Here is a 55,536-nt window from a genome sequence, read left to right as displayed (position 1 = left end):
CGAACCCGGAGCTCTACCTCGACTTCGCCAAGACGCTGTTCGAGAACCAGCCGGAGGAGAACACCAGCGGTCTGACCAACGACCAGCTCGCGGGCTTCGCTTCGCAGGTCGGCGCGGATGACGCGGTCTCGTGCATCACCGACGAGACGTACCGCAAGTTCGGCGCGGCGCAGGCGAAGTCCCACGAGATCGCCGGAACGCCGACGGTGGACATCAACGGCACGCGCCTCAACCTGCAGGACCAGGCCGACCTCAAGAAGTTCACCGACCTGATCAGCTGACCCGGCGGCGTCTCGCCGCTGGCGGTCGAGTTGCCGGATGGCTCCGGAGCGTCTAACATAGATCTTTGGTGCTTTGTGCCTTGATTCGGCGTGTCCGGCGGCGCAGCACCACAAACCAATCACCCACCGCAGATCGACCGATCTGCAGAAGCGTCAGCGAGGCTATGGCTAAGAAAGACGGTGTCATCGAGATCGAGGGCGTGATCTCCGAGGCTCTGCCCAACGCGATGTTCCGCGTTGAGCTCAGCAACGGACACAAGGTCCTTGCAACGATCTCCGGCAAGATGCGGCAGAACTACATCCGTATCATCCCCGAGGACCGTGTGGTCGTGGAGCTCAGCCCCTACGACCTGACACGCGGCCGTATCGTCTACCGCTACCGCTGATCGGTCGAGAAGTAACGGCCTGCCCCTGTCCGGGGCGGTACGAAGACAGCGAACAGGAAACATCATGAAGGTCAACCCCAGCGTCAAGCCCATCTGCGATCACTGCAAGGTGATCCGCCGTCACGGCCGCGTCATGGTGATCTGCAAGAGCAACCCGCGTCACAAGCAGCGCCAGGGCTGAGTCCCTGGCGGGCCCGCCGATCTGATCGACGGGCCCGCGCTGCGCGGCATCGCTCACGCACATCTCACAACTGAAAACACAACGGCAGGATCAGAACTCGCGAAAGCGGGGGACACCTCGGGGCGGAGGCCCGGGCACCGATCCTGTTCCATACCTCCACAACACCCAGGAGAACCGCATGGCACGTCTTGCCGGCGTTGACATCCCGCGCGACAAGCGCGTGGTGATCGCCCTTACCTACATCTACGGCGTCGGCCGTACCCGCTCGGTCGAGATCCTCAAGGCGACGGACATCGACGAGAGCATCCGCGTGAAGGACCTCAGCGACGACCAGCTGATCGCCCTCCGCGACCACATCGAAGGCAACTACAAGGTGGAGGGTGACCTGCGCCGCGAGGTTGCAGCTGACATCCGCCGCAAGGTCGAGATCGGCTCCTACGAGGGCATCCGCCACCGTCGTGGTCTCCCGGTCCGTGGTCAGCGCACCAAGACCAACGCCCGTACCCGCAAGGGCCCGAAGCGCACCGTCGCAGGCAAGAAGAAGGCCCGCTAAGCGCGGCCCCAGGGACTAGGAGAACACTTTCATGGCTGCACCCAAGGCCGCCGCGCGCAAGCCGCGCCGCAAGGAAAAGAAGAACATCGCGCTGGGCCAGGCCCACATCAAGTCGACGTTCAACAACACGATCGTCTCGATCACCGACCCGTCCGGCGCCGTCATCGCCTGGGCATCGTCGGGTGGCGTGGGCTTCAAGGGCTCCCGCAAGTCGACCCCGTACGCCGCCGGCATGGCTGCCGAGTCGGCTGCTCGCCAGGCTGCGGAGCACGGCGTCAAGAAGGTCGACGTCCTCGTGAAGGGTCCGGGCTCCGGCCGCGAGACCGCGATCCGCTCGCTGCAGGCCGCCGGCCTCGAGGTGGGTTCGATCCAGGACGTCACCCCGCAGGCGCATAACGGCTGCCGTCCGCCGAAGCGTCGCCGCGTCTGATTCGCGTGTCGAGCCGCTCGGTCCCTTCGTGGTCTGAGCGGCTCGACGCCCGCGTGCGGGCATCGACTTCCACAACTCAAAACCTCACCCCACCACATGTCATATAGCGGGCATGTGATCGAAAGGAACACAGAGTGCTTATTGCACAGCGTCCCACACTGACCGAGGAAAAGATCGTCGAGAACCGTAGCCGGTTCATCATCGAGCCTCTGGAGCCCGGCTTCGGTTACACGATCGGCAACGCGCTGCGCCGCAGCCTGCTGTCGTCGATCCCCGGTGCTGCTGTCACCAGCGTTCGCATCGACGGCGTGCTGCACGAGTTCAGCACCATCCCCGGCGTGAAGGAGGATGTCACCGAGATCATCCTCAACATCAAGCAGCTCGTCGTCTCGTCGGAGCGCGATGAGCCCATCACCGCGTACCTGCGCAAGACCGGTGCGGGCGAAGTCACCGCCGCTGACATCTCGGCTCCGGCCGGTGTCGAGGTGCAGAACCCCGAGCTCGTCATCGCGACGCTGAACGACACCGCGAAGTTCGAGCTCGAGCTCACCATCGAGCGTGGCCGTGGCTACGTCTCGGCGACGCAGAACCGCAACGAGTACGCCGAGGCCGGTCAGATCCCGATCGACTCGATCTACTCTCCGGTCCTCAAGGTCAGCTACCGCGTCGACGCGACCCGTGCCGGGGAGCGCACCGACTTCGACAAGCTCGTCCTCGACGTCGAGACCAAGTCGGCCATCAGCCCCCGCGACGCCGTCGCGTCGGCTGCGAAGACGCTCACCGAGCTGTTCGGTCTCGCCCGCGAGCTGAACGTCGAGGCCGAGGGCATCGAGATCGGCCCGGCGCCGGTGGAGGCAGTGAACTCCAGCGAGCTGTCGATGCCGATCGAGGACCTCGACCTGTCGGTCCGCTCGTACAACTGCCTGAAGCGTGAGGGCATCAACACCGTTTCCGAGCTCGTCGCCCTGTCGGAGACGCAGCTCATGAACATCCGCAATTTCGGCCAGAAGTCGGTCGACGAGGTGCGCGACAAGCTCATCTCGCTCGGTCTGTCGCTCAAGGATTCGGTGCCCGGTTTCGACGGCGCCCACTTCTACGGCGGCAGCGAAGACGAGTCCTTCTGATACCCGACCTTTCTGACCAGGAGTTAGACGATTATGCCCAAGCCCACTAAGGGTCCCCGCCTCGGAGGCGGCCCCGCACACGAGCGCCTGATGCTTGCCAACCTCGCGGCGGCGCTCTACACCCACAAGTCGATCAAGACGACCGAGACCAAGGCCAAGCGCCTTCGCCCGCTCGCCGAGCGTCTGATCACCTTCGCCAAGCGTGGCGACCTGCACGCGCGTCGTCGCGTGCTGTCGGTCATCGGTGACAAGGAAGTCGTGCACGTCCTGTTCTCCGAGATCGCGCCGCTCGTCGCTGACCGTGAGGGCGGCTACACCCGCATCACGAAGGTCGGCAACCGCAAGGGCGACAACGCTCCGATGGCCGTGATCGAGCTCGTCCTCGAGCCCGTCACCCCGAAGGCGAAGTCGACCAAGAAGGCCGCTGCTCCCAAGGCCGAGAAGGCTGAGAAGCCGGCCGAGGTCGTCGAGGAGGCTCCCGCTGAGGAGGCTCCCGCCGACGAGACCGTCGAAGCCGGCGCCGAGTCGCAGGCCGAGGGCGAAGCAGCCGAGGCTGCCGCCGAGGACGCCGTCGAGAAGAAGTCCGAGTAAGCACTTCGCTCACGAAGAAGCCCGCCACCCCGAAAGGGATGGCGGGCTTCTTCGTGTATCCGGCGATGTGCTCAGCGGGCGCGCAGATCCTTGCGCAGGATCTTCCCCGAGCTCGACTTGGGGATCACGTCGATGAACTCGACCTGTCGCACCTTCTCGTGCGGAGCGACATGTGAGGCGACGTGCGCCATGACCGCCTCGGCATCGAGGTCGGCATCCGGCTGACGCACGACGAAGGCCTTGGGCACCTCCTGGCCATCCTCGTCGAGCGCACCGATCACGGCGGCATCTGCGATGGAGGGATGCTCGAGCAGCACGGCTTCCAGGACAGCCGGCGCCACCTGGTAGCCCTTGTACTTGATGAGCTCCTTGAGCCGGTCGACGATCCGGTAGATGCCGTCATGGGTGACGGTCGCGACGTCGCCGGTGTGGAGCCAGCCGTCGGCGTCGAGCATCTCGGCGGTGGCGTCCGGGCGGTTGAGGTAGCCGACCATGACCTGCGGTCCCCGCACCCACAGCTCGCCGGGCGCGCTCGCGCCCTCCGTCGGTACCGCGACGTCTTCACCCGAGTCGGGGTCGACGAGCCGGGCTTCGGTGTTCGGCACGAGCGGCCCGATCGTCGAACGGTCGATGTCGGTGCGCGCCTCGGAGATGAGGTTCACCGCAGGGCTGGTCTCGGTCATGCCGTACCCCTGGGTCACGACGCAGCCCAGCCGGTTGGCCACGGCCGAGGCCAGCGCGCCGTCGAGAGGAGCGGCGCCGGAGAAGATCACCTTCACGGCCGAGAGATCGTACTGGTCGACGATCGGATGCTTCGCCAAGGCCACGGCGATCGGGGGAGCGACGAACACCCAGGTGGTGCGGTGCTCGGCGATGATGCGCAGGAACTCGGGAAGATCGAACTTCGGCATCGTGACGAGCCCTGCCCGCTGGCGCAGTGCGAAGTTCAGCAGCACCGTCATGCCGTAGATGTGGAAGAAGGGCAGCACGGCCAGCACCCGGTCGCTCGCGTCGACGCCGAGCACCGGACGGCACTGCGACACGTTGGCCACCAGGTTGCGGTGCGTGAGCATCACGCCCTTCGGTCGCCCGGTCGTTCCCGAGGAGTAGGGCAGGACGGCGAGATGGGTCGACGGGTCGAAGGACACGTCCGGTGCCGGGTGCCCCTCCCCGAGGAGCCCCGTAAGCGAGGGGTGCCCTTCCGCGCCGTCGAGCACGATGACGTGGTCGGCGTCGAACCCGAGCTTCTCCGCGGCGGCCTGTGCGCCGGGAAGGAGAGGGGAGACCGTCACGAGCCAGGTCGCTCCGGCGTCTGTGAGCTGGTTCGCGATCTCGTCTGCGGTGTAGAGCGAGTTGATGGTGGTGGCCGTCGCCCCCGCGCGGAGGATGCCGTGGAACACGGTGGCGAACGCCGGGACGTTCGGGCAGAGCACTCCGACCGTCGTGCCGACCCCGACCCCGCGGGCCGCGAGTGCGCCCGCGAACAGGTCGATCTGCGCCACGAGTTGACGGTAGGTGGTGGTCGCCCCGCTCATCCCGTCGATGAGAGCGACCGTGTCGAGTTCGGCCTCGGAGAGATCGCCGAACAGGAATTCGTGGATGGAGACCTCGGGGATCACCACATCGGGATAGGTACTGCGAACCATGAGATCTCCTTCGATCCGGGCAGGCTGACGACGACGTCGAATGCGATCCAGTGTCGCACACAATGGCACTGCGTCCCAGGGGTGGGTGCGGTCAGACGGCGGCGCGATACCGGGTGCTCGGGCGGCCCTTGGTCGTGTAGTCGAGCGTGCGGGTCGCCCGACCAGAGCCGGCGAGGTGCTCGAGGTAGCGTCGCGCACTGACCCGTGAGATATCGAGGTCTTCGCCGATCTCGGTCGCCGAGGCGTCGGGGCGCGCGGTGAGCGCGGTCGAGACACGGCCGAGCGTCTCAGCGCTGAGTCCCTTGGGAAGCCCGAGTCGCTGGCGGAAGGCGATGATCGCATCCGCGGCCTCGACCCGTCGGACCACGTCGTGCAATTCGGTGTGATCCCGAAGCAGGAGCGTGGCTCCGATACCTCCGCCGTCGGCCGCGCCTGCGGTGCTGCGGGCGACGAGCACGTGCGGCCCGACGATCACCGGCCGCCCGGCCGCCTCGCCCTCCCGGAGCACGGTGGTCAGCTCTGCACCCAGCACCTCGGCGGCGGGTTGGCCGTCGAGATCGGCGGCGTCCCTGTCGAGGAAACGGGCCGCGGCGTCGTTGACGAGCGTGATCCGCCCGGTGCCGTCGACCGTGATGACCCCCTCGCTCAGACCGTGCAGCGTGGTCTCCTGGTTCTTCACGAGGGCGGCGATCTGATGCGGTTCGAGGCGGTAGATGCGGCGTCGGATGATGGAGGTCACCCACGCGGAGCCGAACACCCCGAGCACGGCGGCCGCGAGCATCGCCGAGATCAGCCACACGAGATTGGCCGAGAACTCCTCGTTCAGCTCAGACTCGAGAATCCCGACGGAGGCGGTGCCGATCACGTCGCCCTCGTCGTCGCGGATGGGGACCTTCACGCGCCATGACGTTCCGAGCGTGCCCGTCTGCGTGCCGACGTAGATCTCCCCGGAGAGCGGGATGGAGGGGTCGGTGGAGACCTTCTCGCCGATGCGCGCCGGATTCGGGTGCGAGTACCGGATGCCGTCTTCGTTGGCGACGACGACGTAGGCGAGGTCGGAGGCCTCGCGGATGACCTCGGCGATCGGCTGGATGGCTGCGGAGGGCTCGGCATCGTCGAACGCCGCGTGCACGGTCGGCAGCGCAGCGATCGACTGGGCCACGGCCTGCATCCGGTCTTTGTACGCCTCGCGGAGAGCCTGCTCCTGGAACGCGCCGGCCACGATGCCGGTCGCCAGGGTCACCAGGAACACGATCAGCGCCTGCAGCACGAGCAACTGCACGCGGAGCGTCATCTTCGAGGCCACCTGCTCATTCTGGTCCCTCGGCGAGTGCCGTGCGAGCAGGTGAGGGAGCCGCTCGTGACCAATAGTTCCGAAACTCCGACCAATGGTTTCCGAAGCTGGAGCAGGCGCGGCTCACGCCCCAATGTGGACCCACAGCATCACGAACGCTCAAGGAGGAGCGCACATGAAGAACGCACGCATCGGAGCCCTGACCGCCCTGGCGGCGGTGGCCGCACTCACCCTCACCTCGTGCGCCGGAGGCAGCGCAGCGACGGACGACGGTGGAGCGGAAGCAGAGGCCGCCACCGTCACCGACATCTCGATCGTCGTTCCAGCGGATCCGGGCGGGGGATGGGACCAGACGGGCCGGGCACTTTCGCAGGTGCTCACGCAGGATGACCTCGTGACCTCCGCCCCGGTGACCAACGTGGGCGGTGCCGGTGGCACGGTCGGGCTCGCGCAACTCGCCAACGAGAACGACCCGAACACGCTGATGGTGATGGGTCTGGTCATGGTCGGAGCGGTCGAGACCAATGCCTCGGCGGTGCGGATCGAGGACACCACACCGATCGCCCGCCTCACCGACGAGCCGCTCGTCGTGGTCGTGCCGGCAGACTCGAAGTACGACACCCTCGAGGATCTCGTCGAGGACATCGTCGACAACGGTCAGTCGGTCACGATCACGGGCGGCTCGGCGGGCGGCGCCGACCACATCCTCGCCGGCCTCATGCTCGAGGAAGCAGGACTCGATGGGGCCGAGATCGCCGAGAAGCTGAACTACACACCGAACTCCGGTGGTGGCGAGGCCGTTCCGCTGCTGATCGGCGGCAAGGTCGCCGCAGGCATCTCGGGCGTCGGCGAGTTCGCGCAGCACATCGAGAGCGGCGCGCTCAAGGCCCTGGCGGTCTCGAGCGAAGAGCCGGTGTCGCAGCTCCCGGAGGTGCCGACCATCACCGAGGAGGGCTACGACGTGGTCCTCACCAACTGGCGCGGCGTGATCGCCCCCGGCGGCATCTCCGACGGCGAGAAGGACGAGCTGGTGCGCGTGATCACCGAGCTGCACGAATCCGAGGCGTGGACAGAGCAGCTGGATACCAAGGGCTGGACCGACGCGTTCCTGGTCGGCGAGGAGTTCGACGACTTCCTCACCGGGAACATCGAAGAGGTCACGGCGACGCTGAAGAACATCGGTCTGGTGCAGTGACATGACGGTCCCCGCCTCATCGGGGACCGAGGAGCAGGGGGTGCGGGTCGACCACGACGGTCGGCCCGCACGCCGCTCTCCCTCCGTCCCCATCGGCGAGCTCGTGTTCGCCGCGATCATGGTCGCGCTCGGCGTCTTCGCCGTCGTCGGCATCTTCCTGATCCACGTCCCGGTCGGGATGAAGGCCGGTCCGACGGTCTTCCCGATCTTCGTCTCGGTCATCCTGCTCGCATCGGCGATCGCCGTCCTGATCGGCGTGCTGCGCGGCGAACGCGGCGGCGCCGAGGAGGCGGAGGACATCGATGAGAGCCTGCCGACCGACTGGGTCACGCTCGCCAAGCTGGCGGGTCTCGTCGTCGCGCATCTGCTGCTGATCGAGCCGCTGGGATGGGCGCCCGCCGCCGCCCTGCTGTTCGGCGGCGTCGCGTGGTCACTCGCGGCCAAGCGCTGGTGGATGGCGTTCCTGATCGGGATCGTGGTCGCGCTCGTGATCCAGGTCGTCTTCGGCGGTCTGCTCGGCCTCTCGCTGCCGTGGGGTCCTGCCCTCGGCTGGCTCGGAAGGATGTTCTGATGGACAGTTGGACCCTGCTCCTGGAGGGTTTCGCGACCGCGCTGCAGCCGCAGTACCTCGCCTTCGCCTTCCTCGGCGTCTTCGTCGGCACCGCGGTCGGAGTGCTCCCGGGCATCGGCCCCGCGATGACGGTGGCACTGCTGCTGCCCCTCACCTACACGCTCGACCCCGCCGCCGCGCTGATCACCTTCGCGGGCATCTACTACGGCGGCATGTACGGCGGCTCGACGACGAGCATCCTCCTGAACACCCCGGGGGAGTCGGCCTCGATCGTCACGGCGATCGAGGGCAACAAGATGGCCAGGATGGGGCGGGGCGCTGCCGCGCTCGCCACCGCTGCCATCGGATCGTTCATCGCCGGCACTCTGGCGACGCTGGGCCTCACGCTGCTGGCTCCACTGCTCGCGCAGTTCGCGGTGAATCTCGGACCCGCCGACTACGTCGCCCTCATCGTGATCGCGTTCATCACGGTCGGCGCTCTGATCGGCAGTTCGATCTCGCGCGGCATGCTCTCGCTCGGCGTCGGCCTCTTCCTCGGGCTGGTCGGCACCGACTGGCTCTCCGGGCAGCAGCGCTACACGCTGGGGCTTCCCGCACTGTCCGACGGCGTGGACATCGTGCTGGTCGCCGTCGGCCTGTTCGCGGTGGGGGAGACGTTCTACATCGCCGCCCGGCTGCGGCACGGCGGCGTCGACGTGATCCCCGTCACCCGAGGATGGCGCTCGTGGATGACGAAGTCCGACTGGCGGAGATCATGGAAGCCGTGGCTGCGCGGCACGGCGATCGGCTTCCCGATCGGCACGATCCCCGCCGGCGGCGCGGACGTCGCCACGTTCCTGTCGTACGCGACCGAGCGCAAGCTGTCGAAGCACCGCGACGAGTTCGGACGTGGTGCGATCGAGGGAGTGGCCGGACCGGAGTCGGCGAACAACGCTGCCGCCGCAGGAGTGCTGGTGCCCCTTCTCACGCTCGGTCTGCCGACGACGGCGACCGCGGCGATCATCCTCACGGCGTTCCAGTCTTACGGGATCCAGCCGGGACCGCTGCTGTTCGAGAGCCAGTCGAACCTGGTGTGGGCGCTCATCGCGAGCCTCTACATCGGCAACGTGATCCTGATCGTGCTCAACCTGCCGCTGGTGGGCATGTGGGTGAAGCTGCTGCAGATCCCGCGGCCGTACCTGTACGCGGGCATCCTCCTGTTCGCGGTGTTCGGCGCCTACGCGCTGCACAGCTCGCCGTCTGACATCGTGATCCTGCTGATCGTCGGCATCCTCGGCTACTTCATGCGACGGTACGGTTACCCGGTCGCGCCGCTCGTGGTCGGCATGATCCTGGGACCGATGGCCGAGGAGCAGCTGCGCAAGGCGCTGCAGCTGAGCCAAGGGGATCTGAGCACGCTCATCATGCAGCCGTTCGCGGCGATCGCCTACGGGGTGCTCGCCCTGCTGATCGTCGGCGGACTCTGGTTGCGACGCCGTCAGCGCAGGTACGAGCAGGCGCTGACCGAGTCGATCGCGGTGCCGATCAAGGCGGATTCCGAGGTCTGACCGCGACGCGAGTTCGAGAGGGGAGGAGGCCACGAGTAGGCTGATCCGGTGACAGACGTACAGGCCCCCGCACGAGGGCCTCGCGCCTACGCGGCGTTCATCGGCATCGGCCTCCTCGCCGGCCTGCTCTCCGGACTCTTCGGCGTGGGCGGCGGCACGGTCATCGTCCCGCTCCTGGTGCTCCTGCTGCACTTCGACCAGCGCCTCGCGGCAGGCACCTCCCTCGCCGCGATCGTGCCGACGGCCAGCGTGGGCGTCATCTCGTACGCGACGACCGGGTCGGTGGCCTGGATCCCCGCGATCATCCTCGCGGCGGGTGCCGTGGTCGGTGCGCAGATCGGTACGCGCCTGCTGCCGCGCATCTCGCAGACCGCGCTGCGCTGGGGCTTCGTCGGCTTCCTGATCGTCGTGATCGTCAGCCTCTTCCTCGTGATCCCCTCGCGCGATGCCGCGTTCGAACTGTCCTGGCTGACCGGCATCGCCCTCGTCGGCGTCGGCATCGGCACCGGAATCCTGGCCGGGCTCATCGGCGTCGGCGGCGGTGTGATCGTCGTGCCCGTGCTGATGCTGGCGTTCGGCACGAGCGACCTGGTCGCCAAGGGCACGTCGCTGCTCATGATGATCCCGACGGCGATCTCGGGCACGGTGGGCAACCTCCGCAACCGCAACGTCGATCTGCTCGCCGCGCTGCTCATCGGCGTCTCCGCGTGCACGACGACGGCCCTCGGGGCATGGTTGGCGACGATCGTCGACCCGACGCTCGGCAACATGCTGTTCGCGGCATATCTCGTCGTGATCGCGGTGCAGATGGCGCTCAAGGCGATCCGGGGGCCCAAGCGCGCCTGATCGCATCCGGATGAAAGGATCTTCATCCACGGCTCATCTGCCCATCATGATCGACGGGCATCATGGGGTCATGCCCACTCCACGACGCCTACTCGTCACCGGCGCGCTGATCGCGATCCCGGTCGCCTTCGCGGTCGGGAGCGTCGTGCTGGCGCAGATACCGCCGTCGCCGAAGATCCCCACCGAACCCGTTTCGGTGCAGCTCGCGCCAACGCCTCCGAGTGCGGAACCGGTGCCCGTCGTCCCCGCTCCGCCGGCCCCCGCACCGCCGGCCCCCGCTCCGGTGCCCGCGCCAGCCCCACCCGCCGGCGACGACGACGATGACGGCGGCGACGATGACTGACGCCCCCACCCTCCCCCTCGATCTCGACGGGGACGAGGTGCCACGTTCGCACGCGCCCGCGGCGGCGCAAGGCCCCGCAGCCATCGGTGCGCCGCTGCGCACGTTGCGCCGGCGCACCCTGCCCGCTCGCTGGCGGATCACGCTGTGGATCATCCTCAGCACCGCCATCACCCTCCTCGCGGTCGGGATGATCGGCCGCAGCATCTTCCTCGCCGGGGTGGAACAGTCGGCCAACGCCGAGATCGAGCAGGAAGCCTCCGAGTTCTCCCGATTCGCGGAGGATGCCGCGGCCAGCGGTCACACCACGGCCGAGGAACTGGTGAGCGAGTACGTCGCCCGCCAGTCCGTACACGAGAACGAGGTGGTGATCGCCACCGTCGATGCAGAGGTGATCGCGGTCGCGAACGGCCAGGTGGAGGCGACGGATCCGTCCTCGCTCGCGGCGGTACCGGGCGGCGAGGCGCTCGTGACCCGACTGCTCGATGAGACCGCCGCGTCCGGCGCGATGGACGCGCCGGACGCGGGACCCCTGCGCTGGGGTCGGCTGGAGTTCACCACCGGTGACCGCAGCGGCGCGGTGCTGATCGTGCAGTACACGCAGGAGGCGCGCTCGCAGGTCGACGCGGGGTTCGCCACGATCGCGTGGGTGGCACTGATCGGGATCCTGCTCAGCTCCGGCGTCGCCTGGCTCGTCGCCGGGCAGATCCTCGCCCCCGTGCGAGAGGTGTACCGCGTCGCCCGCGACATCGGCGAGCACGACCTCTCGGCGCGAGTGCCGGTCGATGGCACCGACGACATCGCCGCCGTGGCCACCACCTTCAACCAGATGCTCGACCGACTCGAGGCCGTGCACGCGACACAGCAGCGGTTCGTCGACGATGCGGGGCACGAGCTGCGCACCCCGATCACGATCGTGCGCGGCCAGTTGGAGCTGCTGAGCGAAGACCCGCAGGAGCGTGCGGCGACCCTGCGTCTCGTCAGCGACGAGCTCGACCGGATGAGCCGCATCGTCACGGATCTGCTCGTGCTCGCGAGGGCGGAACAGCCCGACTTCGTGCGGGTCGCGAACTGCGACATCGCTGCCCTCACCCTCGACATCGAGGCCAAGGCGCAGAATCTGGGCGATCGTCGCTGGCAGCTCATGGAGGTGGCCGAGGGGACGGCGGCGCTCGATCCCCAGCGGGTGACCCAGGCCGTGCTGCAGCTCGCGGCGAACGCGGTGCAGGTGACCGAGCCGGACGACCGCATCCTCATCGGCTCGCGCTTCGACGGCGAGGGGAGCGAGCGGCGGCTGCGGCTGTGGGTACGCGACTCCGGTCCCGGGGTCGCCGTGGCCGACGCCGAGCGCATCTTCGAGCGCTTCGCCCGCGGCGACAGCTCCGGTGCGCGACGCGGGTCGGGGCTCGGGCTCGCGATCGTGCGGGCGATCACCGATGGACACGGCGGTTCGGCCTGGGTCGACAGCGTGTTCGGAGAGGGCGCCACGTTCGGCATCGACCTTCCGGCACCCACCACCACGCGGTTCGACGCCGCGGCAGAGAGGAGCGAGTGAGATGCGCAGCATCCTCATCGCCGAAGACGACCCGCACATCACCTCGTTCGTCCGCCGGGGCCTGCGCGCGGCCGGCTACGAGACCGCAGAGGCGGCCGACGGCCACACCGCGCTGCTGATGGCCCGCAGCGGCACGTTCGATCTGGTGCTGCTCGACATCGGGCTCGGCGGCATGGACGGCTTCGATGTGCTCGCCCACCTGCGCGGCGAGGGCGTCGCGACCCCGGTCATCATCCTCACCGCCCGTGACTCGGTCATCGACACGGTGCGGGGCCTGGAGGGCGGGGCGAACGACTACGTCACCAAGCCGTTCCAGTTCGCCGAGCTCATCGCCAGGGTGCGGCTGCGGATCGGCGACGGCGAGGGGCGCGCGGCCGGCCCAGTGCTCACCCACGGCGACGTGCGGGTCGATGTGCGCGCCCGCACGGTCACGGTCGACGGAGACATGCGCGAGCTCACCTCGCGGGAGTTCGCCCTGCTCGAGGTGTTCTTGCAGAACGCCGGCCAGGTGCTCTCGCGCGACCAGCTGATCGGGCACGTCTGGGGGATGGACTTCGATCCGGCCTCCAACGTCGTCGACGTGTACGTACGGGCGCTGCGGGGCAAGATCGGCGTCGATCGCATCGAGACGGTGCGCGGGGCGGGATACCGATTCCGATGAGTGATCGCCCCGAGACCACGGTGCCGTCGACAGTCGAGCGCACGCATTTCGCGACGATGCCGCCGCAGCGTCACCCGCTGCCCGTCGGGCGTCGCGTCCTGCGACCTCGACTCGCGCGCGGGCGCGTTCTGCGTCTGGCCGTGCTCGCACTCGTGCTGGTCGCCGGCGTCGCGATGACGCTTTCCGCGCTGACTCTGTCGCCCGGGAGCGGTGCACCGACGCTGCCGGTCGCGGTGACTCTCACCGTCTTCCTGCTGGCGGTGTGGGCCTGGACTTCGACGCAGCTCGACGACACGCTCGTCGCCTTCCTCGCCGCGATCGCCCTCATCGTCACCGGCGTGCTGCCGGCGAGCGACTTTTTCGCCTCCCTCGGCGACGAGACCATCTGGCTGCTCATCGGCGCGTTCGTGATCGCCTCCGCGGTGTCGTCCTCCGGCCTCGCACTGCGCGGCGCCTCGCATCTGCTGCGGTTCGCACGCGGGCCGCGAAGCCTGTTCCATCTCACCACCGTCGCCCTCACGCTCACCGCGTTCGCCGTGCCCGCCACGTCAGGGCGCGCCGCACTCGCCGTTCCGGTGTTCACGGCGGTCTCCACCGCCCTTCCGGGACGGGAACGGGTGATCCGCGCCCTCGCCCTGCTGATGCCGACGGTGGTGCTGCTCTCGGCCGTCGGATCCCTGCTCGGCGCGGGAGCGCACATCGTCACGGACCAGCTGCTGCGCGCCGCTGGTGCGGAGGGCTTCACGTTCCTGAGCTGGCTCTGGCTCGGGCTGCCGCTCGCCGTGGTCTCCTCGCACCTGGCCTGCGAACTCATCCTCTGGCGCTTCACCCACCGAGAGGACCGCACGACGCCGCTGCGGATGAGCGCCACGGACATCGGCCGTTCCGCGTCGACCGCTGTGACCGGACCGCTCAGCACGATGGAGCGACGGGCGGCCGTGCTGCTGGGCGGCGTGATCGTGCTCTGGGCCACCGAGCCGCTGCACCATCTGTCACCGGCCCTGGTCGCGCTCCTCGGAGCGGTCGCCGCCGTGACCCCCGGGATCGGCTGCCTGACCTTCCCCGCTGCGATCAAGCGCGTGCCGTGGTCGCTGCTGCTGTTCCTCGCCGCGACCCTCGCACTGGCCTCCGCGCTCACCTCCACGGGCGCCGCCGCCTGGCTGAGCTCGTCGGCGCTCGCCCCGCTCCGTGGGCTCGGCGCCGCGGGTGCCGTCGCGTTCGTGCTCGTGGTCATCGCGATGTCGACCGCTGCGCACTTGCTGATCCCGTCGCGGTCGGCGCGTTCCGCCGCGATCATCCCGGTCGTGATCGCGCTCGCTCCCGCACTCGGCGTCTCGCCGATGGCGGCGGCGTTCGCCTCGACCGCCGCGGCCGGCTTCTGCCACACGCTCCCCAGCTCGGCGAAACCGGTCGCGATGTTCGCCGACCCCGACATCGTGAGCGGGGGCTTCACCCCGCAGGACCTGCGCCGGCTCTCGGTGCTGCTGGCACCGGCGATGTTCGTGCTCGTGGCCGTCTTCGCCCTGTGGGTGTGGCCTCTGCTGGGGCTGCCGCTGCTGCTCTGATCAGCGGCCCCGGCCCATCCCACACCCGCTTCACTCCGCGTGCGCCGCCGGTGCACCGGTGCTCGTCGTGCCCGCACACCGGGCGCTCGTCGCCCTTCTCGGGCGCAGAAGGAGGAATCATGTCGATCCACACCCCGCAGCGCATCCTGGTCGCACCCAGTGGCTTCAAGGAGAGCCTGAGCGCCGAGGCCGTGGCCCAGGCCATCGCCGCCGGCGTTCGCCGGGTCATCCCCGGCGTGCAGGTGGACGAGTACCCGGTGCCGGACGGCGGAGAGGGCACGGCCGCCGCGCTCGCCGCGGCGACCGGGGGCGAGTTGGTGGCCGTGCGGGTCACCGGGCCCGTCGGCGATCCGGTTGATGCGCACTGGGCACGGCTCGGGCGACATGCGGCGGGTACTGCCGTCGTCGAGATGGCGTCCGCCGCGGGGCTTCGGCTCGTGCCCCGCGACCGCCGCGACCCGGGGGAGACCACCACCCGAGGAGTGGGCGAGCTGATCGCCGCGGCACTGGACGCCGGCGTCGAGCGGATCGTGGTGGGCTGCGGCGACTCCGGCACGAGCGACGGGGGTGCCGGAGCGCTCGAGGCGCTCGGGGTGCGCATCCTCGATCGTGAGGGCATGCCCCTGGCCGCGGGCGGGAGTCACCTCCGCGATGCGGCGCAACTTGATCTCACCGGTCTCCATCCCCGCATGGGCGAGGTCGAGATCGTGCTCGCGTGCAACATCCACAACGTGCTGTGCGGGACCCGTGGCGTGGCCCGGGTGTTCGGTCCGCAGAAGGGAGCGAATCCGGAGCAGGTGGAGCAGCTCGCGGATGCCCTCGACGTCTGGGCCGGTCTGCTTGAGGAGCAGAGCCCGTTCGGGGCGGCGATGGACGTGCGCACCGGTGGTGGCACGGGAGCATCGGGCGGACTCGGGGCGGGGCTCGCCGCCGTGCTCGGTGCGCGTCTCGCCCCGCGATTCGAGGTGCTCCTCGACAGCGGGCTGCTGCCCGAACCTCTCGATGAGCTGATGGCGGCGGCCGACCTCGTCATCACCGCCGAGGGGGCGATCGACTTCCAGACGCCTCGGGGCAAGGTGCCGGCTGAGATCGCGATGCGTGCCAGGGTCGCCGGCGTCCCGGTGCTCGGCATCGCCGGATCCCTGGGTGTCGGCGCGCCGACCGTGCATGACATCGGGATCGACGCGATAGCCTCGATCATCACCGTGCCGATGCCCCTCGAGCAGGCGGTGGAGCACGGCGAGGCACTGCTGCGCGACGCCGCGGAGCGCAGCATGAGGATGGTCCTGCTCGGATCGGCGATGTCCGCGCGGGCGGCCTGAACCGTGCGAGGCCGGTCCGCGGCCTGGGCCGCCGCCACCCCTCGGTAGGATCGAGGGGTGGCAGTGAATCAAGATCTGGTCGGCCGGGAGTTCCCGCCGACGGCCCCGTACCTCGTCGGCCGCGAGAAGGTGCGCGAGTTCGCTCGCGCTGTCTTCGCCGACGCCCCGCAGCACACCGACCTGAAGGCGGCCCGCGCGGCGGGCTTCTCCGACGTCGTGGCGCCGCCGACCTTCGCGATGGTCATCCAGGACCTCACGCTCCAGCAGCTGCTGGGCCAGGAGGACTCCGGCATCGTGCTCGCGCGCACCATCCACGCCGAGCAGCGCTTCACCTACACGCGCCCCATCGTGGCGGGCGACGAGCTCACCGCGCAGCTGCGCGTCACCGGCATCCGGATGATGGGCGGCAACGCGATGATCACCAGCGAGGCCGAGATCACCGACCCCGCGGGTGCCCACGTCGTCACAGCGACCAGCGTGCTGCTGGTCGGTGCCGAGCCGAGTGCGGATGAAGGAGAGGCCGCCTGATGGGCTACACCGTCGGAGACGTGCTCGCCGAGCGCACCGTGCACCTGACCCGCGAATCACTGGTGCGTTACGCGGGAGCGTCGGGTGACTTCAACCCCATCCACTACCGCGATGATGTCGCGGCATCCGTCGGGCTTCCCGGCGTGCTCGCGCACGGAATGCTCACGATGGGCATCGCCTCGTCGGTCGTCGTCGCGGTTCTCGACCCGGCGACCCGCATCCTCGACTACGGTGTGCGATTCACGAAGCCGGTCGTGGTCGACCCTGTCGACGGCGCCGACATCACGGTCGTCGCCACCGTGGGTGCCGTCGACGACGAGGCCGTGCGCATCGACCTCAAGGTCACGTTCGGCGAGACCACCGTGCTCGTCAAGGCGCAGCTGCGCATCGCCGTCTGATGAGGGCGAGCTGATGCGGGAGATCGAGCCGGTCCGTCTGGCGGAGCTGACCACGCTGCGCACAGGAGCGGCGCCGGAGCGGATGTTCGAGGCGACGACGACTGCCGGTCTCGTCGAGGCTCTGCGTGAGACGTGGGCGCGCGGCGACGAGTGGTTCGTCCTCGGTGGCGGCTCCAACCTCTTCGTGGGCGACGAGCCCTTCGAGGGCACGGTCATCCGCGTGCGCACCGAGGGCATCGATGAGCTGCCGTCCCCGCACGCCGGCCGCATCCGTCTGCGCGCGCAGGCCGGGCACGGCTGGGACGACCTCGTCGCCTATGCCGTCGCTCACGGGTATGCGGGTCTCGAGGCCATGAGCGGCATCCCCGGCACCGTGGGCGCGGCCCCCGTGCAGAACATCGGTGCCTACGGCCAGGAGGTCCAGGAGACTCTGGTCGAGGTCGAGCTGATCGACGAGTCGACCGGCGAGATCTCGACGGTTCCCGCCGCCGAGCTCGGTCTGGGCTTCCGCACCTCGGTGCTCAAGCACCACCACGGCAGTGTGCCGCTGCGCCGTGCCGTGATCCTCTCGGTGACCGTCGATCTGCCGATCGCGGGCGAGCGCGTGGTGCGCGGCGAGCAGCTGCGTCGGGCGCTGGGTCTGACCGATGAGACACCGGTTCCGCTGGGCTGGGTGCGCGAGCGCATCCTCGCGACTCGCGCCTCGAAGGGCATGCTTCTCGACGCGGACGACCCCGACACCCACGGGGTCGGCTCCTTCTTCCAGAACGCGATCGTGACGGCGGCGGTCGCGGGCTCCTTGCCCCCGGAGTGCCCGCGCTGGCCGGTCGCGCCCGATCTGGATGCCGTGACGGTGATCCCGCTGGCGTCTTACGACGGGCACGTGCCGGTGTCGAAGCCGGCGACGGTCTCCGACGTCAAGGTGAGCGCCGCGTGGCTCATCGAGCAGGCGGGCATCCGCAAGGGGTTCAAGCTCCCGCGCTCGCGCGCATCCGTGTCGACGAAGCACGCGCTCGCGCTGACCAACCGCGGCGGTGCGTCGGCCGGCGAGGTCGCCGAGCTCGCACGGTTCATCCAGAGCAGGGTGCATGCCGAGTTCGGTCTCGTGCTGCAGCCGGAGCCGGTCCTCGTCGGCGTCGAGCTGTAGGGCAGGTCGGCGGTCGCGGCTACACTCGCGGCATGACCGGACTGATCCCGTACCTGCTGTTCCCTGGCAACGCCGCAGAGGCGCTGCGTCATTACCGGTCGGTGTTCGGCGGCGACCTGCAGCTGCTCGACTACGCAACGGCCGGCCGACACGACGGACCGGGCGACGCGATCGCGCACGGGCAACTGCGTGGATCGGTCGAGCTCGCGGGAGCGGATGCGGGTGCGGATGATGACGCGGTGCAGATGGGCGGCATGTTCCTCTCGCTCCTCGGCACGGCCGACGCTCTGACCCTCACCGGCTGGTACGACAAGCTCGCCGCCGACGGCCGCGTGATCGACGCGCTGCAGAAGCGCCCGTGGGGAGACTTCGACGGCACGCTCGTCGACCGCTACGGCATCCGCTGGCTGATCGGCTTCCACCCCGAGGACTGAGGTGTCCCGATGTCGAAGTAGGGACGAGACGACGGCAGGAAGATCAGCACGACCGCCGTGGTGGTGAGGGCGAGGGCCGCGAGGGCGGCCCAGAACTCCCAGATCGGGGCTGCTACCGCCGGAACGTAGAGCGCGAGCGGGAGCGGGAACAGCAGGGTCGCATATCGCGCCCACGACTTTCGTCTTATCACCAGCACGGTGGTGGCCGTGTAGACGACCACGGGCACGAAGGGGAGCGCACTGAGCCACTGACGCGACTCTCCTCCCCAGTACCAGAGGAAGGGCGCGACGGCGAGGGAGAGGAAGAAGACCAGCACGGTCACCGTGATCAGGATGGGGAACGCCACCCGCAGAGTCACTGGCATCCGCTCATACTCCTGCTCGCCGTTCGTCATGCTTCCAGTATCGCTGAGCCTCGCTTGAGGGCAGGAGACGTCGTGACGAAGGCCCCTCCCATCTGCAGACGGGAGGGGCCTTCTTCGGTTCAGCGCGTCAGGCGAACAGACGCTGCAGGCGCTGCACGCCCTCGAGCAGCTGGTCGTCGCCGAGCGCGTACGACATGCGGATGTAGCCGGAGGGACCGAAAGCCTCACCGGGGACGACCGCGACCTCGGCCTGGTCGAGGATGAGGTCGGCGAGCTCGAGCGAGGTGGTCGGGGTCACGCCGCCCCAGGTGCGGCCGAGCAGACCCTGCACGTCGGGGTACACGTAGAACGCGCCGAGCGGGTTCGGGACCACGAGGCCGTCGATCTTCGACAGCTCCGAGACGATGAGCTGGCGGCGGCGGTCGAACGCCTGCCGGAACTGCTCGGCCTCGTCCTGCGGACCGTTGAGCGCGGCGATCGCGGCCTTCTGTGCGACGTTGTTCACGTTGCTGGTGAGGTGCGACTGCAGGTTGCCGGCGACCTTGATGGCGTCGGCAGGGCCGACCATCCAGCCCACTCTCCAGCCGGTCATGGCGTAGGTCTTCGCGACGCCGTTGACGAGGATCGTCTGACCCGCGACCTCGGGGACGGCCTCGACGATCGAGGTGGCCTTGACGCCCTCGTAGGTGAGGTTCTGGTAGATCTCGTCGCTGATGATCCAGATGCCGTGCTCGAGCGCCCACTCGCCGATGGCCTTCGTCTCAGCGGCGGTGTAGACGGAGCCGGTGGGGTTCGACGGGGAGACGAACACGAGTGCGGTGGTGCGGGCGGTGCGTGCGGCTTCGAGCTGCGCGACCGTGACCTTGTACTCCTGATCGGCCCCGGCGAAGACCTCGACGGGGGTGCCGTCGGCGAGGCGGATGGCCTCGGGATACGTGGTCCAGTACGGGGCGGGCAGCAGCACCTCGTCGCCGGGGTTCACCACCGCCTGGAACGCCTGGTAGACCGACTGCTTGCCGCCGTTGGTGACGATGACCTGGCTGGGGGCCACCTCGAGTCCGGAGTCGCGCAGCGTCTTCGCAGCGATCGCCTCGCGCAGCGCCGGCAGACCCGGTGCCGGCGTGTACCGGTAACTCGCCGGGTCGGCCAGGGCCTCGGCCGCCGCATCCACGATGAACTGCGGCGTCGCGAAGTCGGGCTCGCCGGCGGCGTACGAGATGACGTCCTTGCCTTCGGCCTTGAGGGCCTTGGCCTTGGCGTCGACCTTGAGGGTCGCGGACTCGGCGATGGCGGACAGCTTGCGAGAGAGAGGAGCGCGTTCGGTCACGATTACGAGCGTACTCGGATCGCTGCCGCAGAAGACGTGTGGGATGCCGCCAAGATCCGGAGTTCTTTCGGGTGCGGAAGGTCAGCCGGCAACGAGTCCGTGCGCCTGTGCGACGGCCGGAAGCGTGATGCGTCCGCCCTGCACGTTCAGACCCGCGGCCAGCGCGGCGTCGTCGGCCGCCGCCCGCTCCCAGCCCTTGCCGGCGATCGCCGAGACGTAGGGGAGGGTCGCGTTCGTCAGCGCACGGGTCGCGGTCTCGGGAACGGCGCCCGGCATGTTCGCCACGCAGTAGTAGATCGAGTCGTGCACCGCGAATGTGGGGTCGTCGTGGGTGGTCGGGCGCGAGCCCTCGAAGCACCCGCCCTGGTCGATCGCGATGTCGACCAGCACCGACCCGGGCTTCATCGCGGCGACCATGTCGTCGGTCACCAGCTTGGGCGCAGCGGCGCCCGGGATGAGCACGGAGCCGATCACGAGGTCGGCGGTCCTGAGCTCTTCGGCGATGTCGTAGCGGCTTGACGCACGCGTCTCGAGGGCGCCGCCGTAGCGGTGCTCGAGCTCGCGCAGACGCGGCAGGGAGACATCGATCACGGTGACCTTCGAGCCGAGGCCGAGGGCGTTCGCCGCGGCGTGCTCTCCGGCGACGCCGCCGCCGATCACGACGGTCTTGGCGCGCGGGGTTCCGGCGATGCCGCCCAGCAGCATTCCCCGTCCGCCTTGGGAGCGCAGCAGCGAGTACGAGCCCATGGTCACCGAGAGGCGTCCGGCGATCTCGCTCATCGGCACGAGCAGCGGCAGGCTGCGGTCGGGGAGCTGCACGGTCTCGTACGCGACGGCGGTCGTACCGGCATCCACGAGGGCGGTGGTCAGCGCCCGGTCGGCGGCGAGGTGCAGGTAGGTGAAGAGGGTGAGGTCGTCGCGCAGGAAGCCGTACTCCTGGGCGATCGGCTCCTTGACCTTGATGACCATATCGGCCTCGCCCCACGCGTCGGCAGCGGTCGCCACGATCTCGGCGCCGGCCGCGCGGTAGTCGTCGTCCGTGATGCGCGAGCCGAGACCGGCGCCGGACTGCACGAGCACCCGGTGGCCCTCATGAACCAGGCGGTCGGCACCGGCGGGAGTGAGGGAGACGCGGTTCTCGTTGTTCTTGACCTCGGTGGGGACGCCGATCTTCATTGATCCTCCAGGTTCGATGCGGTGCGGCACCCAGGATCGCAGAAACATCGACGGAACAACAGAATCCGTGAAGATGATTCGTCGAGTACGGAAATCCTGAATAATGCTTCGTATGGAAACGACGTCAGAGGCCCCGGAGCCGAACACCGTTCGGGCACCCGCCCTCGACGCGATCGACGCGAGGATCGTGCAGCTCCTCACGGCGGACGGCCGCATGACCAACGCAGAGCTCGCCGCGCGTCTCGGGGTGGCGCCCTCGACCGCGCACGCCCGACTGCGCGCCCTCGTCGAACGCGGGGTGATCACGGGCTTCCACGCGAGTGTGGACGAGCGGGCGCTGGGCGCGGGGCTGCAGGCGATCATCGGCGTCACGCTGCGTCCGAGCGGACGCCGGGAGAGCATCGTGGAGTTCGCGGACCGCGTGCGCGTGCTGCCGCCGGTGATCCAACTCTTCTTCCTCGGTGGCGACGACGACTTCCTGCTGCACATCGCGGTCGCCGACTCGTCAGAGATGCGCGAGTTCGTGCTCGAGCATCTCTCGGCGCAGAGCAGCGTCGCCTCCACTCGCACGAGCATCGTGTTCGACTATCACCGCAACTCGGTGGCGGCTTCCTTCCGCTGAGATCGAGGCTCGGCCTCAGCCCCTGCGAGCGGCCCGGATGATCGACGCGAGCAGGGCGACGGCCTCCTCGACGAGTGCGTCGTCGAGATCGCCATAGCCGAGCACCAGGGCCTCCGTCTGCGGATGGATGCACTCGTAGCGGGCCAGGGGAGTGAGGGCGAGGCCGATCGCCCGGCCCGTCGCCACGACGTCGGCGGGAACGGCCCCGGCGGGCACGGCCAGCACCAGGTGCATTCCCGCGGCGATCCCCGACACGGGCAGTTCGGGCAGTTCGCGCCGCAGCGCATCGAGCAGGCGCTGCCGGCGGCGACGGAACCGTGCCCGCGAAGACCGCAGATGCCGTTCGAGGTCGCCGCGCGTGATGAACTCCGCGAGCGCGGCCTGATCGATCAGAGAGGGCGGTGCGGCCGACTGAACGGGAGCGAGGCCGGAGGGCAGCAGCATCCACCCGAGTCCGAGCGCGGGCGACACCGACTTCGACAGTGAGCCGATCAGCGCGACCCGCTCGGGGTCGAGGCGCTGCAGCGTGGGGATCGGACGCCGGTCGTAGCGGAACTCGGCGTCGTAGTCGTCTTCGATCAGGAGGCCGTCGTGCTCTCGGGACCAACGGATGAGCGCCTCACGTCGGGCAGGGGCGAGCGCGGCTCCGAGGGGGAACTGATGTGCCGGGGTGATGAGGGCCGCCCTGGCTCCGGTGCCGGACGCAAGCTCCATCAGCCGCGCGGTGTCGATGCCGTCGTCGTCGACCGGGACCGGGATCGGACGAAGGCCGTGCTCTTCGGCGACCGCGCGCAGGCGGGGCCAGCTCGGGTCTTCCACCAGGATGTCGCGATGACCCTGTCGATGCAGTTCGCGGGACAGGATTCCCATGCCGTCGGTCGCGCCGTGGGTGATGGTGACGCGCGCGGCGTCGGCGACGGCGTGCCGGGAACGGGAGAGGTAGGCGGCGACCGCGGCGCGCGCGGGGGCATATCCGAGGGGATGGGCTGCGGCGAGGTCACGGTCAGGGAGTGCGGTGATCGCAGCCCGCAGCGCGGCAACCCAGCGGGCGCGGGGAGTCGCCCGGAGGTCGGGGATGCCGGGTCGCAGGTCGTAGCGCACGGGCGGGGTGGCGTCGACGAGGGCAGCGTTGCCGTCCGCAGGCTCGGAGGTCAGAGCGAGTCGTGTCGGGTCGAGCGCCCGTCCGTGCTGCTCTGCCACCCTCGTCGCAGATCCGGTCCGCGCCTCCAGCACTCCTTCGGCGACCAGTTGTCCGTATGCCTCGGTGACCACCCAACGCGAGACGCCGAGCGTCTCGGCCAGCGTGCGGCTGGGTGGCACGGCGGATCCGGCCGAGAGGCGCCCCTCGGCGATCGCCCGACGCAGGGCGGTCTCCACGCGGTCACGCAGGGGCCGCGCGCCCGCAGAGCTGCTCTCGGCCTCGAGGTCGAGGAGGGTCTCCCACGCAAGAATCGGTCTGGTGTTCTGCATCGTGATTGGAGTGTATCCCCGAGCCGATCTCTCTCTAGCGTGGAGCCATCCCCCGAGAAAGGACCACCATGCAGTACCGCACCCTCTCTGACGGCCGCACCTCGTTCGACGTCTCGACCCTGTGTCTGGGCGCGATGAACTTCGGCACCCGCACCGACGAGGCCACCGCGCGCGCGATCCTCGACCGCTTCGTCGAAGCCGGCGGCACCTTCATCGACACCGCCAACAACTACAGCCTCTGGGCAGGCGGCACCGGTCGCGACAGTGAAGACCTGCTGGGCCGGTGGATGAGCGACCGCGGCAACCGCGACGCGCTGCGCATCGCCACCAAGCTCGGCGCCGCGCAGAAGGATCCGTCGAAGCCGCTGTCGAACACCCCGCCGACGAACTTCGAGGGGCTCGCCGCCGAGGTCATCCTCCGACAGGCACCGGAGAGCGCTCGGCATCTCGGCATCGACCACATCGACGTCCTCTACGGACACGTCGATGACAGCGATGTCGCGCTCGCCGAGACGGTCGGCGCGTTCGGTGAACTCCAGCGCGAGGGGCTCGTCGGCATCACCGGTATCTCGAACGTGCCGACCTGGCGTGTGGTCGAGGCGCGCGAGGAGGCGCAGCGGCGGGGTATCGCGCCCTACGGTGTGGTGCAGCAGCAGTACAGCTACCTGTATCCCGCGCCGCGCTTCGGACGGAACAACTTCGTCACCCCCGGCCTGCTCGACTACGCGGCATCCACCGGTACCCCCGAACGGCCGCAGCTCGCCATCACCGTGTACTCGCCGCTGCATCAGGGCGGAATCGCCCGTCTCGACAAAGCCCTGTGGGGCGGAGTCGATCACCCCACCAGCCATGCACGCCGCGCGCTGCTGCACGAGGTCGCGACGGAGATCGGCGCGACGCCGAACCAGGTCGCCCTCGCGTGGCTTCTCGGCGCAGAGGTCCCGGTGATCCCCGTCGTCGGAGTGTCGTCGCTCGCCCAGCTGGACGAGGCACTGGGCGCGGCGGATCTGGTGCTGGATGCCGAGGTGCGCGAGCGCCTCGACGCCGAACCGGCCGACGCCCGCTGAGGGCTGGCGCGGTCAGGCGCCGTAGGAGGCGGGCAGCGCGCAGTAGTCGGCGAACCGCCGCGCCGGATGCGCGGGATCGGTCACATCGACGATCGAACCCGCGACCGTGTGCGGTGGCTCGTCGCCGGCGAGCTGCCACACCGCGTAGTTCCACATGCCCCTGGTGCGCTCGCCGAGCAGAGTCGCCGGTCCGGAGACGAGCAGGATGTCGTCGCTCTTCGGGCCTTCGCGGAACGCGGTGACCACGGAGCGCAGTTCGGCCTCGGCGCCGTCCGGCGAGTGCTCGCGGATGACCGGCTGCCCCGATGCGGTCAGCGCGGCCGCGAGGTCGTCTGCCGCCTGTCGCGAGCGCTCGGCATCCGCCCCGGCCACCGCGAGCAGCCGCCGACCGCGCGGGTAGAAGTGCAGGAACTCGGAGGCGATGTCCGCCCAGACGTCGGTCATGCCTCCAGGCTACGCCCGGCGAGGGGCGGGGGAGCGGGAAACGAGGGAGCCCCCGGGACTACGGCGGATGCCGCAGCCCGGGGGCTCCCTCGTCTGCTCAGTCCTCGTCGATCAGTCCTCGTCGATCAGGAACCGGCTGTAGGCGCCCAGCGTGAGGAAGGTGGGGAACTCCTCCTGCAGCGCGACCTCGCGGAAGATCTCCGCCGCGTCGTCGTAGCGGTCGCCGTGGCTGCGCGTCGCCTGCGCGAGCACCTGGGTGATCAGACCCTCGATGTACTCCGCCGTGATCGGGGTGCCGTCTTGCGTGGTGCGGTCCTGGTGGATCCACTGCCACACCTGCGAGCGGCTGATCTCGGCCGTCGCGGCATCCTCCATCAGGTTGTCGATCGCCACGGCGCCGAGTCCGCGCAGCCAGGCCTCGAGGTAGCGGATGGCGACCGAGACGTTGTCGCGCACACCTTGCGCCGTGATGGGGCGGCCGATGTGCAGGTCGAGCAGGTCGCGGGCCTCGACGTGCACGTCGTCGCGCTGACGGTCGACCTGGTTGGGGCGGTCGCCCAGCACGGCATCGAACTCGGCCTGCGCCGTGGGGATCAGGTCGGGGTGCGCCACCCAGGTGCCGTCGAAGCCGTCGCCGGCCTCGCGCTTCTTGTCGGCCGTGACCTTCTCGATCGCGCGTGCCGTCACCTCGGGGTCGCGGCGGTTGGGGATGAACGCGCTCATGCCGCCGATCGCGAAGGCGCCCCGCTTGTGGCAGGTCTGCACGAGCAGGTCGGTGTACGCCCGCATGAACGGAACCGTCATCGTGACCTCGCTGCGGTCGGGCAGCACGAAGCGCGCCCCGCGGCCGCGGTAGTTCTTGATGATCGAGAAGATGTAGTCCCAGCGGCCGGCGTTCAGGCCCGCGCAGTGGTCGCGCAGCTCGTAGAGGATCTCGTCCATCTCGAACGCGGCGGGCAGGGTCTCGATCAGCACGGTCGCACGGATCGTGCCATGCCGGATTCCGATGTACTCCTCACTGAACGAGAACACGTCGTCCCACAGCTTCGCCTCCTCGCTGGACTCGAGCTTGGCGATGTAGAAGTACGGTCCGCGACCGCCGTCGATCAGCGCCTGCGCGTTGTGCAGGAAGTAGAGGCCGAAGTCGACCAGGGAGCCGGATGCCGAGGTGCGACGACCGGCCCGGTCGATGAAGGCGATGTGCTTCTCGGGCAGGTGCCACCCGCGAGGGCGCATCACGATCGTGGGCGTGCGCTCCGCCGTGACGCGGTACTCCTTGCCTTCGGGAGACGTGAACGACAGCTCGCCGCGGATGGCGTCACGGAGCGACAGCTGCCCCTCGATGACGTTCTTCCAGGTCGGGCTCGTGGCATCCTCCTGGTCGGCGAGCCACACCCGCGCGCCGGAGTTCAGCGCGTTGATCGTCATCTTCGGGTCGGTGGGCCCGGTGATCTCGACGCGGCGGTCTTCGAGACCCGGCCCGGCACCGGCGACCCGCCAGTCGCGGTCTTCACGGATGTGCGCCGTGTCGTCGCGGAAGCGCGGGTCGTGCCCGTTGCCGATCTCGAAGCGGCGGCGCATGCGGTCGGCGAGGCGGTCGTGACGGCGGGAGGCGAACCGGTGGTGCAGCTCGGTGAGGAAGGCGATCGCCTCGGGGGTGAGGATCTCCTCGTAGCGGTCGCGGAGGGGGCCGGTGACCTCGATCGCGGGACCCTGCTGGGTCGTCTGGATCGGAGCCGTGGTCGGGGGAGCGGTGGGAGTGGTCATGATCGTGAGTCCTTTACGTTGCGTCGAACGTCGCGACGGATCAGTGGAACTGCGCGGCTTCGGTGGAGCCGGCGAGGGCGAGCGTCGCGCTGTCGGGGTTGAGCGCGGTGGAGATGACGTCGAAGTAGCCGGTGCCCGCCTCGCGCTGGTGCTTGGTGGCGGTGTAGCCGTCTGCTTCTGCGGCGAACTCGGCTTCCTGCAGCTCGACGTATGCGCTCATGGCGCGATCGGCGTAGCCGCGGGCGAGGTCGAACATCGAGTAGTTCAGGGCGTGGAAGCCGGCCAGCGTGATGAACTGGAACTTGTAGCCCAGGTCTGACAGCTCCTGCTGGAACGTCGCGATCTCGGCGTCCGACAGGTGCTTCTTCCAGTTGAAGCTCGGCGAGCAGTTGTACGCCAGGAGCTTGCCGGGGAACTGCTCGTGGATCGCTGCGGCGAACGCGCGGGCGAGCTCGATGTCGGGCTCTCCCGTCTCGACCCACAGCAGGTCGGCGTAGGGGGCGAAGGCGAGGCCGCGGCTGATGACCGATTCCAGACCAGGGCGGATCCGGTAGAACCCCTCGGTGGTGCGCTCGCCGGTGGTGAATTCCTGGTCGCGCTCGTCGACGTCGCTGGTGAGCAGGTCGGCGGCGAGGGCATCCGTGCGGGCGATGATGACGGTCGGGACCCCCGCGACGTCGGCCGCGAGGCGGGCCGCGTTCAGGGTGCGGATGTGCTGCTGGGTGGGCACGAGCACCTTGCCGCCGAGGTGGCCGCATTTCTTCTCGCTGGCGAGCTGGTCCTCCCAGTGAATGCCGGCGGCGCCCGACTGGATGAGCGACTGCGCGAGCTCGTAGGCGTTCAGGGGCCCGCCGAAGCCCGCCTCGGCGTCGGCGACGATCGGGGCGAGCCAGTCCTGCGTGGTCTCGCCCTCAGCGTGCTCGAGCTGGTCCTGGCGGATGAGCGCGTTGTTGATGCGGCGCACGACTGCCGGCACCGAGTTCGCCGGGTACAGCGACTGGTCGGGGTAGGTCTGGCCGGCGAGGTTGCCGTCGGCGGCGACCTGCCACCCGGAGAGGTAGATGGCCTTGAGCCCGGCGCGTACCTGTTGCACGGCCTGGCCGCCCGTGTAGGCACCGAGTGCTCGGACGTAGTCCTCGGTGTGCAGGAGGTTCCAGAGGTTGTCGGCCCCGCGGTGGGCGAGAGTGGCCTCTTCGCGGACGGAGCCGCGGATGCGGATGACGTCTTCTGCCGAGTAGGTGCGCTCGACGCCGTCCCAGCGGGGATCGGTGTCCCAGATCTCCTGGAGCTCGGCGGCCGTCTGAACCTGGTCGCCGGCTCGCAGACCGGCGGGGCGGGGCGTCGGGGTGTGGGCGGTGTTCGTCATGGTGTCTCCTCGGTGGATCCGGCGGCTGTGCCGGTGTGGCGTGGTTCCACTGTGAGTGAAGTTCAGGGGGCTACCCGACCGATTACGTAGAGAAGATCGGCCGAAATTCTGTTTCTGTGACAGAATCGGCCGCATGAGCACCATCGACGCTGCAGAAGAGACCGACGCCCTCACGATCGGCCGCCGCATCCGCCAGCTCCGCACGGCGAAGGGCATGACCCTCGACGACCTCGCTTCCGCCGTCGATCGGGCGCCGAGCCAGATGTCGATGATCGAGACCGGCAAGCGCGAACCCAAACTCACGCAGCTGCAGGCGATCGCCCGCGCGCTCGGCGTCACGATCGACGCCCTGTTGGAGGGCGAGCCGCTCGACGAGCGCAGCGCAGTCGAGATCGCACTGGAGCGCGCGATGAAGGGGCAGACGTTCCAGGCGCTGGGCATCGAGCCGTTCCGCATCGCGAAGAGTCTGCCGACGGATGCGCTGAAGGCGCTGCTCGCGCTGCACGGGGAGATCGACCGGCTCAAGGACGAGCGGGCGGCGACGCCGGAGGAGGCGCGGCGGGCGAACGTCGAGCTGCGGCACCTGATGCGGAGGCAGGACAACCACTTCGCCGACCTCGAGGCGAAGGCCGCCGAGATCCTCGCCGCGGTCGGTCACCCCGGTGGTCCGCTGACGCAGCGCACCGCGTCCGAGATCGCGGCCTACCTGGGCTTCACCCTGCACTACGCCCCCGACCTGCCGCAGACCACCCGCAGTGTCGCCGACCTCGCGAACGGCCGGCTCTACCTGTCGAGCAGCGTGCCCGCGAAGGGCGATGCTCGCACCGCGGTGCTGCAGGCGCTGTCGAGCCGCATCCTCGGGCACTCCGAGCCGCGCAGCTACGCCGAGTTCCTGCGGCAGCGCGTCGAGACCAACTACCTCACCGGCGCGCTCCTCATCCCCGAGGCGCATGTCGTGCCCGCGTTGAAGGACGCCAAGCAGCGTCGGGCGATCTCGATCGAAGACCTGCGTGACGCCTACTCGGTGTCGTACGAGACGGCCGCGCATCGGTTCACGAACCTCGCGACCCGGCACCTCGACATCCCGGTGCACTTCCTCAAGGTGCATGAGTCGGGCACGATCACCAAGGCGTACGAGAACGACGACGTGAACTTCCCCACCGACCGCCTCGGAGCCATCGAGGGGCAGATGTGCTGCCGTCGGTGGACCTCGCGCGTGGTGTTCGACGAAGACGACCGCTTCAATCCGTACTACCAGTACACCGACACCGGCAACGGCACGTACTGGTGCACCGCTCGGGTGGAGTCGTCGAGCGAGGGGCTGCACTCCGTCAGCGTGGGCGTGCGCTTCGACGACACGAAATGGTTCGTGGGGCGCGACACGTCGCATCGTGGTGTGTCGAAGCACTCGGTCGAGGTGTGCTGCCGTCGGGCTCCTTCCGAGTTGGAGGACCGCTGGCGCGAGAACTCCTGGCCCAACGTGAAGACCCCCCGCACGCTGCTGGCGACCCTGCCGACCGGGGCCTTCCCCGGCGTCGACACGACCGACGTCTACGAGTTCCTCGAGGCGCACGCACCGCGCTGAGCCCCACCCCGCCCGTCCCCGCCCCCGCCAGTCCCCGCCCGCCCCCGCCCGTCCCCGCCCCGCCCCCGCCCGTCCCCGCCCCGCCCCGGCCCGGCGTTCCGGTCGCAGTTGCTGCCGCCCGGGAGCGGCGAAGGCGACAGGAAGTGCGACCGGAGCAGATGGATCGACTCGCGCGGGCATCCTGCGCAGGCTTACGGAGCGGAGGGGAGAAGGGGTTGAGCCAACACTGAACACATGTTAGGTTTTCGCTGTTGAGTGGCTCCGGTCAGCGGCGCCCGTTCTCGATGAGGAGACGCGATGAAGCGATGGATGAGCACGCTGGCGGCGGTCGGACTCGTCGTGTCGGGCCTGGCTGTCGCCGGACCGGCCGCGGCGGGGAACGGTCGTCCTGGCAACGCCGAGCTGCAGCGCTGGGCGCAGGACACCTGGGCTTCGCTGGTGGCGATGACCGATGAGCAGACGGGCCTTCCCGCTGACAACATCACCGGTGATCTGCAGACCGCCAGTGCGTACACCTCTCCGACGAACATCGGCGGATACCTGTGGTCGACCGTCACCGCGCGCGATCTCGGCATCATCAGCGCCGACGAGGCACGCGTCCGCCTGTCCGCCACCCTCGACACCCTCGATGGGCTCGAACGCAACGACGCGAGCGGCATGTTCTACAACTGGTACTCGCCGACGACGGGGGAGAAGCTGACGACCTGGCCCGACTCCGGCGACCCGGTGCATCCTTTCCTCAGCACGGTCGACAATGGTTGGCTCGCCGCCGCGCTGCGCATCGTCCGCGAGGCAGACCCCACGCTCGCGGGGCAGGCCGACGCCCTCTACGACTCGATGGACTTCGCCTCGTTCTTCGACCCTGCCGGTGCCGCCGGCCTTCCCGCCGGCACGAACCGCGGCGGATTCTGGGAGCAGGCGCCGCCGGACTGCAGCGTCGCGGCTGCGATGTACAACGGATCGGGCGAGACTGCGTATTACACCTGCCACCACTACGACACGACCGTGAGCGAGAGCCGCATCGCGACCTATCTCGGCATCGCCAACGGTCAGATCCCGGCGACGGCGCTCTACGGCACGCACCGCACGATGCCGCCGGGCTGCGACTGGGCCTGGCAGGAGCAGCTCCCCGAGGGGGAGTACCGCACCTACAGCGGCGTCGAGGTGTGGGAGGGCGCGTACAACTACGACGGGATGTCGTTCGTTCCGAGCTGGGGCGGCAGCATGTTCGAGTCGCTGATGCCCGACCTGCTCGTCCCTGAGACGAAGTGGGGGCCGAAGTCGTGGAAGCTCAATCATCCGATCACGGTCTCCGTGCAGAAGCAGCACGGGCTCGACGAGGCCGGATACGGATACTGGGGCTTCTCGCCCGCGAGCGATCCCTTCGGTGGATACGCGGAGTACGGCGTCGACATCGCGGGTATGCGATCCGACGGCTACACGTCCGACGCGGAGAAGACCGACGTCGATGTGGACCGTCCGGGCTGTTCGGCGGGTACGAACCCTGCTCCCGAGTTCGGCGACGGCGTGGTCACGCCACATGCGGCCTTCCTCGCACTGCCCTATGACCGCAAGGGCGTGCTGCGCAACCTCGAAGGTATCGAGAACGATCTCGGCGCCTACGGCCCCGGCGGGTTCTACGACGCGGTCGCTGTGAACAGCGGCACGATCGCCGAGCGCTATCTCTCCCTCGACCAGTCGATGATCATGGCGGCGATCGGCAATGAGCTCACGAAGGATAGGCTCAAGGACTACTTCGTGGATCGCGAGATGGAGAAACTCCTGCGTCCCGCGATGCGACAGCAGGAATTCGGCTCGTCGTGGGGTGCAGGAGGCGAGGGCCATAAGGGCTGAGCCCCCGCTTCCTCACGCGAGGGATGGGAGTGGGCGGTGGGAACGGACGGTCAGCCGACGGCGGGTCGAGGCTCCCGTGGCCCCTACGCCACGGGGCAGGCGCGACGACAGGCGATCGTCGACGAGGCGCTGGTCGTCTTCTCCCGGACAGGTTTCCACGGCGGGTCCCTGCGGGAGATCGCGAAGCGCGTCGGGGTGACGCCCGCCGGCCTCCTGCATCACTTCGCCGACAAGGAAGAGCTGTTCGCGGAGGTGCTGCGCCAGCGCGACGAGAAGGTGCGTGCGGCTGCGGGCGACCCCGCCGAGCACACCCTGCTCGAGCAGGCGAAGAGAGTCGTCGCCCACAACCAGACCTCGCGCGGCCTGACGTCGCTGTATGCGATCGTCTCGGCCGAGGCGACTGACCCGGAGCATCCGTCGCACGCCGACTTCGCCGCCCGTTACCGGGCGCGAGCCGACGACGCCGCGGAGATCCTGCGCCGCGGTCAGGAGGCCGGTGAGGTGCGCGATGACATCGACCCCGCACTCGCCGCCCGCCTGATCAGTGCCGTCATGGACGGGATCCAGCTGCAGTGGCTCCTGGATGAGACCGTCGACATGGTTCCCCTCTTCGACGAGTTCGTGCGCCGCTACCTCCACCCCGCTTCTCCTCCCCAGCCCTGACGAGCTCCCGCTCCCGCTCCCGCCCCGCTCCCGCCCCGCTCCCGCTCCGCTCCGTGTCGTCGAGTGCACGACTTCCTGCCGAGTGCACGGCTTCTCTGCGTCGACGAGCCGTGCGCTCGTCGAGTTCACGTGCACTCGACGACACTCCCGATGACACTCCCGATGCCACTCTCGGCGACGGTTGAGTCGTCAAAAGTTAGTTTGATCTTGCTTAGTCAATCTTGACTATGTTACTTTCATCGAGCCATCAACGACGAACGGCCGAGAAGGGACCCTCATGGCTACTTCCTCTGCGGAAACCCGATTCCGCATCACTGCCACCCTGACGTGCGTTCTCGCCGCCACGCTGACGCTCGGAGCATGCTCCGCGCAGACGCCAGGCGGCGATACCGCCCCCACGAGTGCGAGCGACACCGACGCCTGCAAGCGGAATCAGGATGCCGGCACCATCACCTACATCTCCGGCTACGGCTACTCCGCCAGCGCCGGTCAGCTCGACGTGTTCCTCGCCGAGGAGCTGGGCTACTTCGACGATCTCTGCCTCGATGTGGAGATCAACGCCTCCGGTGCGAACGGGCAGCAGCTCGTCGCATCCGGTCAGGCGCAGTTCACCGCGCTCGGCTCCGCATCCGACGTGATGCTGGCGGCCGCGAACAGCAAGAACCTCACGGCAGTCGCCACCTACGGCACCACCCCGCCGTTCTCGATCTTCGGCAACGAGAAGCTCGAGAGTCTGAAGGACCTGGAGGGCGGATCGCTCGGGTACTTCATCAACCTGACACCGATCGCGTCGGCCATGCTCGACGAGGCCGGTGTCGACGTCTCGAAGGTCGAGATGGTCAAGATGACCAACTACGACCCCACCGTCGTGGTGCGCGAGCAGGTCGATGCGATCGTCGGCTACGCCTCCAACCAGCCGCAGTCGCTCAAGGCGCAAGGCCTGCCGTTCAGTGAATTCCTCCCCGCCGACCTCGGCGTCGAGGGCACGTACAACGTGATGGAGGTCAACTCCCGTTTCCTCGACGAGCATCGTGAGGTCGCAGCCGACTTCATGCGCGCGAGCCTCAAGGCGCTGCAGTACTGCCTCGACGAATCGGATGCCTGCATCGACAAGCTCGCGAAGCTGGCGGAAGACAACAACCAGGGCGCCGCGTTTCCTCGCGACCAGCTCGCCCGCACCTGGGAGGTCGAGTCCGCGTGGGTGCGTGAGAGCGCCGGCGGCAACCCCGGGGTGCAGAACGAGTCCATGTGGGAGCCCGAGTACGCCCTCGTGAAGAAGTACGGCGACGTCAAGGACCTGCCAGCGATCGCCGACATGATGGACGCCGACCTGGTCGCCGACCTGTACGACGGCGACACCCTGATCTGGACTGCGAAGTGATGTCGGTCGCACAGGGAGCAGGCGTCGAGGTCAGGAACGTCTCGAAGTCCTTCGGTGTCGACGGTGCGAAGGTCACCGTGCTCGACGACGTGAGTCTCACGATCGGCATGGGTGAGTTCGTGTCGGTCATCGGCCCGAGCGGCTGCGGCAAGTCCACGCTGCTCAAAGTGGTGGCCGGGCTGCTTGACGCCGATTCCGGAAGCGTCACGATCGACGGTGAGAGCGTCACCGCGGCGTCGCGCGACAAGAAGATCGGTCTCGTGCCGCAGTCGCCCGCACTGCTGCCGTGGAAGACCGTGCGCGAGAACGTCGAGCTGCCGGTGCGCATCAACGCCAAGGCGAATTCCGGGCGAGCACTGCGCGACCCGGAGGAGCTGTTGTCGACGTTCGGGCTCGGACAGGCGATGAAGAAGTACCCCGGTCAGCTCTCGGGCGGCATGCAGCAGCGTGCCGCGATCGCCAGGGCCTTCGTGTTCGACCCGGCCATCATGCTGATGGACGAGCCGTTCTCGGCACTCGACGAGATGAACCGCGACCTGCAGCGGATCGCCCTGCTGGAGTTCTGGCAGTCCAACCGCAAGGCCGTCATGTTCGTCACGCACTCGGTGCCGGAGGCGATCATGCTCTCCGACCGCATCGTCGTGATGGCCGCGCACCCGGGGCGCATCGCCCAGGTGATCGACGTGAACCTGCCGCGGCCGCGTGACGAGCAGTCGTATGCCACGGAGGAGTTCCGCGAGATGGAAGCAGTCGTGCGCGATGCGTTGCGCGCGCAGACGGAGAAGGCCCATGTCTGAGCTGACGATGAGAGACACCACCGCGACCCTCGCGACCGCCCGCCTGAAGGCCCAGCCGCATCGGGGCATCCCCGCCTGGCTGCGCTGGGGATCGTGGGGACCCACCCTGATCACGTTCGTGATCGCCGCGCTGCTCTGGCAGGTCGTGGCCTGGACCAACCCGTACGTGCTCCCGACGCTGGAGGCGATCGGCGGCAGCCTCGTCGACGACGCCGGCATGTACTGGTCGAACTTCCTCGTCACGTTGCTCGAGGTGGTGGTCGGCGCCTCTGCCGGCATCCTCGCCGGCTTCCTGCTGGCGGTGATCATGGCCGAGTTCCAGATCATCGAGCGCGCCGTCATGCCGCTGGTGATCATCGTGATGGTGACCCCGATCGTGGCGATCGCCCCGGCACTCGTCGTGGCGTTCGGCTTCGGCATGGTGCCGAAGTTCATCGTCACGGGGCTCGTGGTCTTCTTCCCGATGCTCGTGAACTCGCTGGCTGGTCTGCGCGACGTCGATCAGAAGGCGCTCGACGTCTTCAAGACGCTGCACGCCTCGCGCTGGGAGATCTTCCGCGAGCTGCGCTTCCCCGGCAGCATGCCCTACGTGTTCGCCGGGCTCCGCATCGCCCTGCCGCTCGCGGTGGTCGGAGCCGCGGTCGCCGAGTTCGTCGCGGCGGGGCAGCAGGCCGGTCTCGGCTCGCTCGTCACGACCTCGGCCGCCCAGGCGAACCTCCCCGTCACCTGGGCCAGCATCGCCCTGCTGTGCCTGCTCGGTGTGCTCCTGATCATCGTCCTCGCCCTGGTGCGCAAGCGCGTGCTCTGGTGGAGCGACGGCGAGGTCACGGCCAAGGGCTGACGAGGCATCCGCATCCCGGGACGGGGTCCCCCACCCGTCCCGGGGTTCCTCCGGCGTGCCCGGAATCACCCCACAACACCCAGAACCACCCACAAGGAAGGCACCCGCACATGACCGATCAGAACTCCGTCAAGCCGCTGCGTCTCGGCCTCTTCGAGAACGCGCAGGCGAACGACTCCGGCACCGCGACCTGGCGGCACCCCGACAACGGGCGCTACCTGTTCGACAAGCTCGCGTACTGGCGCGACACTGCGCGCATGGTCGAAGATGCCGGGTTCGACTTCCTGTTCCTCGCGGATGCCTGGGGCTGGGCCGACGTGGCGGGCGAGCGTCCGGACATCTGCTCGATCGAGGGCCTTGACCTCCCGCGTCTGGATCCGGCGATCATCCTCGCCGCCCTCATCCCCGAGACCACGCGTCTGGGGCTCGTCGCCACCGGCTCGACCCTGCTCGAACCGCCCTATTCCTTCGCACGGCGCCTGGCGACGCTCGACATCCTCTCCGGCGGTCGCATCGGCTGGAACGTCGTCACCACCGGTACCGCCGACACGGCGGTGCAGGGCTTCGGCGTGCCGATGGTCGGTCACGACGAGCGCTACCTCATGGCCGACGACTTCATGCAGGTCGTCTACAAGCTGTGGGAGCAGGCGTGGGAGGAGGGCGCACTGGAGCGCGACAAGTCCGGCCGCTTCGCCGACCCGTCGAAGGTGCACCGCATCGCGCACGACGGCCCGTACTTCCGCTCGCACGGCTACGGCAACACACAGCGCTCGCCGCAGGGCACCCCGGTGCTGTTCCAAGCCGGAGCTTCCCCCGCGGGCCGGGAGTTCGGGGGCAAGCACGGCGAGGCGATCTTCGTCGGCAGCGGCTCGGTCGACCAGCTCCGCGCGCACTCCTCGGCGATCCGCGACGAGGCGGTCAAGAACGGCCGTGGGGCCGACGAGGTGAAGATCATGTCGGCATTCGCCGCGATCGTCGGCAGCACCGAGGAAGAGGCGCGGCGCAAGTACGCCGAGGTCGCCGACGCGCAGAACCCCGACGTCACCGTCGCCTCCTACGCCTGGTTCACCGGCCTCGACCTCTCGGCCTATGCGCCGAACACGCCGATGTCGGAGCTGAGCACCGAGCTGTCGCAGACCCAGGTCGCCCGCTTCGCCGACAAGACGGTCGGCGACGTTCTCGGAGACTGGCACGCGCACGGCGTCGGCGCCCGCCCGATCGTCGGCACCCCCGAGCAGGTGGCAGACCGGATGATCGAGCTCGCCGACGGCGCCGACCTCGACGGATTCCTGTTCGCCCCCGTCATCCCGCCGGCCTCGACCGTCGACTTCATCGAGCACGTGCTGCCGATCCTCAAGGAGCGCGGCGCGATCGTCGAGCCGTCGGCCGAGCCGCAGTCGCTGCGCGAGCGCCTGATCGGCACGCCGACGCCGGCGCTCGCCGACTCGCACACAGGCTCGCAGTACCGGCGGACGATGTCGCGTGTCTGACACCCTCACCGGTGTCGCCGTCGTGGGGAGCGCGAACCTCGACCTCGTGGTCGAGGTCTCGCGCCCTCCACGTGTCGGCGAGACCCTGCTCGGTCGAGCCGGCGGACGCTTCTCTGGGGGCAAGGGGCTGAATCAGGCCGTCGCCTCCGCGCGCAGCGGGGCTCCGACCCGGTTCTGCGCGGTGGTCGGAGTGGACGAGGCCGCCGACGTGCTGCAGCAGACGCTGATGGATGCCGGCGTCGTGACCGCCCTGCGCCGGAGTGCTTCTGCTCCGACCGGCGTGGCGCACGTGCTGGCCCTCGACGACGGCGACAACAGCATCATCGTCGCGGCAGGTGCGAACGCCGAGCTCGCTCCGGATGACGCCGTCGCCGGGATCGCGGGAGCAGCGGTCGTGCTCGCGCAGTTGGAGGTTCCGCTCGCGAGCGTGGCAGCGGCGCTGCGGGCGGGCCGGACGGCCGGGGCCCTGACGATCCTCAATGCCGCTCCCGCACATGCCGCGGCGGTCGAGATGCTCGGCGACGCCGACGTGCTGGTCGTGAATGAGACGGAGTGCACCGAGCTCGGCGGCATCGATCGGCTGCACGCCGCCGGTGCTCCGGTCGTGGTTCTCACCAGGGGTGCCGGGGGAGTGACGCTGCACCGCACGGGGAGCGATCCTCTGCAGGTCGACGCCTTCCCGATCGATCCGGTGGACACGACCGGCGCCGGTGACGCGTTCTGCGGCGCGCTGGCCGCCGCGCTCGCACAGGGGGCGGCCATCGAAGCGGCGCTGATCCGTGCCTGCGCGGCCGGCGCCGTCGTCGCTCAGCATCGCGGTGCGACGACGCCGGCGCTCTCGCCCACGTCGATCGCTGCTCTCGTCGGCTCTCGCTGACGTCAGGTCGAGGGTGCCGCGTCGACCGATGGCGCACCCTCGACCGTCTCGCCGGCGAACGTGTACTCGCCGCCGCGCAACCGCTCCAGCAGATCGAGCAGCCACTGCTTCTCGGCCGTGAGCCGGGCGGTGGAGAGGTCGAAGATCTCCCGCACGTACTTGGGTGTCGTCTCGGAGCGCAGCGTGTCCTGCACGTCGAAGCCGTTCTGTGTGATGATCGCGTCGCTCTTGATGAGGCGGTGCTCGAGGCCGGCGATCACCTCCTGCCGGCTCAGCACGAACATGAACGAGGCCACGGTCATGATGGCCTGGGTGTCGAAAGCAGCGACGTTCCAGAGGTTCTCGCGCAGCATGCGCTGCAGCTCGACCTCGCCGGCCGGAGTGATGCGGTAGGTGGTCCGCGCCGGGCGCTTCCCCTCGGCCTCGGTGCCGCTCTCGGCGATGTACCCGTCGACTTCGAGGGCGCGCAAAGCGTTGTAGATCGATCCGGGCTGGATGTGCGCCCACTCGTCGACGTGCCACGTCATGAGCTCGCGACGGAGGAAGTACCCGTGCACGGGCTGGAACTGCTTCACGGCGCCGAGGACGACGAGGCGGGTGGTCGACATGCCCTCATGCTAACGGCTGGCATTGCGATTTCTTGTTGTTTGCATGATCAAACTTGCCTATTATCGAGACTAGTCAAAGTTGACTAATGAAAGGAAGCCGAAATGACGACTGCCGTGACCGATGCCCTACCCCGCGACCTCGCCCTCCGCCGGGCCTTCTCGGTTTACCCGACCGGCGTCGTGGCCCTCGCTGCGCACGTCGACGATCGCGCCGTCGGAATGGCGGTCAACTCCTTCACCTCGATCTCGCTCGAACCTGCGCTGGTCGCGATCAGTGCGGCTCGCACGTCGAAGACCTGGCCGGTGCTGCGCACGGTGCCCGAGCTCGGGATGAGCGTGCTGGCCGCGCACCACGAGCCGCTCAGCCGCTCGCTCTCGGCGCGGGAAGGCGACCGGTTCGGCGGCCACGACTGGCAGCGCACCGAAGGAGGGGCCGTGCTGATCGCGGACGCGGCGCTGTGGCTCACGTGTCGCCTGCACAGCACGTTCGACGGCGGCGACCACGAGATCGCGCTGTACGAGATCGCCGACATCACTCTGTTCGACGACGTCGAGCCGCTGGTGTTCCATCAGAGCCGCTATCGCTCGATCGCGTCGCCCGAGAGCGCGTGAACGCCTCGCCGCTCGGGACGATCGCCGGAGTGGTCGTCCCGGGTGACGGTCGGGGGCGTGAGCTCGGCTTCCCGACGGCGAACCTGGCGCTCGACCACGGAGACCTGCCCGAAGACGGGATCTACGCGGCGTGGGTGCGGATCGACGACGACCCGCTGTCATGGGCCTCGAGTGTCAGCGTCGGAGCGAACCCGACTTTCGACGGCGATCGGGCGCGGCGGGTCGAGGTGCACCTGCACGATGCGGACATCGACCTGTACGGCCGTCGCCTGGCCGTGACCCTCGTCGCGCGCCTTCGCCCGACGCTGCGGTTCGACGGCGTCGACGCGCTGATCGCCCAGACCGCCGACGACGTCACCCGGTGCCGGGTGCTGCTGGCCGCAGGGGCGCAGGTCCGCCCCTGACCCGTCGTTCCGGTCGCAGTTCCTGCCGCTCAGACGTCACGCGTGCGGCACGAAGTGCGACCGAAGCGTTCCGCCGCGTGGGGTGCGAGCAGGAAGCACGTGGATGGTCGGGAGGGCGCAGCCGCCCCGGACTCAGTCGCGGGCGGTCTGCAGGATCGTCCAGAGCTCGGCGCGCGCGGGGAAGGTCGACAGGTCGGTGTCGAGCAGCGCGCCCGCGTGGGCGATGCGGGAGCGCAGGGTGTGCCGATGCACCCCGAGCGCGACGGCAGCGGATTCCGCCTTCGCGTCGTGCTCCAGCCAGGTGCGGAGCGAGCGTTCGAGCTCGGTACCGGTGCGGGCGTCGTGCTCGCGCACCGGTGCGAGGCGCGACTCGGCGACCAGGCGCGCCTCGTCGGTCGCGAGGGCTGTGAGGATGCTCGACCCCACGGTGTCGGCGTAGCGGGCGACCCCGTGGGTGCCCTGCTGACGCAGTGCCGTGAGCGCCTGCGCATGTGCGCGGGCGAACGAGTCGTAGCCTTCGGAATCGGAGACGCCGATGCGGACACCGAAGCGGGCGGCGACCTCGTCGAGCAGGGCCTCGTCTCCGGCGGAGACGCACATCGTCACCCCGTCCTCGGACTCGGCGAGGAAGATCGAGGTGCCGTGCTCGACGCGATGCCGCTCCCACCAGTCGGCGAGTGGGCCGGCCGGTGCGTCCGCCGCGACGGCCACGAGCACCGGAGCGGGGGGCAGGCTGCCCAGCACCCTCCTGGCGAGCGTGGGGTCGTCGGTGAGGAGCGATCCGAGCAGCTGGGCGTGCAGGCGTCGACGGCTGCGGGCGAGCTGCTCGCTCTGCTCCATCGCGAGTCCTGCCATGGCGATCACCGAGGTGACGACCGACCGGGCTTCGGGATCGAGCGTGTCGACGGCCAGGGCGATCACGCCTCGGAGATGCCCGCCGCGGCCGACCGTGAACAGCATGAACGAGTGGTCCTCGATGCTGAGCGACTGACCCGCCTCGAGTCCGCGGGTCAGGATCTCCACGACGCGATCCCCGAGCTCGTCGAGAAGGCGTGGGCCGACGGCGTCGCGCGGGTGGGAGAGGGTGAGTGCTCCGGCGGCGTCGAACATGCCCGCCCAGACACCGAGCCGGCGACCGAGTTCGGCGATCGTCGCATCGAGGCCGTGCGGACGGAGGGCGGCGAGGGCGAGGGCGCGTTGCGTGTCGAGCGCCCAGGACCGTCGGGCATACGCCTGGGCTGCGATCGCCTCGGAGTGCGCGCGGGCGACGGCGATGAACGGGGTGCGGTACGGGACGGCGAACAGGGGCATCCCGTGCGTGGCGCAGGCGTCGACGAGCTCTTCGGGGATGCCGGATCGGTGCACCTCGGTGCCGAATCCCAGGCCGATCACCCCGCGGTCAGCGAGCCGTCCGACGTAGGTGTCGATGCTGACGGCTTCGTCGAACTGGGTTCCGGTGGTCAGCAGCGCCAGGTCTTCGGACAGGAACGGGGTGGGGTCGGCGAGATCGGAGCTGTGCACCCAGCGCAGCGGGCGGTCGAGTGCCCCATCGGGGATGTCGCCTTCGCGTGGGATCAGGGAGAGCCCGAGATCGCGACGCTGCAACAGGGCGCGCAGGGTCGGCTGGGCGGTGACGGCCACGGCGACCTCCGAATCTTGTACACGCGGGTGAATTGCTTCTCCAGATTGTACAGATCGGTGAGTGCAGCCGCCTCGACAGCCGCCGTACGCTCGCGAACATGGCACTCCTCGACACCGCAGCCCCCGCAGTCCCTCTCGGTGGACCCGACCTCCCGCAGGAGCGTCGTCTGGTCACGGACCTTCCCGGCCCCCGTTCGGCCGAGATCCTCGCGCGCAAGGCGGATGCCGTGGCTGCGGGTGTCGGACACACCGTTCCGATCGCGGCCGTCGCTGCGGGCGGCGGCGTCGTCGTGGACGCCGACGGGAACTCGCTCATCGACCTCGGCTCCGGCATCGCCGTGACCACCGTCGGCAACGCCCACCCCAAGGTCGCCGCGGCCGTCGCCGCTCAGGCCGCGCAGTTCACCCACACCTGTTTCATGATCTCGCCCTACGAGTCGTACGTCGGCGTCGCCGAGGCACTCAACCGCGTCACCCCCGGTGACTTCGCCAAGAAGAGCGCCCTGTTCAACTCGGGCGCAGAGGCGGTCGAGAACGCGATCAAGATCGCCCGCAAGCACACCGGTCGCCAGGCCGTCGTCGCCTTCGACCACGGCTACCACGGCCGCACCAACCTGACCATGGCGCTCACCGCCAAGTCGATGCCCTACAAGAGCGGCTTCGGCCCGTTCGCCCCCGAGGTCTACCGGGCACCGATGTCGTACCCGTTCCGCGATGGACTCGATGGTCGCGAGGCCGCAGCCCGCGTCATCCTCCAGCTCGAGAAGCAGATCGGTGCCGAAAACCTGGCTGCGGTCATCATCGAGCCCATCCAGGGCGAGGGCGGCTTCATCGTCCCGGCCGACGGGTTCCTGCCCGCGATCGTCGAGTGGTGCCGCGCGAACGGCGTCGTCTTCATCGCCGACGAGGTGCAGACCGGCTTCGCCCGCACCGGGCACATGTTCGCGAGCGAGATCTTCGGCATCGAGCCCGATCTGATCACCACGGCCAAGGGCATCGCTGGCGGCCTCCCGCTCGCCGCCGTCACCGGCCGCGCCGAGATCATGGACGCCTCGCACTCCGGCGGCCTCGGTGGCACGTACGGGGGCAACCCGATCGCCTGCGCCGCGGCTCTCGCCTCGATCGATGTGTTCGAGAACGATGGCGTGATCGAGCGGGCGCGCGAGATCGGGACGATCCTCATCGACCGCCTCACCTCGATCCAGCAGAACGATCCGCGTGTCGGCGACGTCCGCGGCCACGGGGCGATGATCGCCGCCGAGTTCGTCGACCCCGAGACCAAGGCGCCGAACGCCGCGCTCACCGCCGCCGTCGCCAAGGCGTGCATCGCGCAGGGCGTCATCGTCCTCACCTGCGGAACCTACGGCAACGTCATCCGCTTCCTCCCTCCGCTCTCCATCGGCGACGACCTGCTGAACGAGGGACTCGACATCGTGGCCGCCGCCCTGGCCGCCGCCGAATAACATGCAGGCCGCGCTCCCGTGCGGCCTGACCCCCTGTCCGGTCGCGACCCCAATCGGGGGATTTCGGGTCGCGACCGGCACTACTTCCCCCAACGAAGGAGTTGCAGATGTCTGAGATCACCCGCGACGTACTCATCATCGGTGCCGGAGCCGCAGGGCTCACCGCCGCGAACGACCTGCGCAAGGCGGGCCTGTCGGTCGCCGTGCTGGAGGCCCGCGACCGCGTCGGCGGCCGCCTGTGGACCGACGTCATCGACGGCGCCATGCTCGAGATCGGCGGTCAGTGGGTCTCGCCCGATCAGGACGCGCTCAAGGACGCCATCGAGGAGCTGGGCCTCGAGACCTACAGCCGCTACCGCGAAGGCGACAGCGTCTACGTCGGCCCCGACGGCAAGACGCACCGCTTCACGGGGGAGATGTTCCCCGTGTCGCCGGAGACCGAGGCTGTGATCGCCCGGATCACGGGGATCCTCGATGCCCTGGTCGCCGAGATCGACCCCGACCAGCCGTGGGCGCACCCGAACGCCGAAGAGTGGGACTCGATCACCTGGGACGCCTGGCTGCGCTCGCAGACCGACGACGACGAGGCCGTGCGCAACCTGGCCTTCGCCACGGGATCGGCCATGCTCACCAAGCCCACGCACTCGTTCTCGCTGCTGCAGTCGCTGCTGATGGCGGCGTCCGCAGGCTCCTACTCGAACCTCGTCGACGCCGACTTCATCCTCGACAAGCGTGTCGTCGGCGGTCTCCAGCAGGTGCCGCTGCGTCTCGCCGAGCGCCTGGGGGATGACGTGCTGCTGAACCAGCCTGTGCGCAGCCTCGAGTGGTCGGAGGCAGGCGTCGTCGCCACCACCGACGAGCTCACGGTCCGCGCCCGCCACGCGATCCTCGCGCACGCGCCGGTGCTCTACAGCCGCATCTCCTTCGACCCGCCGCTGCCGCGCCGTCAGCACCAGCTGCACCAGCACCTCTCGATGGGCTTCGTCATCAAGGTGCACGCGGTCTACGACCGTCCCTTCTGGCGCGAGCAGGGCCTCAGCGGCACCGCTTTCAGCCCGTACGAGCTCTCGCACGAGGCCTACGACAACACGAACCATGGCGATGAGCGCGGCACGCTGGTGGGTTTCGTCTCCGACGCCAACGCCGACGGCGTGTTCGAGCTCTCGGCCGAGGAGCGCAAGGAGCGCATCCTCGAGTCGCTGTCGCACTACTACGGCCCCGAGGCCAAGAACCCGGTCGTCTACTACGAGAGCGACTGGGGCAGCGAGGAGTGGACGCGCGGCGCCTACGCCGCGAGCTTCGACATGGGAGGCCTGCACCGCTACGGCGCCGACCTTCGCACGGCCGTCGGCCCGATCCATTTCGCGTGCAGCGACATGGCCGGAGCCGGGTACCAGCACGTCGACGGCGCGATCCGGATGGGGCACCTCGTCGCATCGAACATCGTCGACGCGAGCCGCGAATCCGGCGCTGTCGAGAGCAGCAGCTGATGACCGGCTCGGTCGTCGTGGGGTACACGGCGACGGATGCGGGAGCGGATGCCGCGGCACTCGGCGCGCGCATCGCCCGCAGCCTGGGGGCGACCCTGCACCTGGTGATCGTGCTGCCGAACGAGGGCACGCGCAGCGCTGCCGTGCCGCCGGAGCGCGCGTATGAGGAGCACATCCGCTCGCAGGCCAGGAAGTGGCTCGCCGATGCCGTCGTGCGGCTGCCGCAGCAACTGACCCGCAGCGGTCATGTCCGCTTCTCCGAATCGTTCGCCGAGGGGCTCATCGCCGCCGGTGAGGAGTTCGGGGCGCGCGTGATCGTGATCGGTGCCGCCGGCGGGGGCATCTTCGGACGCCACCGCCTCGGCAGCGTCGCGTCGGAGCTGCTGCACTCGTCGACCATCCCGGTCGCACTGGCTCCGGTGGGCACCGCGCAGCAGGACGACCACGTCATCCCGCGCGTGACCGTCGCCGTCGGGTCTCGGCCGGGCGCCGACGCGCTGCTCGACGAAGCGGTCGCCCTCGCCGGCGACAGCGGCGTCGACCTGCGCCTCGTGTCCCTCGTGCCGTTCGACGTGCCGCCGGGGCTCGACACCGGCGCGATCCGCACGGTCGGCGACGCCCACGGCCAGGAAGTCCTCGCGATGGCGACCGAGCTGCTCCCCGACGGGCGCACCGCCGCCGTCGAGAAGGCTCCGGGCGACACCGTCGAGGATGCGGTCGCGAATCTCTCCTGGCTTCCCGGCGAGGTCGTCCTGGTCGGCTCCAGCCGACTGGCGCAGCCCCGTCGCCTCTTCCTGGGCTCCACGGCGGCGAAGATGCTGCACGAGCTGCCCGTCCCCATGATCGTCGTCCCGCGCACCCGCAACGAAGCAGGAGAACGCTGATGAGCAGCACCAACCGGGCGACGGAGCCCGAATCCGGTGTCACGACCGGCATCTCCACCAAAGGCCTGAGCGCCGGAACGGTCGGCCTCATCGGCGCGGTCGTGATCGGCATCTCGTGCATCGCACCCGCCTACACGTTCACTGCGGCCGTGGGCCCTGTCGCCTCCACGGTCGGGTCCCAGATCCCGGCGATCATCCTCGTCGGCTTCATCCCGATGCTCCTGGTCGCGTTCGGGTACCGCGAGCTCAACAACCGCATGCCCGACTCCGGCACCTCGTTCACCTGGGCGGCCAGAGCGTTCGGTCCGTGGGTGGGCTGGATGGCGGGCTGGGGCCTGGTGGTCGCCACGATCCTGGTACTCTCCAACCTCGCCGGCATCGCGGTCGACTTCCTCTTCCTTTTGATCTCGCAGATCACCGGCAACCCCGACATCGCAGACCTCGCGAGCGTCACCTGGATCAACATCGGCGTGTGCCTGCTGTTCATGCTCGGGGCGACCTGGATCTCGTACCGTGACATGCAGACGACGCAGAAGCTGCAGTACTGGCTCGTCAGCTTCCAGATCCTCGTTCTGCTCTTCTTCGCCGGTGCGGCGATCGTGCAGGCCGTCAACGGCAACGGCTTCGACTACCAGCCGTTCGACCTGAACTGGTTCAACCCGTTCGCGATCTCGTCGTTCAGTGCCGTCGCCGCCGGCCTCTCGCTGTCGATCTTCATCTTCTGGGGGTGGGACGTCACCCTCACCATGAACGAGGAGACCAAGGACCCGGAGAAGACCCCTGGCCGCGCGGCCACCGTCACGGTGCTCATGATCGTCTCGCTCTACCTGCTGCTCGCAGTCGCGATGATCATGTTCGCCGGTGTCGGCACCGGCGCGCTGGGGCTCGGTAACGAGGACATCCAGGAGAACGTGTTCTTCCACCTCTCCGGTCCGATCCTCGGCCCGCTCGCCTTCCTCGTGTCGCTCGCGGTGCTGACCAGCTCGGCGTCGTCGCTGCAGTCCACCTTCGTGGGACCGGCGCGCACGTTGCTGGCGATGGGGCACTACGGCGCCCTGCCCAAGTCGTTCGCGAAGGTCAGCCCCCGCTTCTTCACCCCGGGGTACGCGACCATCGTCTCCGCCATCGTCGCATCGGCCTTCTACGCCGTGATGCGCATCGTGAGCGAGGACACGCTGTGGGACACGATCCTCACGCTCGGCATGATGATCTGCTTCTACTACGGGATCACCGCCTTCGCGTGCGTCTGGTACTTCCGCAAGCAGTGGTTCGACTCGACGAGGAACTTCTTCTTCACGTTCCTGTTCCCACTCGTCGGCGGCGCGATCCTCGCGGTGCTGTTCTTCACCACGCTGATCGACTCGATGGACCCGGCCTATGGTTCGGGATCCCAGATCGGCGGCGTCGGCATCGTCTTCATCCTCGGCATGCTGATCATCGTCGTCGGCATCGTCGTCATGATCTGGAATGCGGTCCGACGCCCCGCTTTCTTCCGCGGACAGACGCTGGGCATCGACGCACCGCCCAGCCGACGCACGCGCTCCTAGCCCTCCTCACAGAAAGAGAATCATGAGCACTCAGACCGAACAGGCGCTCCTGGAGAGCATCCCCACCGGCCTCTTCATCGGCGGTCAGTGGATCGACGGCGAGACCGGCGGCACCTTCGACGTGCAGGACCCCGCGACCGGTGCCGTGATCCGCACCATTGCCGACGCGACGCCTGCAGACGGCATCCGCGCCCTCGACGCCGCTGTCGCCGCGCAGGACGGCTGGGCAGCGACGGCTCCGCGCGTGCGCAGCGAGATCCTCCGCCGCGCGTTCGATCTCGTGCAGGAGCACAAGGAGGACCTGGCGCTGCTCATGACGCTCGAGATGGGCAAGCCGCTCGCGGAAGCACGGGGCGAGGTCGTCTACGGCGGCGAGTTCTTGCGCTGGTTCAGCGAAGAGGCCGTGCGCATCAGCGGTCGTTACGGCATCAACCCCGAGGGAACCGGCCACATGGTCGTGTCGCAGCGCCCGGTCGGACCGTCGTTCTTCGTGACGCCGTGGAACTTCCCCTTCGCGATGGCGACGCGCAAGATCGCTCCCGCCCTCGCCGCCGGTTGCACCGTCGTGATCAAGCCCCCGGCACTCACGCCGCTGACGACGATCTACTTCACGAAGCTGCTCGAAGAGGCCGGTCTCCCCGCCGGTGTCGTCAACGTCGTGCAGACGTCGAAGTCCAGCGCGCTGTCGGCGCCCATCATCGCCGACCCGCGTCTGCGCAAGCTCTCCTTCACCGGTTCGACCGAGGTCGGCCGCAAGCTCATCGCCCAGGCGGCGGAGGGCGTGCTGCGCGTGTCGATGGAACTCGGCGGCAACGCCCCGTTCGTGGTGTTCGACGACGCCGACCTCGACAAGGCCGTGGACGGTGCGCTGGCCGCGAAGTTCCGCAACATCGGGCAGGCCTGCACGGCGGCGAACCGCTTCATCGTGCACAAGGACGTCGCGGGCGAGTTCGCCAAGCGCGTGACCGAGCGCGTCAACGACATGAAGATCGGCCGCGGCACCGAAGACGGCGTGGCGATCGGACCGCTCATCGATGCGGACGCCGTCGCCAAGGCCGGCGAGCTCGTCGACGATGCGGTCGGTCGCGGTGCGACGCTGCTCGCCGGTGGCAAGGCCGTCGAGGGCACGGGCACGTTCTACGAGCCCACGGTGCTGACCGACGTCGTCGCCGGAAGCGCGATCCTCCGCGAGGAGATCTTCGGGCCGGTGCTCGCGATCGCGACCTTCGAGACCGAGGAAGAGGCCGTGCGCCTCGCGAACGACACCGAGTACGGCCTGGTGTCGTACGTCTTCACCGAGAACCTGCAGCGGGGCCAGCGGATGATCGACGGGCTCGAGACGGGCATGATGGGTCTCAACGTGGGCGTGGTCTCGAACGCGGCCGCACCCTTCGGCGGCGTCAAGCAGTCCGGCGTCGGCCGCGAGGGCGGCTTCGAGGGCATCCACGAGTACCTGTCCACCAAGTACACGCTGATCCCGGTCTCCTGATCACCGATGCGGGGCCCGCGCAGTCGGGCCCCGCACCACCACACGAGAGGACATGTCATGACCGACTACGCCGTCATCAACCCCGCCACCGGAGAGACGCTGGCGTCCTTCGACACCTTCACGGACGCCCAGATCGATGAGGCGGTCGCCGCCGCCGACGAGGCCCACCGCGAGTGGTCGCGCTCCTCGACCGTAGCCGAGCGTGCGGCGCTCGTCCGTCGTGCGGCGGAGCTGCACCGCGAACGCCGCGAGGAGCTCGCCGACATCTTCGTGCGCGAGATGGGCAAGCCCCGCGAGGCCGCCCTCGGCGAGGTCGACTTCGCCGCCGACATCGCCGAATACTACGCCGACCAGGCGGAGTCGATCATGGCCGACCAGCCGATCGCGATCCTGGGGGAGGGGTCGGCGATCATCCGCCGTTCCTCGCTCGGCCCGCTCGTCGGCATCATGCCGTGGAACTTCCCGGCGTACCAGATCGTGCGCTTCGCCGCTCCGAACCTGATCGTCGGCAACACGATCCTGCTCAAGCCCGCACCGCAGTGCCCGGAGTCGTCGACCGCGATCGAGAAGATCTATCACGACGCCGGTTTCCCGAAGGGCGCCTACCAGAACGTGCTCGCCACGAACGAGCAGATCGCGACGATGATCGCCGACCCGCGCGTGCAGGGCGTCTCGCTCACCGGATCCGAGCGTGCAGGTGCCGCGGTCGCCGAGATCGCCGGCCGCAACCTCAAGAAGGTCGCGCTGGAGCTGGGCGGCTCCGACCCGTTCATCGTGCTCTCCACCGACGACCTCGACGCCACCGTGCAGGCCGGCGTCGACGCGCGGCTCGACAACAACGGGCAGGCCTGCAACGGCGCCAAGCGCTTCATCGTCGTGGACGGCCTGTACGACGCGTTCGTCGAGAAGTTCACGGCCGCGATGGCGGCGGTCGAGGCGACCGATCCCATGCTCGACGACACGGTCCTCGGGCCGGTGTCTTCCGAGACGGCTGCGGTCAACCTGCAGAAGCAGATCGACCAGGCGGTCGAGCAGGGAGCGACGCTCCTCACCGGCGGCACCCGTGACGGCGCGTTCTTCGCTCCGACCGTGCTGGCCGACGTGACGCCCGAGATGAACGTCTACCGCGAAGAGCTCTTCGGCCCCGCGGCGGTCGTCTACCGTGTGGCGGATGAGGACGCAGCGGTCGAGCTGGCGAACGACACCACGTTCGGCCTCGGCTCCTATGTCTTCACGACGGATGCCGAGCAGGCCGAGCGCGTTGCCGACAAGATCGAGGCGGGCATGGTCTACGTCAACCTCGTGCTCGCGGACAGCCCCGAGCTGCCGTTCGGCGGCGTCAAGCGCAGCGGCACGGCCCGCGAGCTGGGTCACCTGGCAGCGGACGAGTTCGTCAACAAGAAGCTCATCCGCATCGGCTGAGTTCGTCCGTCCGCGCGGTGGTCACGCTCCGGTCGCACTTTCTGTCGCTCGCCTCGTCCTGAGCCGACAGAAAGTGCGACCGGAGCGGACGCGGCGGGTCTTCGCCCCTGGATCCCCACGCTCAAGCGCGTCTACGTGCGCATCGCCCCGGCCTCGGTATCCGGGCGTGCGTTCCGTCGCAGTGCGGAGCCGGACCGGGATGGCGCTCAGGAGTACTGAGCACCATCCGTCGCCCTCACGCTGAGAAGACCTTCAGCTCGTCGGGGGTGAAGTAGTTCTGGGTCACATCCGTGATCCGCACGAGGTACTTCCCGCGCTTCTCGTCGATCGAGACCACGGTCCCGACATTTCCGGTCATCGTCGGGCCGGTGATCTGCACGGTGTCCCCGATGGCGAAGTCGCTCATCCTGCATCCTCTCGTCGTGCCGTGGCCCCGGAGGAACCGGAGAGCGTCTCGGCGTCGTCTGATGCTTCGAGGCTAGATCGCACGCCGCAGCGGGCAACAGTGTCGGATGTCGGCCCTTCGGGTGACATGTGTCACGGCCGCCGGACCGGCCATGCCTCCGTGCCCGGGCGTAGGGTCGAAGCATGGCCAACGTCGCTGAGAACATCGTCAAGACTCTGCACGCCAACGGGATCGACCGTGTCTACGGCATTCCCGGGGACTCGCTGAACGGCTTCACGGATGCGCTGCGCAAAGACGGCACGATCCGATGGGTGCATGTGCGGCACGAGGAATCCGCCGCGTTCGCCGCTGCCGCCGATGCCGCAACCACCGGCGACCTCGCCGTCGTCGCCGGATCCTGCGGGCCCGGGAACCTGCATCTGATCAACGGCCTCTACGACGCCAACCGCTCGCGCGTCCCCGTGCTCGCGATCGCCGCCCACATCCCCACCACCGAGATCGGCACCGGATACTTCCAGGAGACGCATCCGCAGGAGCTCTTCCGCGAGTGCAGCGTCTACGTCGAGTACGTCGCCGATCCGAAGCAGATGCCGCGCCTGATGGAGATCGCCATGCGTGCCGCGATCGAAGAGAGGGGGGTCGCGGTGCTCGTGATCCCCGGCGACGTCGCCCTGGCCGACATCGCCGACGATCGTGCCGTCGTGATCGAGCGCACCCGCCCCGTGATCGTGCCCAACCCGGCAGAGCTCGAGAAGGCGGCGACGCTGCTGAACGCCGCGAAGAAGGTCACGATCCTCGCCGGAGCGGGTGTCGAGGGCGCGCACGACGAGGTGATCGCGCTCGCCGACAAGCTGGGCGCCCCGATCGTGCATGCGCTCCGCGGCAAGGAGTTCATCGAGTACGACAACCCCTTCGATGTCGGGATGACGGGGCTTCTCGGCTTCGCCTCCGGCTTTCGGGCCATGGAGGCCGCCGACGCGCTGCTGGTGCTGGGCAGCGACTTCCCGTACGAGCAGTTCTACCCCGACAACGCCAAGACGATCCAGGTCGACATCCGAGGTGCTCAGCTCGGCAAGAGGCATCCGCTCGATCTGGGGCTGGTGGGTGATGTGCGCGCCACGGCCGACGCACTGCTGCCCCGGGTGGCGCGGAAGGAGGACCGCTCGCACCTCGACGATGCCACCGCCCACTACCGCAAGACGCGCAAGAAGCTCGACGAGCTGGCGGTGCCGGCCAAGGGCAAGCGACCCATCCACCCGCAGTACCTCGCCCGCCTCCTGGACGAGTACGCGGCCGATGACGCGATCTTCACGGCCGATGTGGGCTCGCCGACGGTGTGGGCGGCGCGGTACCTCTCGATGACCGAGAACCGACGTCTGATCGGCTCGTTCACGCACGGCTCCATGGCCAATGCGCTCATGCACGGCATCGGGGCGCAGGTCGCACACCCCGATCGCCAGGTCGTCGCGCTGGCTGGTGACGGCGGGCTGTCGATGATGCTCGGCGAGCTGCTCTCCCTGACCCAGAACAAGCTGCCCGTGAAGACCATCGTGGTCAACAACTCGTCACTGAACTTCGTCGAGCTCGAGATGAAGGCCGCCGGCTTCGTGACGTACGGGACGGGGCTGGACAACCCCAGCTTCGCGGCGATCGCCGAGGCGATGGGGATCTTCGCGCGTCGGGTGGAGCGGAGCGAGGATCTCCCCGATGCCGTCCGCGAAGTGCTGGCCCATGACGGTCCCGCCCTGCTCGACGTGGTCACCGAGCGCCAGGAGCTCTCGATGCCGCCCGCGATCGAGGCCGCGCAGGTCAAGGGCTTCGCGCTCTATGCGATCCGCACGGTCATGTCCGGGCGCGGCGATGAGCTCCTCGACCTCGCGAAGGCGAACTGGCGCCAGCTCTTCTGAGCCGGCGCCGCTTCGCGGGATCGGTGCTCAGCTCTCCAGGTGCGCGCGGACCTCGGCGGCCTCGCCGTGACGGCCGAGCGCCTCGAGTACGTTGCCGAGTTCGAGGGCGGACACCTGCAGCAACGGCGGGTGGCCGGCCGCGTGCTCGATGGCGCTGCGGTAGACCGGGACGGCATCGGCTGAGCGTTCGTTGCCGGCGAGCACCCGCGCCGCGAACAGCTCGGAGCCGCCGGCGGAGCCCTGGTCTCCGAGCGCCGCGAAGCCGTCGGCCGCGGTGAGCGCGGCGGAGACCGCCTCATCGATCCGGCCGAGCTCGGCCAGAGCCCGTGCGCGGGAGTCGGTCACATCCGCGAGGAGCCACTCCGCCTCGTGCTGCTGCGCGAGGGCGGCGACTTCGTCGAAGAGTCCGAACGCCCGCTCATCGCTGCGCCCGCCGTAGGCCTGGCCGAGGCTGTGCAGGACCTCGGTGAGCGCACCGACGGCATCGGGTGCCCGGCGCACGATCTCGGCGGCCGATTCGAGCAGCGCGATCGCGTCATCGTGCTCGTCGAAGCGCGCGAGGATCTTGGCCTGCTCCGTCATCGACATCGCCTGGTCCGCGTGCTCCTCGGCCTGGGCGAACAGCTCGGAGGCGTAGCCGTGCGCGCCGACCGACTGACCGAACTCGCCGGCGGCGCTCAGCGCGCGCGCGAGCATCGACGCGGTCATGGCGCGAGAGCCGGCGGGCACGTCGGCCTCCTCCTCGCGCTGCAGCACGTCGCCGAAGAGCTCCGCCGCCTCTTCCGCATCGCCGACGCGCAGCATGGCACGGGCGAGCCGGAAGTCGAGTCCGGTCGTGTCGCCTCCCGCTTCGCCGCCGAGCCGAGCCGCGAGGCGATAGCGCGAGACAGCCTTCTCCGGCTCGTCCGCGTCCTCCCAGAGGGCTCCGGCGAGCAGGTGCGCGTCGCCGAGTGCGCGGGTGGCCCCGAGCTCGGCGAGCAGTCGGCAGGCCTCATCGGCGTCTGCTGCGCCCTCCACATAGGTGTTTCCGCCGCCGCGCACTCGTGCCCGGGTCTGCAGCGCCTGCGCCCGGTGGCCGGTGCTGAGGTCGTCCTGGGCGAGGAAGCGGTCGAGCAGCGCGCTTCCCGCTTCGAGGTCGCCCTTGCTCAGCACGGCCGAGATGGCCAGCAGCGTCGTGGTGTTCGTCAGCCGGGTGTCCTCGGCTTCGGCGAACGATCGCGCGGCGACCTCGGCGTGATCGAGCGCGGCGTCGGGTTCGCCGGACTGCAGGTGCAGGGCGGCGCGGCTGATCGCGAGGTCGCCGCGCGTCCAGGCGGGAAGGCCGTCCGAAGCGCCGATCTCCTCCTCGAGGGCGGCGGTCGTCTCCGGGGTGTTCAGACCGAACGTCGCGAGGCCGATGCGCTCCTCGAGATCGGCCTGCACATCGCGGCCGGCCGCGCGCAGAGCGGCGACACGCTCCGGAAGCAGCTGCAGGGCCTCCTCGGCGCGATCGAGGGCGATCAGGATCCCCAGGCGCATCGAGAGCAGCTGGGCGCGCTTGGCGGGGTCCTCGACCTCGAGAGCGCGGGGCAGAGCCTCGAGCGTCTCGTGCTCGGCGCCGAACTGGGCGAGCTGCATGGCCCGCTCGAACCATCCGTCGGCGTCGACCGGTGTGGTCGTGGGTGCGGCGGCGACGAAGGCGTCGGAGCGGATCGGCACGTCGTACTGCTCGTCGGCCAGTACACGCATCCGCTCCAGGCTGCGGGCGTGCCCGTCCGTTCCGTCACGCCCGTCGAAGCCCGCCCCGATGCGCTCCGCAGCGGTCCACGCGGCCGCCGCGAGATCGGCAGCGCTCCAGGTGCCGTCGTGCTCGCCGAAGAACGGGACGAGGGCGGCCGACTCCGCGCCGCGCACAGGAGTGTCTCCGTGCCCGGCGGACGTCACCCGGTCGAGCGCCACGGCGAGGGCCGCGAGAGCTGCGAAATGGGCGTCGACGTTCAGGCCGTCATGCGCGAGCCAAGAGATGTGCTTCTCGACCAGTGCGAGCGCGCGGGCCTCGTTGCCCGTGATCGCCGCGAACACGATGTTGTTGGCCACGATGCGCAGGTTGTCGGGGTTGTCCTTCGCCAGCCGGTAGCTGCGCAGGTGCGCGGTCTTCGCCTCGTCGACGCGCCCGGCACGCAGGTAGGGCAGCAGCACGCGCGAGAGCGCATGCTCCGGCTCTTCACCGCAGGAGAAGCCGCCCTCGATCATCTCCTCGACGAGCACGATCGCCTCCGCGTCGCGGTCGGTGTCCGCGAAGAAACCCGCGATCTGGCTGCGTCCGCAGGCGTCGCAGTGGCTGTGGTCATCGCGCGGCGTCGCCTCCAGCTGCACGCGCAGCGCCTCGGCCTCGTCCATGCGGCCGGCATCCCAGGCATCTTCGAAACGTGCCGTGAGCACGCCGCTGACGCCGAGGCCCGCGGCACGGTAGTGCGACTCCATGTCGTCGAGCACGGCCGCGATCTGTTCCTGCGAGAACGCGGGGGAGGAACGCAGCGACGACGCCATCCACTTGAACTGCCACATCAGGTCGGCGCCGCCGTTGTCGAGGTCGGCGGGAAAGCGCTGCGGGTCTGCGTCGTGATGGGCGAGACACCACGCGAACGAGTTGAGCATGACGTCGGTCGCACCGTTCATGTTCGCCGACGCGGTCTGGCGCATCCGGGCCTCGTACTCGAGGCGCTCGTCGCCGATCTCGACGGCCAGGGCCACGGCCTCCGAGACCAGGGCCTGCTCTGCGGGGCCCCAGGGGGTACGGTCGATCTCCTCGATCAGCTGCTGGAAGCGCTTCTTCGGACGTGCCATGGACGGAACCTTTCGGGGGAGAGTCAGCGGGCGTCGCCGAAGGGGATGGTGTCACCCTCCAGTCCGGCCGAGAGCGAGACGAGGTCGGCGAGGGCGCTGGTCATCAGCGCCCGGTCGGCGTCGGCGAGGGGGTGGTGCCCGGCGAGCAGCGCCTGGATGTAGAGGAGCTGCACGGTGCGGGCGAACACCGCGTCATCGTTCACGTGCACCAGCGCACGCACGACACGATTCGACCAGTTCAGGCACAGTCGGGCGCGGAGGTCGTCTTCGCGCGCGGACGACAGGGTCTGGTCGATGCGATCCAGCACGCCGCCCCACAGGGCCCCGGTGACGCCCTTGGTGCGTCCGCGGTCGATCGCCCGCAGCACCTCGGGGTCGGCCACGTAGAGTCCGGCCAGGTCGGGGCGGTCGATGGACCGCACGACGACGGAGCAGTCGGACGCCGCGAGCACGGCGCCGGCACGTGCCTCGAGGGCGACGGCCGCGTCGCGGTCATCGAGGGGCGGAGGGTCGAGGCGGTCGAGCTCGCCCGTGACGTCGACCTGCTCGACGGATACGTGCGGGTAGAGGTCGGGCAGCATCCGGACCAGGTCGGCGTCGTAGAGGTAGCCGCCGTTGACGAGCACCTCGTCGGAGGGGGAGATGCCGGCAACCTGGCGGAATTCGTCCACGCTCTGCGCGTAGCGGATGTGCGGGTACCTCTCGACGAGGTCGCCGATCCGCAGTGTGCCGTGCGTCGTCTCGACGGTCAGCCATCGGGAGATGAAGTGGGCGAGCTCCTCGTCGTGGCGCACCAGCGATTTGAGGCCGACCTCGTGCACGGCGACGAACTGCGCGAGACGGTGGGGTTCGCGCAGCCCCAGCTCGAGCACCCAGCGGCGGATGCCGGCGCCCAACTGCTCTCGCACGCGTTCGAGTGCCACGTCCTCGACGAGCGATTCCCTGCTCGCGGTGGGAGCGAGACCGGTGGAATCGACCACGGCGCGCACGAAGAAGGCCCAGTCGGGGAGCACGTCGTCGACGCGCTCGGAGAGCAGCATCCGCCCCAGGTACATGCGCGTGGCCTGGCGTGCACCGGGAGGCGGGGCGAAGGGCAGCACGTAGGCGAGGCCGCGCGTGCCCGTGGCGGGCTCGCTCAGCTCGATGACGT

53 protein-coding genes (2 of these 53 cut by a window edge) are annotated in these 55,536 nt (G+C 69.2%); 39 read left to right on the top strand and 14 right to left on the bottom strand.

Annotated features, from left to right (window positions below; all coding sequences use genetic code 11):
• From ACIQLD_RS07605 to rplQ, 7 genes are all read left to right on the top strand, one after another.
• Positions 1-281, top strand: partial view of a DsbA family protein gene (locus ACIQLD_RS07605; protein WP_402606894.1) — the end only. The gene continues 388 nt to the left of window position 1, outside the view; only the last 281 of its 669 coding nucleotides appear in the window; the start codon falls outside the window, past its left edge; it ends in the stop codon at positions 279-281.
• A 164-nt stretch (positions 282-445) separates the two neighbouring features.
• Entirely contained in the window at positions 446-667 is a 222-nt protein-coding gene (infA, locus tag ACIQLD_RS07600) for a translation initiation factor IF-1 (protein ID WP_017201569.1), read from the top strand.
• Between the two features lie 64 nt (positions 668-731).
• Positions 732-848 (top strand): 50S ribosomal protein L36, encoded by a 117-nt coding sequence (gene rpmJ, locus ACIQLD_RS07595; protein WP_005050492.1) that lies wholly within the window; start codon positions 732-734, stop codon positions 846-848.
• Positions 849-1,026: 178 nt separating this feature from the next.
• On the top strand, positions 1,027-1,401 hold the full coding sequence (rpsM, locus tag ACIQLD_RS07590; RefSeq protein ID WP_017201568.1) for a 30S ribosomal protein S13: 375 nt from the start codon (positions 1,027-1,029) through the stop codon (positions 1,399-1,401).
• A 31-nt stretch (positions 1,402-1,432) separates the two neighbouring features.
• Entirely contained in the window at positions 1,433-1,831 is a 399-nt protein-coding gene (gene rpsK / locus ACIQLD_RS07585; RefSeq protein WP_017829189.1) for a 30S ribosomal protein S11, read from the top strand.
• A gap of 134 nt (positions 1,832-1,965) precedes the next feature.
• Positions 1,966-2,955 (top strand): DNA-directed RNA polymerase subunit alpha, encoded by a 990-nt coding sequence (locus ACIQLD_RS07580; protein WP_021201111.1) that lies wholly within the window; start codon positions 1,966-1,968, stop codon positions 2,953-2,955.
• Positions 2,956-2,988: 33 nt separating this feature from the next.
• Entirely contained in the window at positions 2,989-3,546 is a 558-nt protein-coding gene (gene rplQ / locus ACIQLD_RS07575) for a 50S ribosomal protein L17 (protein WP_031207971.1), read from the top strand.
• 71 nt (positions 3,547-3,617) lie between these two features.
• Here the strand turns inward: rplQ and ACIQLD_RS07570 are convergent, their stop codons facing one another.
• Positions 3,618-5,192 carry an AMP-binding protein gene (locus ACIQLD_RS07570; protein WP_402606889.1) on the bottom strand — a complete coding sequence of 525 codons (1,575 nt, stop codon included), beginning with the start codon at positions 5,190-5,192 and terminating at the stop codon, positions 3,618-3,620.
• 91 nt (positions 5,193-5,283) lie between these two features.
• On the bottom strand, positions 5,284-6,498 hold the full coding sequence (locus ACIQLD_RS07565) for a PAS domain-containing protein (RefSeq protein WP_402606887.1): 1,215 nt from the start codon (positions 6,496-6,498) through the stop codon (positions 5,284-5,286).
• A gap of 163 nt (positions 6,499-6,661) precedes the next feature.
• On the opposite strand from ACIQLD_RS07565, the gene ACIQLD_RS07560 reads away from it, so the two are divergent.
• The 13 genes from ACIQLD_RS07560 (at position 6,662) to ACIQLD_RS07500 (ending at position 18,595) form a co-directional block, all read left to right on the top strand.
• The gene (locus ACIQLD_RS07560) at positions 6,662-7,681 is read left to right on the top strand and encodes a Bug family tripartite tricarboxylate transporter substrate binding protein (protein WP_402606884.1); all 1,020 of its coding nucleotides are present in this window, start codon (positions 6,662-6,664) and stop codon (positions 7,679-7,681) included.
• Position 7,682: 1 nt separating this feature from the next.
• Entirely contained in the window at positions 7,683-8,252 is a 570-nt protein-coding gene (locus ACIQLD_RS07555; RefSeq protein WP_402606881.1) for a tripartite tricarboxylate transporter TctB family protein, read from the top strand.
• Complete coding sequence (locus ACIQLD_RS07550) at positions 8,252-9,799, top strand: tripartite tricarboxylate transporter permease (protein WP_402606878.1); 1,548 nt, start codon at positions 8,252-8,254, stop codon at positions 9,797-9,799. Before ACIQLD_RS07555 ends, ACIQLD_RS07550 begins: the two co-directional genes overlap by 1 nt.
• 48 nt (positions 9,800-9,847) lie before the next feature.
• Positions 9,848-10,645 carry a sulfite exporter TauE/SafE family protein gene (locus ACIQLD_RS07545; RefSeq protein ID WP_402606875.1) on the top strand — a complete coding sequence of 266 codons (798 nt, stop codon included), beginning with the start codon at positions 9,848-9,850 and terminating at the stop codon, positions 10,643-10,645.
• 70 nt (positions 10,646-10,715) lie between these two features.
• Positions 10,716-10,988, top strand: a complete 273-nt coding sequence (locus ACIQLD_RS07540; protein ID WP_402606872.1) for a hypothetical protein — start codon at positions 10,716-10,718, stop codon at positions 10,986-10,988.
• Positions 10,981-12,540: a sensor histidine kinase gene (locus ACIQLD_RS07535; RefSeq protein ID WP_402606869.1), complete on the top strand. Its 1,560-nt coding sequence runs from the start codon at positions 10,981-10,983 to the stop codon at positions 12,538-12,540. Before ACIQLD_RS07540 ends, ACIQLD_RS07535 begins: the two co-directional genes overlap by 8 nt.
• A 1-nt stretch (position 12,541) precedes the next feature.
• Positions 12,542-13,201: a response regulator transcription factor gene (locus ACIQLD_RS07530; protein WP_402606866.1), complete on the top strand. Its 660-nt coding sequence runs from the start codon at positions 12,542-12,544 to the stop codon at positions 13,199-13,201.
• On the top strand, positions 13,198-14,766 hold the full coding sequence (locus ACIQLD_RS07525) for an SLC13 family permease (RefSeq protein WP_402606864.1): 1,569 nt from the start codon (positions 13,198-13,200) through the stop codon (positions 14,764-14,766). Before ACIQLD_RS07530 ends, ACIQLD_RS07525 begins: the two co-directional genes overlap by 4 nt.
• Before the next feature lie 119 nt (positions 14,767-14,885).
• A complete protein-coding gene (locus tag ACIQLD_RS07520; RefSeq protein ID WP_402606861.1) occupies positions 14,886-16,088 on the top strand; it encodes a glycerate kinase in 1,203 nt (400 codons plus the stop codon).
• A 57-nt stretch (positions 16,089-16,145) separates the two neighbouring features.
• Positions 16,146-16,616, top strand: coding sequence for a MaoC family dehydratase N-terminal domain-containing protein (locus ACIQLD_RS07515; protein WP_017829180.1), 471 nt, complete (start codon positions 16,146-16,148; stop codon positions 16,614-16,616).
• On the top strand, positions 16,616-17,014 hold the full coding sequence (locus ACIQLD_RS07510) for a MaoC/PaaZ C-terminal domain-containing protein (protein ID WP_402606858.1): 399 nt from the start codon (positions 16,616-16,618) through the stop codon (positions 17,012-17,014). The genes ACIQLD_RS07515 and ACIQLD_RS07510 overlap by 1 nt, the downstream gene beginning before the upstream one ends.
• 13 nt (positions 17,015-17,027) lie before the next feature.
• On the top strand, positions 17,028-18,161 hold the full coding sequence (locus tag ACIQLD_RS07505) for a UDP-N-acetylmuramate dehydrogenase (RefSeq protein WP_402606855.1): 1,134 nt from the start codon (positions 17,028-17,030) through the stop codon (positions 18,159-18,161).
• Positions 18,162-18,193: 32 nt separating this feature from the next.
• Positions 18,194-18,595 (top strand): VOC family protein, encoded by a 402-nt coding sequence (locus tag ACIQLD_RS07500; protein ID WP_402606853.1) that lies wholly within the window; start codon positions 18,194-18,196, stop codon positions 18,593-18,595.
• Here ACIQLD_RS07500 and ACIQLD_RS07495 read toward each other — a convergent pair.
• The 3 genes from ACIQLD_RS07495 to ald all read right to left on the bottom strand — a co-directional run bounded on the left by ACIQLD_RS07495 (position 18,553) and on the right by ald (position 21,463).
• A complete protein-coding gene (locus tag ACIQLD_RS07495; protein ID WP_402606850.1) occupies positions 18,553-18,990 on the bottom strand; it encodes a hypothetical protein in 438 nt (145 codons plus the stop codon). The genes ACIQLD_RS07500 and ACIQLD_RS07495 overlap by 43 nt on opposite strands.
• Positions 18,991-19,087: 97 nt before the next feature.
• A complete protein-coding gene (locus tag ACIQLD_RS07490) occupies positions 19,088-20,287 on the bottom strand; it encodes a pyridoxal phosphate-dependent aminotransferase (protein ID WP_402606847.1) in 1,200 nt (399 codons plus the stop codon).
• 81 nt (positions 20,288-20,368) lie between these two features.
• Positions 20,369-21,463 carry an alanine dehydrogenase gene (gene ald, locus ACIQLD_RS07485; protein WP_402606845.1) on the bottom strand — a complete coding sequence of 365 codons (1,095 nt, stop codon included), beginning with the start codon at positions 21,461-21,463 and terminating at the stop codon, positions 20,369-20,371.
• Positions 21,464-21,566: 103 nt separating this feature from the next.
• Here ald and ACIQLD_RS07480 point away from each other — a divergent pair, with 103 nt between their 5' ends.
• Positions 21,567-22,085 (top strand): Lrp/AsnC family transcriptional regulator, encoded by a 519-nt coding sequence (locus ACIQLD_RS07480; RefSeq protein WP_402606842.1) that lies wholly within the window; start codon positions 21,567-21,569, stop codon positions 22,083-22,085.
• Between the two features lie 15 nt (positions 22,086-22,100).
• On the opposite strand, the gene ACIQLD_RS07475 is transcribed toward ACIQLD_RS07480, so the two are convergent.
• On the bottom strand, positions 22,101-23,555 hold the full coding sequence (locus ACIQLD_RS07475; protein WP_402606840.1) for a PLP-dependent aminotransferase family protein: 1,455 nt from the start codon (positions 23,553-23,555) through the stop codon (positions 22,101-22,103).
• 68 nt (positions 23,556-23,623) lie between these two features.
• Between ACIQLD_RS07475 and ACIQLD_RS07470 the strand changes: the two genes are divergently transcribed.
• On the top strand, positions 23,624-24,622 hold the full coding sequence (locus ACIQLD_RS07470; RefSeq protein WP_402606837.1) for an aldo/keto reductase: 999 nt from the start codon (positions 23,624-23,626) through the stop codon (positions 24,620-24,622).
• Positions 24,623-24,634: 12 nt separating this feature from the next.
• Here ACIQLD_RS07470 and ACIQLD_RS07465 read toward each other — a convergent pair whose 3' ends face one another.
• From ACIQLD_RS07465 to aceA, 3 genes are all read right to left on the bottom strand, one after another.
• Positions 24,635-25,066 (bottom strand): hypothetical protein, encoded by a 432-nt coding sequence (locus ACIQLD_RS07465; RefSeq protein WP_402606834.1) that lies wholly within the window; start codon positions 25,064-25,066, stop codon positions 24,635-24,637.
• A 111-nt stretch (positions 25,067-25,177) separates the two neighbouring features.
• Positions 25,178-26,833 carry a malate synthase A gene (aceB, locus tag ACIQLD_RS07460; RefSeq protein ID WP_402606832.1) on the bottom strand — a complete coding sequence of 552 codons (1,656 nt, stop codon included), beginning with the start codon at positions 26,831-26,833 and terminating at the stop codon, positions 25,178-25,180.
• 40 nt (positions 26,834-26,873) lie between these two features.
• Positions 26,874-28,199 carry an isocitrate lyase gene (aceA, locus tag ACIQLD_RS07455; protein WP_402606829.1) on the bottom strand — a complete coding sequence of 442 codons (1,326 nt, stop codon included), beginning with the start codon at positions 28,197-28,199 and terminating at the stop codon, positions 26,874-26,876.
• A 133-nt stretch (positions 28,200-28,332) separates the two neighbouring features.
• Between aceA and ACIQLD_RS07450 the strand changes: the two genes are divergently transcribed.
• The 8 genes from ACIQLD_RS07450 (at position 28,333) to ACIQLD_RS07415 (ending at position 37,687) form a co-directional block, all read left to right on the top strand.
• On the top strand, positions 28,333-29,784 hold the full coding sequence (locus tag ACIQLD_RS07450; protein WP_402606827.1) for a helix-turn-helix domain-containing protein: 1,452 nt from the start codon (positions 28,333-28,335) through the stop codon (positions 29,782-29,784).
• Positions 29,785-30,081: 297 nt separating this feature from the next.
• Positions 30,082-31,638 carry a glucoamylase family protein gene (locus ACIQLD_RS07445; RefSeq protein ID WP_402606825.1) on the top strand — a complete coding sequence of 519 codons (1,557 nt, stop codon included), beginning with the start codon at positions 30,082-30,084 and terminating at the stop codon, positions 31,636-31,638.
• A gap of 36 nt (positions 31,639-31,674) precedes the next feature.
• On the top strand, positions 31,675-32,301 hold the full coding sequence (locus ACIQLD_RS07440; protein WP_402606823.1) for a TetR/AcrR family transcriptional regulator: 627 nt from the start codon (positions 31,675-31,677) through the stop codon (positions 32,299-32,301).
• 277 nt (positions 32,302-32,578) lie between these two features.
• Entirely contained in the window at positions 32,579-33,682 is a 1,104-nt protein-coding gene (locus ACIQLD_RS07435; protein WP_402606820.1) for an ABC transporter substrate-binding protein, read from the top strand.
• Positions 33,682-34,479 (top strand): ABC transporter ATP-binding protein, encoded by a 798-nt coding sequence (locus ACIQLD_RS07430; RefSeq protein WP_402606818.1) that lies wholly within the window; start codon positions 33,682-33,684, stop codon positions 34,477-34,479. Before ACIQLD_RS07435 ends, ACIQLD_RS07430 begins: the two co-directional genes overlap by 1 nt.
• Entirely contained in the window at positions 34,472-35,320 is an 849-nt protein-coding gene (locus ACIQLD_RS07425; RefSeq protein WP_402606816.1) for an ABC transporter permease, read from the top strand. Before ACIQLD_RS07430 ends, ACIQLD_RS07425 begins: the two co-directional genes overlap by 8 nt.
• A 110-nt stretch (positions 35,321-35,430) precedes the next feature.
• On the top strand, positions 35,431-36,810 hold the full coding sequence (locus ACIQLD_RS07420; protein WP_402606813.1) for an NtaA/DmoA family FMN-dependent monooxygenase: 1,380 nt from the start codon (positions 35,431-35,433) through the stop codon (positions 36,808-36,810).
• A complete protein-coding gene (locus tag ACIQLD_RS07415; RefSeq protein WP_402606811.1) occupies positions 36,803-37,687 on the top strand; it encodes a ribokinase in 885 nt (294 codons plus the stop codon). Before ACIQLD_RS07420 ends, ACIQLD_RS07415 begins: the two co-directional genes overlap by 8 nt.
• Before the next feature lie 2 nt (positions 37,688-37,689).
• Here ACIQLD_RS07415 and ACIQLD_RS07410 read toward each other — a convergent pair whose 3' ends face one another.
• Positions 37,690-38,295: a PadR family transcriptional regulator gene (locus tag ACIQLD_RS07410; protein ID WP_402606808.1), complete on the bottom strand. Its 606-nt coding sequence runs from the start codon at positions 38,293-38,295 to the stop codon at positions 37,690-37,692.
• A gap of 102 nt (positions 38,296-38,397) precedes the next feature.
• Between ACIQLD_RS07410 and ACIQLD_RS07405 the strand changes: the two genes are divergently transcribed.
• A complete protein-coding gene (locus ACIQLD_RS07405; protein ID WP_402606806.1) occupies positions 38,398-38,907 on the top strand; it encodes a flavin reductase family protein in 510 nt (169 codons plus the stop codon).
• Positions 38,904-39,311, top strand: a complete 408-nt coding sequence (locus tag ACIQLD_RS07400) for a riboflavin kinase (protein WP_402606803.1) — start codon at positions 38,904-38,906, stop codon at positions 39,309-39,311. Before ACIQLD_RS07405 ends, ACIQLD_RS07400 begins: the two co-directional genes overlap by 4 nt.
• A 132-nt stretch (positions 39,312-39,443) precedes the next feature.
• Here ACIQLD_RS07400 and ACIQLD_RS07395 read toward each other — a convergent pair whose 3' ends face one another.
• Complete coding sequence (locus ACIQLD_RS07395) at positions 39,444-40,952, bottom strand: PucR family transcriptional regulator (RefSeq protein WP_402606801.1); 1,509 nt, start codon at positions 40,950-40,952, stop codon at positions 39,444-39,446.
• Between the two features lie 98 nt (positions 40,953-41,050).
• On the opposite strand from ACIQLD_RS07395, the gene gabT reads away from it, so the two are divergent.
• The 6 genes from gabT to ACIQLD_RS07365 all read left to right on the top strand — a co-directional run bounded on the left by gabT (position 41,051) and on the right by ACIQLD_RS07365 (position 49,247).
• The gene (gene gabT, locus ACIQLD_RS07390; protein ID WP_402606799.1) at positions 41,051-42,415 is read left to right on the top strand and encodes a 4-aminobutyrate--2-oxoglutarate transaminase; all 1,365 of its coding nucleotides are present in this window, start codon (positions 41,051-41,053) and stop codon (positions 42,413-42,415) included.
• 107 nt (positions 42,416-42,522) lie between these two features.
• Positions 42,523-43,905, top strand: a complete 1,383-nt coding sequence (locus tag ACIQLD_RS07385; protein WP_402606796.1) for a flavin monoamine oxidase family protein — start codon at positions 42,523-42,525, stop codon at positions 43,903-43,905.
• A complete protein-coding gene (locus ACIQLD_RS07380; RefSeq protein ID WP_402606794.1) occupies positions 43,905-44,789 on the top strand; it encodes a universal stress protein in 885 nt (294 codons plus the stop codon). The genes ACIQLD_RS07385 and ACIQLD_RS07380 overlap by 1 nt, the downstream gene beginning before the upstream one ends.
• Positions 44,789-46,336: an APC family permease gene (locus tag ACIQLD_RS07375; RefSeq protein ID WP_402606791.1), complete on the top strand. Its 1,548-nt coding sequence runs from the start codon at positions 44,789-44,791 to the stop codon at positions 46,334-46,336. The genes ACIQLD_RS07380 and ACIQLD_RS07375 overlap by 1 nt, the downstream gene beginning before the upstream one ends.
• A 22-nt stretch (positions 46,337-46,358) precedes the next feature.
• The gene (locus tag ACIQLD_RS07370) at positions 46,359-47,825 is read left to right on the top strand and encodes an NAD-dependent succinate-semialdehyde dehydrogenase (RefSeq protein ID WP_402606788.1); all 1,467 of its coding nucleotides are present in this window, start codon (positions 46,359-46,361) and stop codon (positions 47,823-47,825) included.
• Between the two features lie 57 nt (positions 47,826-47,882).
• Positions 47,883-49,247 (top strand): NAD-dependent succinate-semialdehyde dehydrogenase, encoded by a 1,365-nt coding sequence (locus ACIQLD_RS07365; protein WP_402606785.1) that lies wholly within the window; start codon positions 47,883-47,885, stop codon positions 49,245-49,247.
• A 235-nt stretch (positions 49,248-49,482) separates the two neighbouring features.
• Here the strand turns inward: ACIQLD_RS07365 and ACIQLD_RS07360 are convergent, their stop codons facing one another.
• Positions 49,483-49,653 carry a hypothetical protein gene (locus tag ACIQLD_RS07360; protein ID WP_402606782.1) on the bottom strand — a complete coding sequence of 57 codons (171 nt, stop codon included), beginning with the start codon at positions 49,651-49,653 and terminating at the stop codon, positions 49,483-49,485.
• Between the two features lie 182 nt (positions 49,654-49,835).
• Here ACIQLD_RS07360 and poxB point away from each other — a divergent pair, with 182 nt between their 5' ends.
• Positions 49,836-51,560 carry a ubiquinone-dependent pyruvate dehydrogenase gene (poxB, locus tag ACIQLD_RS07355; RefSeq protein ID WP_402606780.1) on the top strand — a complete coding sequence of 575 codons (1,725 nt, stop codon included), beginning with the start codon at positions 49,836-49,838 and terminating at the stop codon, positions 51,558-51,560.
• 27 nt (positions 51,561-51,587) lie between these two features.
• Here poxB and ACIQLD_RS07350 read toward each other — a convergent pair whose 3' ends face one another.
• Complete coding sequence (locus tag ACIQLD_RS07350) at positions 51,588-54,386, bottom strand: hypothetical protein (protein ID WP_402606777.1); 2,799 nt, start codon at positions 54,384-54,386, stop codon at positions 51,588-51,590.
• A gap of 23 nt (positions 54,387-54,409) precedes the next feature.
• Positions 54,410-55,536 carry the 3' portion of an HSP90 family protein gene (locus tag ACIQLD_RS07345; RefSeq protein WP_402606775.1) on the bottom strand. 697 nt of this gene lie beyond the right edge of the window, so only the last 1,127 of its 1,824 coding nucleotides appear in the window; its start codon lies off the right edge, out of view; it ends in the stop codon at positions 54,410-54,412.

This window comes from Microbacterium sp. NPDC091662, from assembly GCF_044756705.1.
Taxonomy (GTDB): domain Bacteria; phylum Actinomycetota; class Actinomycetes; order Actinomycetales; family Microbacteriaceae; genus Microbacterium.
This window is presented reverse-complemented; position numbering and strand designations above follow the sequence as displayed.

What these genes read in the sequence shown, in the direction of transcription:
- ACIQLD_RS07550 (WP_402606878.1), top strand. Translation starts at nt 8,252, where the DNA reads ATGGACAGTTGGACCCTGCTCCTGGAGGGTTTCGCGACCGCGCTGCAG.
- ACIQLD_RS07475 (WP_402606840.1), bottom strand. Translation starts at nt 23,555, where the DNA reads ATGCAGAACACCAGACCGATTCTTGCGTGGGAGACCCTCCTCGACCTC.
- aceA (WP_402606829.1), bottom strand. Translation starts at nt 28,199, where the DNA reads ATGACGAACACCGCCCACACCCCGACGCCCCGCCCCGCCGGTCTGCGA.
- aceB (WP_402606832.1), bottom strand. Translation starts at nt 26,833, where the DNA reads ATGACCACTCCCACCGCTCCCCCGACCACGGCTCCGATCCAGACGACC.
- ACIQLD_RS07540 (WP_402606872.1), top strand. Translation starts at nt 10,716, where the DNA reads ATGCCCACTCCACGACGCCTACTCGTCACCGGCGCGCTGATCGCGATC.
- ACIQLD_RS07435 (WP_402606820.1), top strand. Translation starts at nt 32,579, where the DNA reads ATGGCTACTTCCTCTGCGGAAACCCGATTCCGCATCACTGCCACCCTG.
- ACIQLD_RS07365 (WP_402606785.1), top strand. Translation starts at nt 47,883, where the DNA reads ATGACCGACTACGCCGTCATCAACCCCGCCACCGGAGAGACGCTGGCG.
- ACIQLD_RS07500 (WP_402606853.1), top strand. Translation starts at nt 18,194, where the DNA reads ATGACCGGACTGATCCCGTACCTGCTGTTCCCTGGCAACGCCGCAGAG.
- ACIQLD_RS07495 (WP_402606850.1), bottom strand. Translation starts at nt 18,990, where the DNA reads ATGACGAACGGCGAGCAGGAGTATGAGCGGATGCCAGTGACTCTGCGG.
- ACIQLD_RS07465 (WP_402606834.1), bottom strand. Translation starts at nt 25,066, where the DNA reads ATGACCGACGTCTGGGCGGACATCGCCTCCGAGTTCCTGCACTTCTAC.
- ACIQLD_RS07350 (WP_402606777.1), bottom strand. Translation starts at nt 54,386, where the DNA reads ATGGCACGTCCGAAGAAGCGCTTCCAGCAGCTGATCGAGGAGATCGAC.
- gabT (WP_402606799.1), top strand. Translation starts at nt 41,051, where the DNA reads ATGGCACTCCTCGACACCGCAGCCCCCGCAGTCCCTCTCGGTGGACCC.
- infA (WP_017201569.1), top strand. Translation starts at nt 446, where the DNA reads ATGGCTAAGAAAGACGGTGTCATCGAGATCGAGGGCGTGATCTCCGAG.
- ACIQLD_RS07525 (WP_402606864.1), top strand. Translation starts at nt 13,198, where the DNA reads ATGAGTGATCGCCCCGAGACCACGGTGCCGTCGACAGTCGAGCGCACG.
- ACIQLD_RS07560 (WP_402606884.1), top strand. Translation starts at nt 6,662, where the DNA reads ATGAAGAACGCACGCATCGGAGCCCTGACCGCCCTGGCGGCGGTGGCC.
- ACIQLD_RS07520 (WP_402606861.1), top strand. Translation starts at nt 14,886, where the DNA reads ATGTCGATCCACACCCCGCAGCGCATCCTGGTCGCACCCAGTGGCTTC.
- ACIQLD_RS07360 (WP_402606782.1), bottom strand. Translation starts at nt 49,653, where the DNA reads ATGAGCGACTTCGCCATCGGGGACACCGTGCAGATCACCGGCCCGACG.
- ACIQLD_RS07530 (WP_402606866.1), top strand. Translation starts at nt 12,542, where the DNA reads ATGCGCAGCATCCTCATCGCCGAAGACGACCCGCACATCACCTCGTTC.
- ACIQLD_RS07420 (WP_402606813.1), top strand. Translation starts at nt 35,431, where the DNA reads ATGACCGATCAGAACTCCGTCAAGCCGCTGCGTCTCGGCCTCTTCGAG.
- ACIQLD_RS07380 (WP_402606794.1), top strand. Translation starts at nt 43,905, where the DNA reads ATGACCGGCTCGGTCGTCGTGGGGTACACGGCGACGGATGCGGGAGCG.
- ACIQLD_RS07570 (WP_402606889.1), bottom strand. Translation starts at nt 5,192, where the DNA reads ATGGTTCGCAGTACCTATCCCGATGTGGTGATCCCCGAGGTCTCCATC.
- rplQ (WP_031207971.1), top strand. Translation starts at nt 2,989, where the DNA reads ATGCCCAAGCCCACTAAGGGTCCCCGCCTCGGAGGCGGCCCCGCACAC.
- ACIQLD_RS07445 (WP_402606825.1), top strand. Translation starts at nt 30,082, where the DNA reads ATGAAGCGATGGATGAGCACGCTGGCGGCGGTCGGACTCGTCGTGTCG.
- ACIQLD_RS07450 (WP_402606827.1), top strand. Translation starts at nt 28,333, where the DNA reads ATGAGCACCATCGACGCTGCAGAAGAGACCGACGCCCTCACGATCGGC.
- ACIQLD_RS07370 (WP_402606788.1), top strand. Translation starts at nt 46,359, where the DNA reads ATGAGCACTCAGACCGAACAGGCGCTCCTGGAGAGCATCCCCACCGGC.
- ACIQLD_RS07385 (WP_402606796.1), top strand. Translation starts at nt 42,523, where the DNA reads ATGTCTGAGATCACCCGCGACGTACTCATCATCGGTGCCGGAGCCGCA.
- ald (WP_402606845.1), bottom strand. Translation starts at nt 21,463, where the DNA reads ATGAAGATCGGCGTCCCCACCGAGGTCAAGAACAACGAGAACCGCGTC.
- ACIQLD_RS07425 (WP_402606816.1), top strand. Translation starts at nt 34,472, where the DNA reads ATGTCTGAGCTGACGATGAGAGACACCACCGCGACCCTCGCGACCGCC.
- ACIQLD_RS07535 (WP_402606869.1), top strand. Translation starts at nt 10,981, where the DNA reads ATGACTGACGCCCCCACCCTCCCCCTCGATCTCGACGGGGACGAGGTG.
- ACIQLD_RS07510 (WP_402606858.1), top strand. Translation starts at nt 16,616, where the DNA reads ATGGGCTACACCGTCGGAGACGTGCTCGCCGAGCGCACCGTGCACCTG.
- rpsM (WP_017201568.1), top strand. Translation starts at nt 1,027, where the DNA reads ATGGCACGTCTTGCCGGCGTTGACATCCCGCGCGACAAGCGCGTGGTG.
- poxB (WP_402606780.1), top strand. Translation starts at nt 49,836, where the DNA reads ATGGCCAACGTCGCTGAGAACATCGTCAAGACTCTGCACGCCAACGGG.
- ACIQLD_RS07405 (WP_402606806.1), top strand. Translation starts at nt 38,398, where the DNA reads ATGACGACTGCCGTGACCGATGCCCTACCCCGCGACCTCGCCCTCCGC.
- ACIQLD_RS07505 (WP_402606855.1), top strand. Translation starts at nt 17,028, where the DNA reads ATGCGGGAGATCGAGCCGGTCCGTCTGGCGGAGCTGACCACGCTGCGC.
- ACIQLD_RS07430 (WP_402606818.1), top strand. Translation starts at nt 33,682, where the DNA reads ATGTCGGTCGCACAGGGAGCAGGCGTCGAGGTCAGGAACGTCTCGAAG.
- ACIQLD_RS07410 (WP_402606808.1), bottom strand. Translation starts at nt 38,295, where the DNA reads ATGTCGACCACCCGCCTCGTCGTCCTCGGCGCCGTGAAGCAGTTCCAG.
- ACIQLD_RS07470 (WP_402606837.1), top strand. Translation starts at nt 23,624, where the DNA reads ATGCAGTACCGCACCCTCTCTGACGGCCGCACCTCGTTCGACGTCTCG.
- rpsK (WP_017829189.1), top strand. Translation starts at nt 1,433, where the DNA reads ATGGCTGCACCCAAGGCCGCCGCGCGCAAGCCGCGCCGCAAGGAAAAG.
- ACIQLD_RS07375 (WP_402606791.1), top strand. Translation starts at nt 44,789, where the DNA reads ATGAGCAGCACCAACCGGGCGACGGAGCCCGAATCCGGTGTCACGACC.
- ACIQLD_RS07480 (WP_402606842.1), top strand. Translation starts at nt 21,567, where the DNA reads ATGCTTCGTATGGAAACGACGTCAGAGGCCCCGGAGCCGAACACCGTT.
- rpmJ (WP_005050492.1), top strand. Translation starts at nt 732, where the DNA reads ATGAAGGTCAACCCCAGCGTCAAGCCCATCTGCGATCACTGCAAGGTG.
- ACIQLD_RS07555 (WP_402606881.1), top strand. Translation starts at nt 7,683, where the DNA reads ATGACGGTCCCCGCCTCATCGGGGACCGAGGAGCAGGGGGTGCGGGTC.